This is a genomic window from Actinomadura barringtoniae (assembly GCF_017573505.1).
GTDB lineage: Bacteria > Actinomycetota > Actinomycetes > Streptosporangiales > Streptosporangiaceae > Spirillospora > Spirillospora barringtoniae.
Genome location: NZ_JAGEOJ010000007.1, coordinates 1 through 57671 on the forward strand (window position 1 = coordinate 1; position 57671 = coordinate 57671).

50 protein-coding genes and 1 pseudogene are annotated in these 57671 nt (G+C 69.2%); 18 read left to right on the forward strand and 33 right to left on the reverse strand.

Features of this window, described 5'->3' with window-relative positions; translation table 11 throughout:
* The 3 genes from J4573_RS17660 to J4573_RS17670 form a co-directional block, all read right to left on the reverse strand.
* On the reverse strand, positions 1-1526 hold a 1526-nt coding region (locus J4573_RS17660; protein WP_208256671.1), incomplete at its 3' end, for a tetratricopeptide repeat protein.
* 290 nt (positions 1527-1816) lie between these two features.
* Positions 1817-2218 carry a hypothetical protein gene (locus J4573_RS17665; RefSeq protein ID WP_208256673.1) on the reverse strand — a complete coding sequence of 134 codons (402 nt, stop codon included), beginning with the start codon at positions 2216-2218 and terminating at the stop codon, positions 1817-1819.
* A gap of 848 nt (positions 2219-3066) precedes the next feature.
* Positions 3067-5256 carry a tetratricopeptide repeat protein gene (locus J4573_RS17670; RefSeq protein ID WP_208256675.1) on the reverse strand — a complete coding sequence of 730 codons (2190 nt, stop codon included), beginning with the start codon at positions 5254-5256 and terminating at the stop codon, positions 3067-3069.
* Between the two features lie 866 nt (positions 5257-6122).
* Between J4573_RS17670 and J4573_RS17675 the strand changes: the two genes are divergently transcribed.
* Positions 6123-6482: a nuclear transport factor 2 family protein gene (locus J4573_RS17675; protein WP_208256677.1), complete on the forward strand. Its 360-nt coding sequence runs from the start codon at positions 6123-6125 to the stop codon at positions 6480-6482.
* A gap of 99 nt (positions 6483-6581) precedes the next feature.
* On the opposite strand, the gene J4573_RS17680 is transcribed toward J4573_RS17675, so the two are convergent.
* The 8 genes from J4573_RS17680 to J4573_RS17715 form a co-directional block, all read right to left on the reverse strand.
* The gene (locus J4573_RS17680; RefSeq protein WP_208256679.1) at positions 6582-7259 is read right to left on the reverse strand and encodes a WD40 repeat domain-containing protein; all 678 of its coding nucleotides are present in this window, start codon (positions 7257-7259) and stop codon (positions 6582-6584) included.
* Positions 7260-7328: 69 nt separating this feature from the next.
* Positions 7329-10787, reverse strand: coding sequence for an FG-GAP-like repeat-containing protein (locus J4573_RS17685; protein ID WP_208256681.1), 3459 nt, complete (start codon positions 10785-10787; stop codon positions 7329-7331).
* 121 nt (positions 10788-10908) lie between these two features.
* The gene (locus J4573_RS17690; protein WP_208256683.1) at positions 10909-12033 is read right to left on the reverse strand and encodes an acyl-CoA dehydrogenase family protein; all 1125 of its coding nucleotides are present in this window, start codon (positions 12031-12033) and stop codon (positions 10909-10911) included.
* Positions 12033-12968, reverse strand: a complete 936-nt coding sequence (locus tag J4573_RS17695) for a VOC family protein (RefSeq protein WP_208256684.1) — start codon at positions 12966-12968, stop codon at positions 12033-12035. The genes J4573_RS17690 and J4573_RS17695 overlap by 1 nt, the downstream gene beginning before the upstream one ends.
* A gap of 114 nt (positions 12969-13082) precedes the next feature.
* A complete protein-coding gene (locus J4573_RS17700) occupies positions 13083-13826 on the reverse strand; it encodes an enoyl-CoA hydratase/isomerase family protein (RefSeq protein ID WP_208256685.1) in 744 nt (247 codons plus the stop codon).
* A 13-nt stretch (positions 13827-13839) separates the two neighbouring features.
* Positions 13840-15108 carry an acyl-CoA dehydrogenase family protein gene (locus tag J4573_RS17705; RefSeq protein WP_208256686.1) on the reverse strand — a complete coding sequence of 423 codons (1269 nt, stop codon included), beginning with the start codon at positions 15106-15108 and terminating at the stop codon, positions 13840-13842.
* Positions 15105-16778: an AMP-binding protein gene (locus J4573_RS17710; RefSeq protein ID WP_208256687.1), complete on the reverse strand. Its 1674-nt coding sequence runs from the start codon at positions 16776-16778 to the stop codon at positions 15105-15107. Before J4573_RS17710 ends, J4573_RS17705 begins: the two co-directional genes overlap by 4 nt.
* 274 nt (positions 16779-17052) lie before the next feature.
* The gene (locus tag J4573_RS17715; RefSeq protein WP_208256689.1) at positions 17053-17931 is read right to left on the reverse strand and encodes a LysR family transcriptional regulator; all 879 of its coding nucleotides are present in this window, start codon (positions 17929-17931) and stop codon (positions 17053-17055) included.
* Positions 17932-18028: 97 nt separating this feature from the next.
* Here J4573_RS17715 and J4573_RS17720 point away from each other — a divergent pair, with 97 nt between their 5' ends.
* On the forward strand, positions 18029-18631 hold the full coding sequence (locus J4573_RS17720) for a dihydrofolate reductase family protein (RefSeq protein WP_208256691.1): 603 nt from the start codon (positions 18029-18031) through the stop codon (positions 18629-18631).
* A gap of 5 nt (positions 18632-18636) precedes the next feature.
* Positions 18637-19215, forward strand: a complete 579-nt coding sequence (locus J4573_RS17725) for a cysteine dioxygenase family protein (RefSeq protein WP_208256693.1) — start codon at positions 18637-18639, stop codon at positions 19213-19215.
* A gap of 139 nt (positions 19216-19354) precedes the next feature.
* Here the strand turns inward: J4573_RS17725 and J4573_RS17730 are convergent, their stop codons facing one another.
* The 6 genes from J4573_RS17730 to J4573_RS17755 form a co-directional block, all read right to left on the reverse strand.
* Positions 19355-20224, reverse strand: a complete 870-nt coding sequence (locus J4573_RS17730; protein WP_208256694.1) for a peptidoglycan-binding domain-containing protein — start codon at positions 20222-20224, stop codon at positions 19355-19357.
* A gap of 378 nt (positions 20225-20602) precedes the next feature.
* Entirely contained in the window at positions 20603-21247 is a 645-nt protein-coding gene (locus J4573_RS17735) for a DNA alkylation repair protein (protein ID WP_208257223.1), read from the reverse strand.
* 73 nt (positions 21248-21320) lie between these two features.
* Entirely contained in the window at positions 21321-21941 is a 621-nt protein-coding gene (locus J4573_RS17740; protein ID WP_208256696.1) for a DUF1707 SHOCT-like domain-containing protein, read from the reverse strand.
* Complete coding sequence (locus tag J4573_RS17745; protein ID WP_208256698.1) at positions 21938-22369, reverse strand: SHOCT-like domain-containing protein; 432 nt, start codon at positions 22367-22369, stop codon at positions 21938-21940. The genes J4573_RS17740 and J4573_RS17745 overlap by 4 nt, the downstream gene beginning before the upstream one ends.
* A gap of 19 nt (positions 22370-22388) precedes the next feature.
* Positions 22389-22649, reverse strand: a complete 261-nt coding sequence (locus tag J4573_RS17750) for a hypothetical protein (protein ID WP_208256701.1) — start codon at positions 22647-22649, stop codon at positions 22389-22391.
* A complete protein-coding gene (locus J4573_RS17755; RefSeq protein ID WP_208256703.1) occupies positions 22649-23029 on the reverse strand; it encodes a DUF2089 family protein in 381 nt (126 codons plus the stop codon). The genes J4573_RS17750 and J4573_RS17755 overlap by 1 nt, the downstream gene beginning before the upstream one ends.
* Positions 23030-23381: 352 nt before the next feature.
* On the opposite strand from J4573_RS17755, the gene J4573_RS17760 reads away from it, so the two are divergent.
* The 3 genes from J4573_RS17760 to J4573_RS17770 all read left to right on the forward strand — a co-directional run bounded on the left by J4573_RS17760 (position 23382) and on the right by J4573_RS17770 (position 25945).
* The gene (locus J4573_RS17760; protein ID WP_208256705.1) at positions 23382-24044 is read left to right on the forward strand and encodes a DUF4097 family beta strand repeat-containing protein; all 663 of its coding nucleotides are present in this window, start codon (positions 23382-23384) and stop codon (positions 24042-24044) included.
* Between the two features lie 123 nt (positions 24045-24167).
* A complete protein-coding gene (locus J4573_RS17765; protein ID WP_208256707.1) occupies positions 24168-25175 on the forward strand; it encodes an ATP-binding cassette domain-containing protein in 1008 nt (335 codons plus the stop codon).
* Positions 25172-25945, forward strand: coding sequence for an ABC transporter permease (locus J4573_RS17770; protein WP_208256709.1), 774 nt, complete (start codon positions 25172-25174; stop codon positions 25943-25945). The genes J4573_RS17765 and J4573_RS17770 overlap by 4 nt, the downstream gene beginning before the upstream one ends.
* A gap of 58 nt (positions 25946-26003) precedes the next feature.
* Here the strand turns inward: J4573_RS17770 and J4573_RS17775 are convergent, their stop codons facing one another.
* Positions 26004-26459, reverse strand: coding sequence for a GNAT family N-acetyltransferase (locus tag J4573_RS17775; protein ID WP_307796679.1), 456 nt, complete (start codon positions 26457-26459; stop codon positions 26004-26006).
* Positions 26460-26516: 57 nt separating this feature from the next.
* Complete coding sequence (locus tag J4573_RS17780; protein WP_208256711.1) at positions 26517-27047, reverse strand: hemerythrin domain-containing protein; 531 nt, start codon at positions 27045-27047, stop codon at positions 26517-26519.
* Between the two features lie 86 nt (positions 27048-27133).
* Here J4573_RS17780 and J4573_RS17785 point away from each other — a divergent pair, with 86 nt between their 5' ends.
* Positions 27134-27796, forward strand: coding sequence for an HAD family hydrolase (locus J4573_RS17785; protein ID WP_208256713.1), 663 nt, complete (start codon positions 27134-27136; stop codon positions 27794-27796).
* A 119-nt stretch (positions 27797-27915) separates the two neighbouring features.
* Complete coding sequence (locus J4573_RS17790; protein WP_208256715.1) at positions 27916-28554, forward strand: NADPH-dependent F420 reductase; 639 nt, start codon at positions 27916-27918, stop codon at positions 28552-28554.
* A gap of 9 nt (positions 28555-28563) precedes the next feature.
* On the opposite strand, the gene J4573_RS17795 is transcribed toward J4573_RS17790, so the two are convergent.
* From J4573_RS17795 to J4573_RS17815, 5 genes and pseudogenes are all read right to left on the reverse strand, one after another.
* Positions 28564-28803, reverse strand: a complete 240-nt coding sequence (locus J4573_RS17795) for an EF-hand domain-containing protein (RefSeq protein ID WP_208256717.1) — start codon at positions 28801-28803, stop codon at positions 28564-28566.
* 151 nt (positions 28804-28954) lie between these two features.
* Complete coding sequence (locus tag J4573_RS17800; protein ID WP_208256719.1) at positions 28955-30100, reverse strand: hypothetical protein; 1146 nt, start codon at positions 30098-30100, stop codon at positions 28955-28957.
* 109 nt (positions 30101-30209) lie between these two features.
* Positions 30210-32369 (reverse strand): annotated as a pseudogene (gene helR, locus J4573_RS17805) (RNA polymerase recycling motor ATPase HelR).
* Between the two features lie 166 nt (positions 32370-32535).
* Positions 32536-33435 carry an ADP-ribosylglycohydrolase family protein gene (locus tag J4573_RS17810; protein ID WP_243773199.1) on the reverse strand — a complete coding sequence of 300 codons (900 nt, stop codon included), beginning with the start codon at positions 33433-33435 and terminating at the stop codon, positions 32536-32538.
* A gap of 39 nt (positions 33436-33474) precedes the next feature.
* Positions 33475-33903 (reverse strand): hypothetical protein, encoded by a 429-nt coding sequence (locus J4573_RS17815; RefSeq protein WP_208256721.1) that lies wholly within the window; start codon positions 33901-33903, stop codon positions 33475-33477.
* Positions 33904-33989: 86 nt separating this feature from the next.
* On the opposite strand from J4573_RS17815, the gene J4573_RS17820 reads away from it, so the two are divergent.
* The 4 genes from J4573_RS17820 to J4573_RS17835 all read left to right on the forward strand — a co-directional run bounded on the left by J4573_RS17820 (position 33990) and on the right by J4573_RS17835 (position 37751).
* Positions 33990-34781, forward strand: a complete 792-nt coding sequence (locus J4573_RS17820) for an MmyB family transcriptional regulator (protein WP_208256723.1) — start codon at positions 33990-33992, stop codon at positions 34779-34781.
* Between the two features lie 144 nt (positions 34782-34925).
* Positions 34926-35402: a molybdopterin-binding protein gene (locus tag J4573_RS17825; protein WP_243773200.1), complete on the forward strand. Its 477-nt coding sequence runs from the start codon at positions 34926-34928 to the stop codon at positions 35400-35402.
* Positions 35403-35486: 84 nt separating this feature from the next.
* A complete protein-coding gene (locus J4573_RS17830) occupies positions 35487-36002 on the forward strand; it encodes a carboxymuconolactone decarboxylase family protein (protein ID WP_208256725.1) in 516 nt (171 codons plus the stop codon).
* 339 nt (positions 36003-36341) lie between these two features.
* Positions 36342-37751 carry a lipase family protein gene (locus J4573_RS17835; protein WP_208256727.1) on the forward strand — a complete coding sequence of 470 codons (1410 nt, stop codon included), beginning with the start codon at positions 36342-36344 and terminating at the stop codon, positions 37749-37751.
* Positions 37752-37812: 61 nt separating this feature from the next.
* On the opposite strand, the gene J4573_RS17840 is transcribed toward J4573_RS17835, so the two are convergent.
* Positions 37813-38181: a nuclear transport factor 2 family protein gene (locus J4573_RS17840; RefSeq protein ID WP_208256729.1), complete on the reverse strand. Its 369-nt coding sequence runs from the start codon at positions 38179-38181 to the stop codon at positions 37813-37815.
* Between the two features lie 94 nt (positions 38182-38275).
* Here J4573_RS17840 and J4573_RS56120 point away from each other — a divergent pair, with 94 nt between their 5' ends.
* A complete protein-coding gene (locus tag J4573_RS56120) occupies positions 38276-41083 on the forward strand; it encodes an ATP-binding protein (RefSeq protein WP_208256731.1) in 2808 nt (935 codons plus the stop codon).
* A gap of 20 nt (positions 41084-41103) precedes the next feature.
* Positions 41104-41439, forward strand: coding sequence for a cupin domain-containing protein (locus tag J4573_RS17850; RefSeq protein WP_208256733.1), 336 nt, complete (start codon positions 41104-41106; stop codon positions 41437-41439).
* Positions 41440-41491: 52 nt separating this feature from the next.
* Here J4573_RS17850 and J4573_RS17855 read toward each other — a convergent pair whose 3' ends face one another.
* Complete coding sequence (locus tag J4573_RS17855; RefSeq protein ID WP_208256735.1) at positions 41492-42952, reverse strand: MFS transporter; 1461 nt, start codon at positions 42950-42952, stop codon at positions 41492-41494.
* 234 nt (positions 42953-43186) lie between these two features.
* Between J4573_RS17855 and J4573_RS17860 the strand changes: the two genes are divergently transcribed.
* Together J4573_RS17860 and J4573_RS17865 are read left to right on the forward strand one after the other, a co-directional pair.
* Entirely contained in the window at positions 43187-43324 is a 138-nt protein-coding gene (locus tag J4573_RS17860; protein WP_208256737.1) for a hypothetical protein, read from the forward strand.
* A 336-nt stretch (positions 43325-43660) separates the two neighbouring features.
* Complete coding sequence (locus tag J4573_RS17865; protein ID WP_208256740.1) at positions 43661-47272, forward strand: discoidin domain-containing protein; 3612 nt, start codon at positions 43661-43663, stop codon at positions 47270-47272.
* A 90-nt stretch (positions 47273-47362) separates the two neighbouring features.
* Here the strand turns inward: J4573_RS17865 and J4573_RS17870 are convergent, their stop codons facing one another.
* From J4573_RS17870 to J4573_RS17895, 6 genes are all read right to left on the reverse strand, one after another.
* The gene (locus J4573_RS17870) at positions 47363-48124 is read right to left on the reverse strand and encodes a hypothetical protein (RefSeq protein ID WP_208256742.1); all 762 of its coding nucleotides are present in this window, start codon (positions 48122-48124) and stop codon (positions 47363-47365) included.
* 111 nt (positions 48125-48235) lie between these two features.
* Positions 48236-48775, reverse strand: a complete 540-nt coding sequence (locus tag J4573_RS17875; RefSeq protein WP_208256744.1) for a hypothetical protein — start codon at positions 48773-48775, stop codon at positions 48236-48238.
* Between the two features lie 237 nt (positions 48776-49012).
* Positions 49013-51217: a lectin-like domain-containing protein gene (locus J4573_RS17880; RefSeq protein ID WP_208256746.1), complete on the reverse strand. Its 2205-nt coding sequence runs from the start codon at positions 51215-51217 to the stop codon at positions 49013-49015.
* 117 nt (positions 51218-51334) lie between these two features.
* Complete coding sequence (locus tag J4573_RS17885) at positions 51335-51865, reverse strand: dihydrofolate reductase family protein (protein WP_208256748.1); 531 nt, start codon at positions 51863-51865, stop codon at positions 51335-51337.
* Positions 51862-53433: an MFS transporter gene (locus J4573_RS17890; RefSeq protein ID WP_208256750.1), complete on the reverse strand. Its 1572-nt coding sequence runs from the start codon at positions 53431-53433 to the stop codon at positions 51862-51864. Before J4573_RS17890 ends, J4573_RS17885 begins: the two co-directional genes overlap by 4 nt.
* Complete coding sequence (locus J4573_RS17895) at positions 53430-53825, reverse strand: alpha/beta hydrolase fold domain-containing protein (protein ID WP_208256751.1); 396 nt, start codon at positions 53823-53825, stop codon at positions 53430-53432. Before J4573_RS17895 ends, J4573_RS17890 begins: the two co-directional genes overlap by 4 nt.
* A gap of 108 nt (positions 53826-53933) precedes the next feature.
* Here J4573_RS17895 and J4573_RS17900 point away from each other — a divergent pair, with 108 nt between their 5' ends.
* Positions 53934-55139 (forward strand): alpha/beta hydrolase fold domain-containing protein, encoded by a 1206-nt coding sequence (locus tag J4573_RS17900; protein ID WP_208256753.1) that lies wholly within the window; start codon positions 53934-53936, stop codon positions 55137-55139.
* A 91-nt stretch (positions 55140-55230) separates the two neighbouring features.
* The gene (locus tag J4573_RS17905; protein WP_208256755.1) at positions 55231-55896 is read left to right on the forward strand and encodes a sterol desaturase family protein; all 666 of its coding nucleotides are present in this window, start codon (positions 55231-55233) and stop codon (positions 55894-55896) included.
* Positions 55897-55934: 38 nt separating this feature from the next.
* On the opposite strand, the gene J4573_RS17910 is transcribed toward J4573_RS17905, so the two are convergent.
* Positions 55935-57545: an alpha/beta hydrolase gene (locus J4573_RS17910; protein ID WP_208256757.1), complete on the reverse strand. Its 1611-nt coding sequence runs from the start codon at positions 57543-57545 to the stop codon at positions 55935-55937.
* Between the last annotated feature and the right edge of the window lie 126 nt (positions 57546-57671).

Consider the following 57671-nt stretch of genomic DNA (forward strand, 5'->3'; position numbering starts at 1 on the left):
TCCGCCACCATCTGAGCGACCTCGTGTCGGGTGGTCAGGGTGGAGGGATGGTCGGCGCCCAGCACCCGTTCTTCGTCGGCCAGGACCTGGCGGTAGAGGATTTCGGCTTCGGCCGTATTTCCCTGGTCCGCCACCATCCGGGCGACCTCGTATCGGGTGTTCAGGACGGAGGGGTGGTCGGCGCCCAGCACCTGCTCCTCTGTTCGGAGAATCGCACGGTACTGCTGCTCGGCTTTGGCGTGATTTCCGAGATAGTTGTGACCGCTTGCTACTCGGAACCGCAGCCTGAGCATGACAATATGATCTGAATCGAGGCGTTGCATGGAGCTTAGGGCGTCTTCTGCCAAGCTCAACGCGGCGCTGTAGGCGCCGGCCCAAATGAGCGCTCGTGAGGCCTCGACGGCAGTCTCCGCGAGGGCAGCGAGCATCGCCCTATCTAGCAGAGTTGTGGCGTGGCTGAGGAGTTCGTTTAGGTGAGGCAGCCAGGCAGCCCAGATCGGCCAATCGGCAGGGCGTTCCGCATCCAACTCGCCAGTTGCCGCCTCCACCGTCTGCACGGCCAGAGATGCCGACTGCCCCGCTCCCTTGTTGCTGGTGCTCAGCCGATGCCGAGTGGTCTCCGAGACGAGCGGATGGACGATCACCGCATTCATGTCGCCTGATTTCGCTGGTACACCGTTGTACGAGACGAGTCGGGCCTCCAGCAATCCGACCGATAGCAGCCCTTCCAAACCCTCACCCACCGCACGGTCGTCGCAGACCTGTCCGAGCACCCGGTGATCGAGTCCGCTGATCGGGATCGGGACCGCGCCAGCGAACCACGCCAACACCTCCAGCAACGGCCGCGCTTGTGGTGTCCCCGCATCAGTCAACTGGGCGAGTGACAGTTCCCAGGTTCGGGTTACTACCATCCGATCATCGACCGCATGGCGTGTTTCCACCATCGCGTGGAATCCGTCCTGCCACGCCTGCTGATACCCGGTGAAGGTGCGTTCTTGGGCGAACGGAGAACTCAGTTGCGAGCCTGCATGATGCAGCGCCAACGCCAACCCGCCCAACCGAGTCGAGAGCGCCTGTGCCTGACTTTGCGAACCGGCTTGCGGGGCCAGATCCAGCAGCACCTGGCCGCCTTCCTCATCGGTGAGCCACCCCACCGGGTGCAGTTCCACCGCACGGCCCCACTGCCGCATGTCACCGTTGCGGCTGGTCACCAGCACGAGACCTGCGCGCGAGCCGCGCACCCACGCGTTGCCATCATTCACTCGATGTCCGGACGCCTCTAGCACCCGCAGATCATCAGCGTTATCGATCACCAATACCCAGCCTTGATGCACCTCCAGCCGACCCCACAGCACATCACTTGGATCAGCCCGGCCTACCCGCGCCGCCTCCGCCCGTGCGGGGTCGGCGCCCAACTCCAGTGCCAACCCCAACAACTGGGACGCCACCACCTCCGGGTCGGTAGCTGCCACCCACCACACTGGCCGCCGCTGGGCCAGAGCCACCTCGGCGACCGACAGCGCCACCGTGGATTTACCTAGACCTCCCAACCCGGTGAGTGCGTGGGCCCGACCATCCGGCGCCTCTACCAGCCTGGTCAACCGATCCATTAGCAGGTCACGGCCACGCACCCGCTCAGGTAGACGCCCCAGCGGAGGCCACAGCAAGCCTCGCCCACCTCGCCGACCCGTGTCAGCGTCCGTGGCGTTGACGTTAATGTTCAGATCCCTGCCCGCGGTGAACGCATCCCGGTCAGCACGGGCCGCCTGGCTCGCCTCCCAGTTTGCGGGCTCACGCGGTTTGCTCATCGGATCGGCTACTCCACCATGTCGGGCCGCTGGTTGACCGTCATGTCCCTGCCCGCGGCGTAGGCGTCGCGGCCTGCCCGCACGTTCTGCACGACAGACCCAGCAGGCATGTACTCGTCCGCCCACCCAGCCAAATCGCTGGCAAACTCCTCATCGCGCTGGGCATACCAGGCCAGCGCCGCCGTCAGTTCCCGCATGCGGCCCTCATCAGAGGGCTCCCGCACCGCCTGCTCCAACACATCGACCGACCGCGTATCTGAGCCGAACACTGCCCGGACCCGCTGCCGCATCCGCTCCACCACCCCCAGCGCCGCGCTCTCGCTCAGCCCCGACACCGCACCGGTAGCGGCCATCAACGCCACTGCCTCCGACATCGCCGTCACATCCACCGCGCCCATCACCCCGTCCACTCACTCGAATACCTACCGGAGTCGACCTCACAACGATTGTCACCGATCAACAAGACAAACCCGTGCGCATCCATGAGACGGCCACATCTGGTAATCAGCTCATCCGGCGCAGCCAACATCACCGACGCCTCGATGGTGGGGACTTGGAGCCCAAGGCTGCTAACGCGAGTGCTAACAACGGTCACGGATGATGCTGGACGCGGGTGGAACCGCAGAGCACTGACTGCGGTTTTCGAGCAGGTCGGCAGACGGGCCTGGACGGATGTGGATCTTGTTCTTTGGACTTGCACGAAGAGGTTCGGGCATCGGCTTCTAGGCCGTCGACGCCGTGGGCTGGGTTCCAGTGCCCTGCTGGGCTGGAATGGTGATCACCGTTGAGGCTCACGCCGCTGCTGGGTCGACGGCTTGCCCTGGGTGCGACAAGCGCGGCGCGCCCGGCTGCTCGGGTTAGAACTATCGAAGGGATCCTCGCGGGTTCGGCTAAGGCGACAAAGCGACGGTCGCGTTCGGCGTTGCTAACGCAGGTGCTAACAACGGCCCTGGATGACCTTGGACAGACGTGGAACTGAGGAGCACAGGAGAGGACTTCTCAGCAGGTCAGCGGACTGATCTGGATGCGTGTGGACGCTGCCGATCTTCCTACGGATCAGATGGTTTCACCGATCGGCGCCATGACGCCCGTTGCAGACCATGGCGTCGGCTGTACACCGCAGGAGTACAGCAGCGGGCCCCCTTCATTCCTGCACACACAGCCTCACAGCGCCCCACGTCACTGCGTGGGCGGAGCGCTAAAGACCGAGGGTTGCCGATAGATCGGGGTGAAGTGGTGCTCGAGATCGTTAACGAAGCTAGGCCAAGCCCTGGCTGTCGAGTTGATTCCACCGGTACACCAGGTTGCGGCAGGCGATCAGGGTGCTGGGGTGGTCCGGCCCCAAGACCCGCAGACAGTCGGTGACCAGGTCCAGGAGCGTGGCCACCGCGCCCGCAGTGTCCCCCGCGTCGCCCTGCCAGACTGCCAGGTTGAGGCGAGTGGTCAGTGTTAGGGGGTGATCGGGCCCCAAGACGCGCAGGTAGTCGGTGACCAGGTCCTGAAGGGCGGCTACTGCACCCGCAGCATCCCCCGCCCGGCCCCGCGAGAGCCCCAACATGTTGCGGGCGCCCAAGGTTTTTGGGTGGTCGGGCCCCAAGACCCGCAGGTAGTCGGTGACCAGGCCCTGGATCATGGCCGCCGTGCCCGCAGCATCCCCCGCCATGTCCCGCCAGAACGCCTGGCTGCTGCGGGTGAGCAAGGTTTGGGGGTGGTCAGGCCCCAAACCCCGCAGGCAGTCGGTGAGCAGGTCTTGGAAGGCAGTTGCCGCGCCCGTATCGTCCCCCGTCGCGCCTCTCCACTGCGCCAGGTTGTAGCGGGTGGTCAGTGTGGCGAGGTGATCGGGGCCCAAGACCCGCAGGCAGTCGGTGAGCAGGTCTTGGAAGGCAGCCACCGCGCCCGCTTCGTCCCCCGCTTGGCCTCGCCAGTGGGCCAGACCGCTGCGGGCTCTCAGGGTGTTTTCGTGGTCGGGGCCCAGGTTGTGCAGGCAGAGGCTGTGCAGTTCGGTGACGGCGGCGGTGGCTGCGGCGACCTTTCCGATTTCTCCCAAGCTGTTCGCCGCTTTGAACAGCACCTTGTGGGCATCGCCCGTTGAGGGGCACAAAGCGTTGCCGGTGGCGTGGTGGAGGGCGGTGGTGTTGGCTCGCAAGATCTGCCCGAGTTGGTCGCGTTCGGGGTCTGGCCATACGTGCAGCAGGGCGTCGGCGGCGGCGTTAGCCATTACGGCCGTGCGGTCGGGGTCGGCTGGCTGGTCCGGGCCGTGATGTTCTCGGGTGGCGCGTTGAATGAGCTGGTGGACGCGCACTTCTCGATCGGCGGCGGCCGGGTTGTGGGTGATCAGGCTGAACCGGTCCAGCACTCGCAGGCCCTGGCGCACCCGGTCGCCCTCTGTGATCCCGAGGAAGGCCAGAGCGGACGGGCTTGTGAGCACGGCCTGGGGGATGCCGTTGGGATCCAGCACCGACACCAGTTCCAGTAGCTGCCCGGCCAATCCTTCGGGGCGGGTGGCGTTCGCCCGTGCTACTGACAGCGCCCAGGTTGCGGCGACGATCTGGGGATGCTGATCGGGCAGGCTGTCGGGTGCGAGATCGGCCAGAGTGCGGTCCTGATCGGCCAGCAGTGCCCGGTACTGGGCACAGGTCATGCTGGCATCCAGCATGTAGGCGGCGGCCTGGGATAGCGCCAGCGGCAGATGCCCCAGCTCCGCAGCCAATCCTTCCAACTCGGTGGCCGGCTCGGACGGACCTACGAGGGCCAGCCGGTCGGTCAGATAGGAGTGTGCCTCGGCCGGGGTATAGACGTCGATCGGGATGATCTGGCGGCCGTGCCCTGACAAGGCGGCATCACGACGCCGGGTGGTCGCCAACACTCTGCCCGCGGCGTCAGCGGGCGGCCACCAGTCCTTCACATCCCCCGGATCCTGGATGTCATCCAGCACCACCAGCCACTCCCGGCTCGTCCTCGCGGTCCAGGCCAGGAACCGGCCGGCATCCCCCTCGGCATCACGGCCCTCGCACCCCTCCACGCCCAACCCCGCCGCAGCCTCCGCGTAAGCATCGATCACCGCCTGACCAGATGCCGCCGTCACCCACACCACCACCCCGACGCACCGTGCCAGCGCCCGGCGAGCGTAGGCGGCCGCGAGCTGGGTCTTGCCCACCCCACCCATCCCCGACAACACGCCCGACCCCAGCACCCCGCCCCCGGTCAGTACTGCGGTACCGCTACCAGCCAGGGACTGCTCCAGCCGAGCGGCGGCCTCCCGCTCTTGGAAACTCTCCGCCGCCAGCGGCATCACACCCACCAACAACGACTCATCGCCATCGGCTGGGGCGCGCCGTCTGCACAAGTGGAAATGGACCTCGCCTATGTCACGGGCCTGGACCGTCTGGCCCGACAGCAGCGCTTCGCCGCTGATCACGTTCTGGGGGTGCTCGGCATCATCCGGCATACCCCCATCATCACCGGCCCAGCCCCACCATGACAGCCAAACCACCACCCACCCGGAAGTGCCGTCAGACAACTCGCTACCAGCCGATCCGTAACCGAGCGGACAGCCCATGGGCAGCCAGGCGAGTGAGGGCAATCTTGACGGCAACGACGGCTACCAACCGGCACCATGGGCGTACGTCGGGCACCGTCTGACCTCGCTGGACGGCTTGGCCTCAGGGTGGTTGCTACTCCTGAAAAGCGGAAGGTCGGCGGTTCGACCCCGCCCCTGCCCACCTCTCTAAACAGCAAAAACGGCCCCTGACCAGCGCGTACGCGGTCAGGGGCCGTTCTTGTCCGTCCGGCTGTGTCCGGCTGTCACCGGTGGCTTGCGGCTGGCTGTGCCGAATACGTGCGGAACTCGGTCGCCTCGTACGACCAACTCAGCGCGCTGTTCATGTCCTCAATCCATGGGTGCGAGATCTTGAAGTGGCACTGAGCGCGCTCGGTTGAACTCGCGCTGCTCGCGGCGCATCCGGTGACAGGCCGAGGGCCAGCGGCTCTGCTCGGCGGCATCGCCACCGCGGTCGCGGACCAGCCCGACCACGTACTCCAGCCACAGCGGCACCCGCGGGTCAGCGGCGATCAGCTTCGCCGTGGCATGAGAACGCCCCACCCGGCCGTGGCCCGTACTCGCCGGCCCACTCCCAAACTCCGCAGCGGCGCCAGCGCGGAGATGGTGGATGTCGACCAGGTCGCGGCAGAGCCGAAACAGGGTGAGGGTGTCCCCGGGGTGCGCGGTCGCGGCGACGCGGGGCGTTCCGGCGAAGATCAGCCGAGCGTGAACGTCCTGGCGCGGATATGGCGCCGGCTGGGAGTGTGGGCCTCATGGAGGACTTGAGAGACGCCGAGCGCCGACTCCAGGCCGCGCAGCTCGCTGGAGATGTCGAGGCGCTGGATCGGCTGCTGGATGATCGGCTGATCTTCACCTTCGGTGGGAACGTTCAGTCCAAGGCGGACGACCTGGAGGTGCACCGCACTCGGGCGCAGGTGGTGACGAAGCTGGCCGAGGAGGAGTTGACCGTGCTCGCCGATGGGCCAACCGGGGTGACGTGGTTTCTCGGCACCATCGAAGGGACCGTCTCCGGGGCGCCGTTCGCGGCCCGGATGCGCTACACCCGCACTTGGCTGCACAACGAGACGCACGGCTGGCGAATCATCGCCGTGCACGCCAGCACGGCCGATTGATACGTTGCGGGGCGAACCACCGCCCAAGCAACTCAGACTCACCAAACCGATGCGGGAAGGGTGGGCTCGGTACGCCCTGAAACTGTTGATGGGTGTGGGCTAGCTTCGCTGGTCGTTTCCGGTTGACGGAAGATTCCAGACACGCAGGGTGCCGTCCCGGCCGCAGGTGATGGCGACGGGGCGGGCGTTGAACTCGGCGAACCGGACGGCGAACACTTCGCTGGGGGCGTCTGGATGCGGCCCCGCCCCGTGCGCGGTGTTCGGCTCTGCCAGCAGGCGGCGGTCCGCCATGTCCCAGATGCAGAACGTGCCGTCCCCACCGCCGGTCGCCGCAACCGCGCGACCGTTCACGACGGTGGCATCAAGGCATGCGATGTCTCCGCCTGGCACGGTGATCGGCTCGGCCCACTCGGGCGCGTCGGGGTCGCTGAGGTCGCATGCCGCGAGGACTCGTTCCCCCGCCGCAATCAGGAACGCCTGGTCTTTCACGGTGGCCAGCGCAAAATGGCCAAGGGCCGCGTCGTCGATGCCATCGAATTCGAGCTCGTCGGTCTCGGTCCAGAAGGAGTCGTGTTCGTCTTCCTCGTCAAGACCGTCCTTGGCCGGGCTCTGCACTGCTATGGCCGGACCCGTATAGCCGGTCACAAAGAGGGTCCGTCCGCCGAGTGTCACCGCGCGAGCCGAACTCACGCCCCCACCGTCGGCGCCCTCCACCACCGTGCCGGTTTCCAGGTCCCACTGCGCGAAGTCCTGGTGGTCCCCGCCACCGCCGACCACGATTCGCCCGCCTACGGCCGCCGCACAGATTGCGGTGAGCTCGACGTGGGGGAACGGGCGTTGGTGGGGTTAGGGGATTTTGTAGGTGGGGCCCAGGTTGCCTGCCTTGTCTACGGGCTGGATGGTGGCCGGGCCGGGTGGGAGGGGGAGGTCGGGGGTGGCGGGGACTGTGGTGGTTTGGCCGTTTGAGGTTATGCGGTACGAGGTGACCTTGCCGGTGTAGCCGTCGTCGCCGGGGGCGGTGAAGTGGAGGGTGTTGCCCTGCCGGGTGACGTTGCGCAGGGGCCCGGGGGGACGGGTGTCGACGCCGTAGCGGCCGGTGCGGTGTTCGTCGTGGTGGTAGGTCCACCATTCGGTGTTGGCGGAGGCCTTGCCTGCGGTCTTCCAGGCGAACAGGTAGCCCTCGCGGGTTGTGGTGACGAGGTCGGTCAGGCCGTCGTTGTCCAGGTCGCCGGCGGTTGGGGACCAGAGGGTCCAGCCGCTGGTGAAGTGGGGGAAGCCGGAGGTGGCGGGGAAGGCGTGCATGGTGGAGGTGTCGCCGCCGTCGATGACCTCGGCCCGGCCGTCGCCGGTGACGTCGGCGATGATCGGGGCGCTGAGGAAGCCCAGACCCGTGCGGGTTTGCGGGTAGCCGAGCACTGGGAGCGAGGTGGCGGCGTCGTAGCCGCGCTGGTAGTTGGCGATGGCGTGGCCGCTGCCTGGGAAGAGGAGCGAGGCGATCAGGGAGGCGGCGCCTGAGCCGGATTCGGTATAGCCGAGGCGGTTCAGTAGGCCGAAGCGGCCGAACGCTCCGGTGGTGGTGAACGAGAGGGGTGCGTCTGCTGGGAGTGCGCCTTGCAGGACTGAGAGGGGTGAGAGGGCGGGGTTTTCCAGCGCTCCGTAGTTCTTGATGATCTTGCCGGTGCCGGAGATCAGGTAGGTGGGGGCGAACGATGGGCCGGTGGCCACCTCGTCCTTGCCGTCGCCGTCGACGTCCGCGACCGTGGGCTGGCTGACCCCCTCGGTGATGAACTCCTGGGCGCTGCCGTAGAAGGTCATCGTGGAGGGCATGCGTACGGGCCAGCCGCTGACGGGCTTGCCGTCGTGGTGGTAGGCGAACGCGTAGTTGGCCCCGTAGAACTGCTCGCCGGCGCCCTTGCTCTCCGAACGCTGGGACCGTACGACGATCTCCGGCTTGCCGTCACCGTCGAGGTCGGCCACGGCCGGAGTCGCGGGCAGCTTGTGGTCGTCGATCCGGATGTAGCCCTCGTCCGGGTCGCGGTCGAGGGTCACCTCGAGCGGCCAGCCCGGCAGGTCGGAGCCGTCGGGGCGCCAGGCGTGCAGCCTCCCGTCCCAGCCCGCCTGAACGATGTCCAGCCGGCCGTCGCCGTCGAGATCCACGAGGACTGGGGAGGCGGTCGCGCCGCGAACGGGGAGGCGTGTGTATTTGAGTGCGGGACGCGGGATGGGCGGCTTGGTCACCCCGGCGTCGAGGGTCTTGGGCCAGCCGGGGAGCAGGGTGCCCTTCGCGTCGAACACGTAGGTGCGGCCGGTGGTGGTGGTGACGATCACCTGCTGGGTTCCGTTGTGGGAGAGGTCGCCGATCGCGACCGGCGCGACGATCGGCTCGTGGCCTGGGTCGATGCCCTCATAGTCGTGCTGCGGGTTCGTCTTCTGGGTGGTGACCGGCCAGCCGGGCAGCTCGGAGCCGGTCACGCCGTCGCGGGCGTGCACGCGGCCGTCGCCGTCGCCGTAGATGATCGCCTGGTGGCCCGTTCCCTGGAGGTCGGCGAGTGCGGGCTGGCTCTCGTTGCCGATGCCGAGCTTCATCGGGAAGCCCTCGCGTGCGGCCGGGTCGTGGTGAACGGCGATGGCGCGGCGTTCCTCGCTCACCCGGCCGGCGTCGTCGGTCACGCGGAGCCGCAGGGTCACCGTGTACTGCTCGCTGGCCGAGAGGGCCTTGTCGTCGGATAGGCGGTAGGCCTTCTCCCAGACCGACTTCGGTATCTGTGAGAGGTCGAGCGTTCCGATCTCTCCGTCGTACGGATCGGAGCCCGAGCCCGAACCGGCCTTGTGGAAGTCACCGGAGGCGGGCTCGATGCCGGGTGCCCATTCCAGTTCGTAGCGGTAGGACTTGGCGCGTGGGGCCGCCACATGGCCGGTGACCTTGACCTGCTTGGTCGTGGTCGGGTCGTAGAGGGAATACCAATCGGGGCTCGTGATCGAACCGACCGGGGGCACATCGCCATCCTTGATCGCTTTCAATGCCTTGGCGACGTTCGGGCGCCCGTAGCCGTACTGCCGGTCCCAGCCCGGCTTGCCCGCCCAGGGCAGCGACGGGTCGGCGATGTCGGAGGCGGTGGCCCGCAGCACCTGCACGGCCTCCTCGTTGCTGAGCGGCTTCCCGATCTGCAGCCCGTACGAGAGGAGGAGGCCGAAGACGCCGCCGGTCGTCGGGGTGGACTCGGAGGTGGAGCCGCCCTGCGTGGACACCGAGAACATCGCCTTGGCGCCGAACGAGGTCTGTCCCGAGCGCGCCCGGTAGGTCGAGGTCAGCGGGTTGGTCAGCGGGTCCGGTACGCCGACCGTGTTGGCGACCAGGCCGTTCCCGGGAATCACGTGCGGCCAGAACATGCCGCCCTGGTGGTCGGTGGAGTCGAAGTCGTTGCTCGACTCGACCATGACGACGCCCTGCCGCCACAGCTTCTCCACCGTCTGCCTCATGTAGGAGGAATAGCCGAGGTCAGCGGTGGTGCTCACGATGACCTTCGCGCCCATGTGCGCCGCGTACAGCCAGGCCTGCGCGAGGTCGTCGGTACGGTCCAGCGCCTCCTGCCCGGCGCGGATCGGCAGGACCCGGCAGCGCGGGCAGATCCCGGCGCCCTCGACGCCGTTGTCGGTCTGCGCGGCCAGCGTCTTCATCTGCCCGTTGGCGTGGCCGTACGTCGAGTCGTAGGTGGCCGGGTCGTTCTGCGCCTCGTAGAAGTCCCAGCCGGAGATGTCGTCGACGAAGCCGTTGCCGTCGTCGTCGCGGCCGTCGGAGAACGCCGCGATCAGGTCCTCCGGATCGATCGCCTTGTTGCCGTTGGCGTCCTTGACCCGTGGATCGTCGGCGTAGTCGGCGGCGGTGACCACGCCGTCGCCGTCGCGGTCGTACGAGGGTGATCCCTGCGGCTTGGGCAGTTCGCCGGTGTTCAGGTAGACCTTGTCGGCCAGCTCGGCGGTATCGCCGTTGTGCCAGTTGATGCCGCCCTCGACGTAGGCGATCGTGACGTCGGGCGAGCCCGTGGTGTAGTCACGCCAGGCGGTGTCGACGGACATGCCTGAGGCGTTCTCGGGGTCCTTGGCGTTCGGCGTGCAACGCGGCATGAACGAGTAGAGGCCGTGCTGCTCGCCGCCCACGACCTTGACGCACTGCCCGGGCTGCTCGGCGCGGGCGTAGCCGGGATCGTTCGGCGGCGTCTGGGGGAAACCCGCACCCGCCGAGGCCGCCGGGCCCCAGAACGCGAGGACCAGAACCAGCAACCCGCTCGTCCAACGAGACCGCATCCGCATCTCCTTCTCGCCGAAGCAGATACGAATATTTCTCACCTCTGGGTCGAGAGATACCCCCTGAGAGATAGAGAAATGGAACCCAAATGCGCACCCTGTTTAGGTTTGGGTGGATTGTTCAGGAGAGGCCGAGGTGGGTGGCGATGCGGTCCCAGTGATGGTCGCCGTCACCGAAGGTCAGCGCGGAGGCCGTGGCGTGCTGGGTGAACAGGTGCAGATCGTGCTCGCGGGTGAACCCGATCGCGCCGTGCACCTGGTGGCCGAGGGCGCACACGCGTTCGTACGCCTCGCTCACCCAAGCCTTGGCCATCGACACCTCGGCCGTCGCGTCCAGGCCCGCCGACAACCGCCAGATCGCCTCGTACGCGATGAAGCGCGAGCTCAGCACGTCGATCGCCATGTCGGCGCAGTGATGCTGAACGGCTTGGAAGGAGCCGACCGCACGCCCGAACTGCTCGCGTTCCTTGGCGTACTCGACCGTCATGTCGAGCACACGCTGGGCGCCGCCGACCATCTCCGCGCACGCCGCGGCCGCACCGAACGCGGCGACCGACTCGGCCGCCGCCCTGCCCAACGCGCGGTTGGGCGGAACGGGCGTCGACTCGAAGGTCACCCGGTAGGTCGGATCGGGTCCGACAACGTCGAGCTCCGCGATGTCGAGCCCCGCATTGCCAGGCGAAGCGTTGCGCTCTGTGGTGCCGGACGCGGCATTGCTTACCAGGAACGCGGCTGGCTCGTCTCCTAGTTGAGCGACGACCAGCAGGTCCTGCGCTGCACGGGCGTACGGGACGAACGGCGCGACGCCGTCGAGGATGAAGACGCCGTCGCGTTCGGTCGCTCGCACAGCCTTACCGACGCGGCCCCAGCCGCCGTAGGCGTAGCTCAGCACATGGCCTTGGGCGATGGCGCCGAGCCATTCGGCGCGCTGCTCCTCGGTGGCATGCCGCGCGATCGGCATGCCGCAGCACGCGACCGACGCCGCGAACGGACTCGGGATCCGGAACCGGCCCAGCTCCTCGATCAGCAGGCACGCCTCCAAGAAGCCCGCGCCCACTCCCCCGTACGCCTCCGGTACTGCCAAGCCGGTCCAGCCGAGCTCGACCATCTCCTTCCACAGCGACGCCGAATATCCGGCCGGTTCGCCGGCCACGGCGCGGTCGCCCGCGGTCGCGGCACGCTCCTGGAGGAGTTCACGCGCGGTCGAACGGATCAGCTCCTGGTCCTCGGTGAGCGTGAGGTCCATCAGGCGTCCGGCGGGATCTTGTCCGACCGCACCCACACGCCGGGACGTTCCTCCCAGAAGAGCTGAACGAGCACGCCACCCGTGTGCTTGGGATGGATGAACGTGTCCCGCCAGGCCGCGCCGTCGGTGCTGCCCTCGTTCTCACCGAACGTGGGGGTGTCGTGGTGCGCGCACGCCTCCATCGCGGCGTCCCAGTCGGCGACCTCGAACGTCACGTGGTGCGCGGCGGCGCCGTTGCGGTCCCAGAACCGTTCGATGAACGAGTCCTCGCCGCGCGGCATGATGACCTCCCAGCACACCGACGAGCCCGGGATGTTGAGCACGAGGTCGGCCATGTCCGGATGCTCGTCCTCCGGGGTGCGCCAGACCTGCACGAACCCGGCCAGGTCCGCGTACCAGCGGGCCAGCTCGTCCCGGTCGGGGAACGCCTGGCACACGTGGTCGAGGGCGACGATCCCGAGCGAGGGTCCGAGCGCGGACCGCGCGACCGCTGCGTCGCTCGCGTCGTCTCCGCACATGCCGAGGTTGCCGGGACCGCGCAGCCGGAACAGCACGCCGGGCCCGCGCTCCGGCGGCGACAGTGACGCCTCGATCCAGCGCCCGGGAACGCCACCGGTCGGCTTGATCCCCCGGCTCTCCAGTGCGGAACGGGCGGCCTCCAGGTCCGGCACCTCAGCGGCGACATGGTGCAGGCCAGGCCGTCCACCGTGATCGTCCAGGTAGGCCTGGATCGGGGAGTCGTCACCGGACGGCGCGAGCACCTCCCACGCGTGCCCCCAGCTCCCGGGGACCGCGAGCCGTACGCCACGGCAGCCCCCGGCCGGGTCGTCCCAGCTCCGGATCGGCCGGAACCCGAACAGCCGCTCCAGCAGCTCCACCTGCGATTCGAGGTCGGACGTCACCTGGCCGATGTGATCGATGCGGTAGATCCGCACGGGCATTCCTCCTAGGTGGGGAGCGGTTCGCTGGCGGGGATGTAGCTCGCTGGCGGGTTGCGGCTCGCTGGCGGGAATGCGGTTCGCTTGGCGGCCGGGGGGGCGGTTCGCTGGCTAGCTGGGGTGCGGCTCGATCCAGTCGTACTCGTTGTCCACCAGTTCCTTGACCAGGCGGAGGTTGTAGCGGTTCATGGCCGCGATCCGTTCGGCCAGCTCGCCGACCCGCTTGTCGAACTCGTCGTCGGGGTACACGTCGTTCACCAGGCCGAGCGCCAGCGCGCGGTGCGCGTCGATCCGGGCGCCGGTGAACAGCAGTTCCTTGGCCCGGGCCTTGCCGATCCGCCGCGGCAGCCGTTTCACGCCGCCCCAGCCGGGCGCGGATCCGCCGAATTCCGGCTGGTCCGGGTCGCCGTCCTCGGTCATCTTCGGCCGGTACGGGGGACGCGCGGAGAGAGTGATCTCGACCAGGCCCATCTTGGCGTTCTCCGAGGCCACGATGAAGTCGGCGGCGAGCGCCAGCTCCAGCCCGCCGCCCACCGCGTAGCCGTGCACGGCCGCGATCACCGGGACCGACAGCCGCTCCAGCATGGAGAACGTCTTCTCGCCCAGCCGCCCCTGCTCGACCCGTTCCCGCTTGGTGAGCTGCTCGGACCAGGCGAGGTCCATCCCCGCGCAGAAGGCCCGTTCACCCGCACCGCGCAGCACGACGGCGCAGATGTCCTCGTCGTCGTCGGCCTCCGTACAGAAGCGCCGCAGCTCGTGCATCGTCTCGGGGGTGAGCGCGTTCAGCTTGTCCGGCCGATTGAGGGTCAGCCACGCCACCCGCTCCTCGATCTTCACGTCGAGGGTTTCGTTCATGAACGCGTTCTCCTTATTCTCTCGGCAGTCCCAGGCCTCGGGTCGCGATGACGTTCCGCTGGATCTCGGTGGTGCCCCCGAGGAAGGTGGCGGCGACCGAATCCATTCGCATGTGCGTGAAGTCGGCGTTCATCGGCGAGCCGTCGCGCTGCCACAGCCGCGCCGCCTCGCCGAAGGTCTTGGCGCCCGTACGTGCCAGACGCTGGTGGAGTTCGGCGCCGAAGAGCTGGTTGACCGACGCCTCGTAGCCGGGCTCCTCGCGGGAAGCGGTGTAGCGCGCGAGGTTGTAGAGCACGCGGATCTCGGTGTACCGGCGAGCGATCTCCCGCCGCAACGACACGTCTTCACGCCCCAAGGACACGTCCCCGCGCGGCAGGGGCGAGCCCTCGCGCCCCAGAGACGATGAGGCCTGCTGCGGGTCGTCCGACAGGCAGCCGATCAGCTCGGCGAGCGCCTGCTCGTACTTGATGGTCGCGCCGATGCCGGCCCGTTCGAAGCCCAGCGCGGCCATCGCGACGTACCAGCCTTGGTTCTCCTCGCCGACGCGGTTGGCGACCGGCACGCGCACCCCGTCGAAGAAGATCTCGCAGAACGGCGCCGCGCCGCGGATGTCCTCGATCGGCCGGATGGTGACCCCGCTACTGGCCGCGTCGATGAGCAGGAACGTGATGCCGCGATGCTTGCGCGCGTCCGGATCGGTGCGGACCAGGACGAACAGCCAGTCGGCGTACTGCCCGAGCGACGTCCACACCTTCTGCCCGTCCACGACGTACTCGTCGCCGTCGCGGACGGCCCGGGTGCGGAGCGAGGCCAGGTCCGAGCCCGCGCCCGGCTCCGAGAAACCCTGTGCCCACGTCACCTCGCCGCGCGCGATCCGGGGCAGATGCTCGGCGCGCTGCTCGTCGCTGCCGTGCGCGAGGATGGTCGGGCCGATGAGGAACGCCCCGATGCCGTTCACCGTCGGCACGCGGGCCCGCATCATCTCTTCCTGGAGGATGAACTCCTGCATGGCGGTCAGGCCGGCGCCGCCGTACTCGACCGGCCAGTGCGGCGCGATCCAGCCGCGTTCCGCCAGAACGGAGGCCCAGCGGCGCGCGCCTTCGCGGCGTTGGGGATCATCGGACACGCGGTCCACCGGCCAGTTGTAGCCGCGCACATCCTCGGGTTCCAGACTCTGCTCGGCGTCCGGGTCGGGCCTGTATCCGGACGGGAAGCGGTCGCGCACGAACGTGCGCACCTCCTCGCGGAACGCGGCCTCCTCGGGGGTGTCCTCCCAGTTCAAGCCGGATCCGCCTCCCGTTCCACCAGACCCGCATCCCGACCGGCCTGGCCGGTCCCCCGGCCCGCCTGACCCGCCTGGTCCGCCTGACCCGCCTCCCGATCCCAGGTCGCCTGGGTGATGCCCGCCTCGCCCTCGGCGCGCAACCGGTACTTGGCGACCTTGTCGGTGGGCGTACGGGGGAGGCCGTCGACGAACTCCACGTACCGCGGGACCATCGACCGCGGCAGGCGCTCCTGGCAGAAGGCCACCAGTTCCTCGGGCGCCAGACCCGCGCCGGGCTGAAGCACGACCGACAGCTTGATGTCCTCGTCCTCGAGCTCGGAGGGAACGCCGATGGCCGCGCTCTCCAGCACCGATGGGTGCAAGTTGACCTCACATTCGAGATCGAACGCGGAGATGTTCTCGCCGCGCCGCCGGATGGCGTCCTTCATGCGGTCCAGGAAGTAGAAATATCCGTCGTCATCGCGCCATACCCGGTCACCGGTGTGGAACCACATGTTCCGGAAGCATTCGACCGTCGCCTCGGGAGTGCCGTAGTAGCCGGTCGTGATCACGAACGGCTGCTTGGGCCGCAGCACGAGCTCGCCGGGCTCGCCGTCGCCGACCTCGCGATCCCATTCGTCCACCACGGCCACCTCGAAGCGCTCCTCGTGCGCGGTGCCGCAGGAGCCGAGCCGCCATTCGCCGTACGGGCTGGCGGTGGCGATGCCCGCCTCGGTGCTGGTGTAGGTCTCCGCCGAACGCACCCCGAACCGTTCCCGCAACGGCTCGTCGAGGACCGACTTGCCCATGTAGAACGTCTCCAGCGGATGATCCTTGTCGTGCGGTGTGGGCGGCTGGTTCAGCAGGATCGGGATCATCGAGAACACGCTCATGCACACCTGCGCGTCGAAGCGGCGCACATCGTCCCAGAACCGCGACGCGCTGAACCGTTCGACGACGGCGATCGCCCCGCCGCCCAGCAGCGCCGACATCATGCCGTCCCACAGCCCGGCCGCGTGGAACAGCGGCAGCGGGCAGTAGATCGTCTTGCCCCAGCGGTCGAGGAAGTCGAGCGAGTCCAGCGCGCAGGTCAGCGCCAGCCCGTGCGGGACCATCGCACCCTTGGAAGGCCCGGTCGTCCCCGACGTGTACATGATCGCCTGCAGGTCCGCGAACCCGACCTCGACCGTCAGCGCCTCGTCCCCGTGGTCGAGCAGCGCGGACATCGCCATCGCCGACCGGCCCAGCAGATGCAGCGGAACGCCGTCGGGCCCGCCGGTCCGTACGATCACCCGGCCGAGCCCGGGCAGGCGCTGCATCACCTCGGGCAGCCGTTCGGCGTACGGCCCGTCGACGATCAGCGTCGTGCTGTCAGAGCTGTCCAGCACGTGCCGGAGCAGCTCGCCGCGATAGTCCACGTTGATCGGCACGGCGACCGCGCCGAGCCGCGCCAGCGCGAAGATCAGGTAGACGATGTCGGGGCAGTTGGGGAGCATCACCGCGACGTGGTCACCGGGAGCGACGCCGGTCTCGGCCAGGCCGCGGGCCATCCGGTCGGCCATCGCGTCCACCTCGCCGTAGGTGATGTCGCCGTCCCGGAACTTCAGAAAGGTCATCGCCCGATGGGTTTCGGCCCGCGCCCGGAGAACGTCGCCCAGGACGAAGCTCTCCAGCGTCTCCTTGCGCATCCATACCTCCGCGGTGGCTCCGGCGTGGCGTCCGATTACAGGCAAGACAGAACGCCCATATCGGAACACACCAGAAGAGACTGATCAATACCGGACACGGCCCCGCCACCGCCCCCAGCGACGCCCCTCGCCACATCGCCCCAGGTCACAGGCCCCAGAAAACCGCAGCCCTCAATCCCGCCACCGTTCTGTACGGCAACAGCCACGGAGAAGTCCACGTTTTGGACACCGATTCGATCGGCGTGCGGGTGGAGTTCAGCTGTCGGAGATGAGCTCAGGTTTGAGGGTGTTGGGGGGTGGTGGCTTGGGTTAGGGCTCTGAGGACTGCGGTTACGGCTGGGGGGTCGGGTGGGTCGCCGTAGGTGGCGGCTCGGATCTGGCGGCGGTGGGCGGCCAGTTCGGTGGTGTGGATGTCGGGGTGGCGGTGGGCTTGCAGGGCGTAGCCGGGGAGGGTGGCCACGCCTACGCCGGCGGCTACCAGGGATTGGACGACGACCATGTCGTCGCTGTAGGAGGCGATGCGGGGGGTGAAGCCCTCGTGGCGGCAGATGGCGTTCAGCTCCTCTAGGCAGCGGGCGCAACCGCCGATCCAGGCGGAGTCGTGATGGTTCGCGAGGCTGTCGTCAGGTTGCAGGCTGAGGAGATAGATCGAGTCGGTGCCCAGGTGGAGGAAGCGTCCTTCTTCTTCGATCGGGGCGTCGGCGTAGCGGAAGACCAGGGCCACGTCGATTTCGCCGTGGCGCAGCATTTGCAGGGCCTCGACCGGGTGGCGCTCGTAGAGGGCCAGTTGGAGACCGGGGTGCGACTGGGCCAGGGCCGCTGCGGCTTTGGGGACGATCGTGCTCAGGGTGGAGGCGTTGGCTGCGAGGCGGACCAGGCCGGATTGCAGGCCCACTTGGGTGGCCAGCTCATTGGTCGCCGCGTCGACTCTTCCGAGGATCTCGGCGGCGCGGTTGGCTAGCAGCTGACCTTCGGGGGTCAGGCGGATTCCGCGGCCGATGCGCTGGATGAGTTTGACACTGGTGGCGGCCTCCAGACGTGAGAGGTGGTGGCTCACCGAAGACTGGGAGTAGTGGAGGTCTTTTGCCGCCTCGGTCACCGAACCGTGCCGGGCCACGGCGGCCAAGACCTTGAGGTGGACCAGATTGAGCATTCATCGAGGATATCGATGGGTGTATTGGAAATCTGCCATTAGACGTCATGTCCATGGTCGTTCATGCTGGTGCGAAGCCCACCGCGAGGAGGACGACATGAAGGTGACCTGCGATCTCTCGATATCGGCCGACGGGTACTCGGCCGGGCTCAACCAGACCGAGGAACGGCCGTTCGGCGACGACGGCGGCGACGGGTGGGGCGACAAGCTCCACGCCTGGATGGAAGATCCGGAAGAGGCTCGGCTTCAGCTCGAATGGCTGGCGGAGTCCAAGGCGTTCATCATGGGGCGCAACATGTTCGGCCCGGTGCGCGGCGAGTGGGACCGGCAGTGGAAAGGCTGGTGGGGGGACAATCCGCCGTACCACGGGCCGGTCTTCGTGCTCACGCATTACCCGCGCGAGCCGCAGCCCATGGAGGGCGGGACGACGTTCCATTTCGTGACCGATGGAATCAAGGCCGCTTTCGAGCGGGCGCGAGAGGCCGCCGGGGACGGCAATATCTCCATTCACGGTGGAGCCACGACCATCAATCAATACCTCGCGGCGGGGCTGATCGATGAAGTGCGGCTGCGCGTCATGCCGTTCACGCTCGGCGCCGGTACGCGGCTGTTCGACGGCGTTCCAGGCCTGAACCTCGAGCAGGTGGAGTCGCGCGCGGCCGGTCCGATCACGCACCTGACCTATCGCGTACTGCACTGAGAGGGGTGGTCACCGTGGATGGCGCGCTGCAGGCCTTCATCGACGACGTGGAGTCGGTCGTCGGCAGTACAGAGGACGAGCACGAGATCACCAAGCGGGTCGCGGAGTTGTTGTCCGCCCTTTTGGGGAGCGATTATCGGCTCCCAGACGAGTTGACGCGGCCATCGGACGAGCACCATGTCAATTACCCGCTCTACATCGCTCCCGGCAGCGGCTGGTCATTGGCCGCCGTTGTGTGGAACGTGGGGCAGCGGACGCCGGTGCACGGGCACGAGACGTGGGGCGTGGCCGGCATTTATTCGGGGGCCGAACGGGAGTTCCGCTACGCCAAACCGATGGCCGGGGAATCGGGGAGGCCGCTCACACGGGTTGGTGAGAATGTGTGGGAGCCCGGGCAGGTCACCGTGTGCTGCACGACCGATGACGACGTTCACAGCGTCGCGGCCGTCGGCGATGTGCCGACCGTCGGGATTCACGTTTATGGAGCCGACATCGGTGCCATTGATCGGCGATCGTACGACCCGGAGACCGGCGCGGTGCGCTGGTTCGTCTCCGGGTGGAACACCCCGGCAGCAGCCGGCTAGGACGTCTGCGGCTGCTAGGCGGGCGGTATACGGGCGATATACGAGCGGCATACGCAGAACGGCGATGGCCCCGGGCGAGTACCCGGAACCATCGCCGTCCTGACCGACTCGCTCCTGAGGAAGCGAGAGCCAGGGCCGGTCAGCGGCGCAGGTATTCCTCCCAGGTGCGGATGGTCACCTTGGGGCCGTCGTCCTTGCCGCGGTTGGCGAGACCGTTCTTGCCCAGGTAGTAGTCACCCACCTGGTGCTGAGCCTGGCCGGACAGGTCGGTGTCGTTGATGGCGGTGGCGTGGATGTGCCACGGCCAGTCACCCTGCTTGGGGTTGCGCACCCAGGCCGCGAAACCGACGGTACGGAGCGCCCGGGCCACCTTGGTACGGGTGGCGGCGTTCATCCCCTTCACCGAGATGTCGACGACGCCCCCGCCGTCGTGGGTGCCTGCGGAGGTGGGGTCACCGCCGGGGTTGTACGAACCCTGCTGCAGAACGAGCTTGCGGCCGCCGAGCACCTTCCTCGCCGCGGCCAGCATCTTCTGGGTACGGGTGTTGATGACGAACTTGCCCGTGTGAACGCGAGCGCCGGGGCCGATGCTGTGGGTCACCTTGAAGCGGCCGGTGCCGAGCTTGGTCAGCGAGGCCTTGCCCGGCAGGCCACTGGCAGCCAGGCCCTTGTAACCGAGCGACTTCTGGTACTTGGCGAACGCGGTGATCGTCGTACTGCCGAAGTAGCCGTCCACCCACTTGGCCGCGAGCAGGTGCTTGTCGCGCAGCGCCTGCTCGACCAGGAGCACGCTGGCCTTGGCACCCGGCGTCAGCTTGGTGTCGGCCCGACGCGGGTCGATCTGGGCCGCCTTGACGGTCGCTTCCATGTTCACGCTCGGAAGAGGCTTGGCCGCCTCGGCCGCCGCCGTCGGCGCGGCCGAATGCTCGGACGCCGCGGCCAGTCCGGTCAGGGAAGCGATCAGGCCAGCGCCCACGAGGGCGGTGGCATATATGGGGAGCTGCTTCATCGTTTCTCCGGGTCGAAGGAACTTGAGGGCGATGCCCACAGCGAGTTCATCTGATCGATGATCGCTACGCAAGAAGATCGACCATTGTCCAGGCAGGTCCGGACGAATCGGGGAGACGTCCGGCCGGTTTCGGATAATTCCGCAGGCTGACGGCCTGCGAAGACGCCCACGGACGTGTCGTGGGTCTCATCATGTGGGCGCGCCGCCAGAGCGCGCCGCTATGGCGTGGTCGGGCGCGCTATGGCGTGGTCGGGCGCGCTACGGCATGGTCGGGCGCGCTGTGGCATGGTCGGGCGCGCTGTGGCATGGTCGGGCGCGCTGTGGCATGGTCGGGCGCGCTGTGGCATGGTCGGGCGCGCTGTGGCATGGTCCGCCGCGCTACGGCGTGGCTCGGCGGCTCACGATCTCGGTGATCCAGGTGGGCGCGAACGGGGAGGTGCAGCCCGGCGAGGTCGGATAGTCCTTGAGCACCTGCAGCCGTTCGCCGATGTCGATCGCGCGGGCGCGGTGCTCGGGATGGTCGATCCCGATCTGGGCCAGGCAGGCGTTCATCGCCCATTGGAGGCGGTCGGGCGCGTCCTTCATCTTGGCCTCGATGACGTCGAGGAGCCCGGCGAGGTCGAGACCGTCGGGCTTCTTCGCGACGCGTTCGGTCGTCAGCGCCCACCCGGCACTCGCGACCACCGGGTCCGGGTCGGCGGTCCAGGCGAGGCGCAGGTCTTCGGCGCTCGGGTTCTTCTTCACCACGTAGTTCACGAGCCAGTCGTGCACCTTGGGCGCGCGGGCCTGGCGCAGCATGGCGTCCAGCTCGTCGCGGTCGAACGCCTTGGGACGGCAGATCAGGAGCGCCAGCAGTCTGGCGGCCGTGTCGCCGGTGTCCCAGAGTTGGCGCGCGAGTTCTTGCTGGGTCTTCAGCCGCTTCGCGATCGCGCGCAGCTTGCTGAGGTTCACGCCGTGGTCGTCGCCGTGCCGCTCGTTCACCGCGCGCGCCTTGGGGTCCTCGAGCGCGGCCAGCTCAGCCATCACCTCGGCCGGCGTCGTCTCGGACACCTCAACCTCCCGACCGTCCTCCCGACCGTCACCTGGGACGTCCAACCTACCGGCGTGGGCGCTGCCAGTTTGCGGTGATCTTGCCGTGGCGCATCTTGCCTGCCAGGCGGACGTGGAGGGTCTCGGGGGTGGCGTCTTCCGCGTTCCGGTTGATCTCCAGCCGGCTGTGGCGCGTGGAGAGGTCGTTGGCGTCCAGCGTCATGCCTGGCGCCAGGAGCAGCTGTACGTTGCCGCCGCCGACTCGCAGGTCGATGAGCAGTTCGGGCGCGGCCTGGATCGCGGTGGTCAGGTCCAGCAGGACGTCGCACCAGGCGGTACGGACGGCCAGGCGGTGCGGGAGCACCCATCGGCCCTCGCGGCGTACGACGCCGTGCTTCTCCTTGATGGTGAGGCGCTCGGCCGGTGGCGTGGCAGGGAACGAAGTGAGGGCGTGCGCCCCCGGGATGACGGCCCGTGCCCCCGAGGCGAGGGCGTGCGTTCCGATCAGGTCGGTGGTCAGCGGGGTCAGGGCGTCGAGGGTACGGGCGGTCAGCGCGGCGTCCAGCCGTTCGTCGAACTCGGCCTGGTCGAGGCGGCCGTCGGCGATGGCGGCGTGCAGCAGTTCGATGGCGCGGTCGCGGTCCGCGTCGGAGGCGCGCAGCGCGGGTGAGCCCGGTGACGTGGTCATTCGCAGAACACCCGCACCTTGCTGCCGGGGTCGTCGACGTCGACGATGACGTCGCCGAGCTGGTCGATGATCTCCTCGAGGTCCTGCGGCTTGAGCTCGGCGAGGTCGAGCGGCACACCCGACTTCTCGAGCTCTGTGTTGATCTTGGTGAGCGCGAGAGGGGGGATGAGGCTGGTGAGCCGGACGCCGGCGCGGAGCAGCTGGAGCGGGACGCGGATGTTGATCCGGCCCGGCCCTTCGCCGGTGGCCTCCTCGTCCCAGCTCACCAGTACGCGCAGGTACTTGGGCCGGGCGTTCTTGCGGGTGTCCACCGCCGGCGGCGGCTCGGGCTCGGCTCGTTCGAGAGCGCTGATCAGCCGCTCGGCCTCATCCGCGGTGATCTTGCCGTCGGACAGCATCTGCAGGATCTGGCGGCGCTGCTCGTTCATCGCTGCTCTTTCCTTTGACTCATCTGACGCTTACCAGCAGGGCCGTCCGGCCCTCCTCGTACTCGAAGCGGGTGCCGGGAAGCGCCCACAGCAGCCGCCCGGCGCCGCGCAGCGCGCCCAGCGGGCTGACCTTGAAGATCAGGCACGCGACCAGTCCGCCCGCCACGGCGACCAGGAGGAGCGGTGACAGGATCAGCGCGACCGGCACGACGGGGATGTACAGCCGAAGCCGGCGGCCACTGCTACCGCGGTGGCGTACGGTCACCAGCTGCGGAATCATCAGGATCTCTCCAGCTCGGCCAGCGCGTCCTCGACGCTGATCTCTCCGCGTTGCAGGCGTTCGACGACCTCGGCGCCGGTGGTCGCGGGCGGTTCGGGGTCGACGTCGACGAAGTCGAGGGACGCGGAGATCCGGTTCAGCCGGGACTTGATCGTCGGGTAGCTGACCCCGAAGATCCGCTCCATCTCCTTGATCGAGCCGTGCGCCCGTACGAACGCGGCGACGAACACCTGGTCGTTGACGCTGAGCTGAGCCAGCTGCGGCGGCTCGAACTGCCCCTCGACCACGACGCCGCTGCCACTGCCGCCGCCGGTCAGGCGGACCCGCTCGACCACGAACGGACGGCCCTGCGTCAGGTCGGTCAGTTCCTGCCAGTCCACCCTCGGTCCCCTCACGCTCTCGACAACGTGCGCATAGTTCAGTTGTATCTTGACTTTCTTAAGGTATCAACTCAGATATCTTGATTTTCTTAAGTCGATCTTCAATGCTCGACGGACAGGGGCGCGGGCGTGCGACCCGGCGCGGCATGCCCGGCCAAGAGCGTTAACCGTCAGTCTATTGCAATGATCAGAGCTTCTTGTTGCGTTACTTCTCAAGGTAGTTGCAATACTTTTCTAGCTCTGACCTGCATAGATAGGGTTCTCGTGCAACGGAGATGTTGCAGGAACTCGAAATGCAACGTAGCTTTTCCATTGTTCGAAACAACGAGCAACACGGACACAGGAGCTCACGATGCAGACCTTCGCCACCACCGCCCCGATCACCGCCGTTCTGGACGTCCCCGCCGGCCGCGTCCAGGTCATCGCCTCCGACCAGGCCGAGGCCTCGGTCGAGGTCCAGCCCGCGGACGCCTCCAAGGGCCGCGACGTGAAGGCGGCCGAGCAGACCACGGTCGACTTCGCCGACGGCGTCCTGCGGGTCCAGACCGAGGTCAAGAACAAGCACCTCGGCTCGAACGGATCCGTCGAGGTCACGGTCACGCTGCCCGCCGGCTCCAAGGTCGAGGGCACGTCGGCCGCCACCGAACTCCGCGTGGTCGGCCGCCTCGGCGACCTGGCGTACGACGGCGCGTACCGGAACATCAAGATCGACGAAGCCGCGAGCCTCCGCCTCACCGCGACCGACGGCGACGTCGAGGTCGGCCGCCTCAACGGTTCCGCCGACATCAGCACGCAGCGCGGCGACATCCGGATCACCGAGGCCACCGGCGGCAAGGTCGTCCTGAAGACCCAGTCCGGCGACATCACGGTCGGCGCGGCCGCCGGCGTCTCAGCCTCACTGAACGCCGGCACCACCCACGGCCGGGTCAGCAACGCGCTCAAGAACGACGGCGCCGCCGACCTCGACATCCACGCCACCACCTCCAACGGCGACATCACCGCCAGCAGCCTCTGATCCCGCTGACCAACCCCAAGAGACCCCGCGACACAACCCAATGCCCCCGACACAACCTCAAGGCTCCCGATCCGGCGGCGTTCCCCCCGCGCCGCCGGCCCGTACCTCCCAAGGAGAAACGCCATGACCAGCCTGGCCATCGCAGCGAACGGGCTGCGCAAGTCCTACCCCGGAAAGGACGGCGACAAGGTCGTGCTCGACGGCATCGACCTGGCCGTTCCCGAAGGAACGATCTTCTCCCTCCTCGGCCCGAACGGGGCCGGCAAGACCACCACCGTCCAGATTCTGTCCACCCTGATCCGCGCCGACGGCGGCACCGTTCAGGTCGCGGGATACGACCTGAACGACCAGGCCGACGACGTGCGCGGCGCGATCGGCGTCACCGGGCAGTACTCGGCGGTCGACAAGCTGCTCACCGGCGAGGAGAACCTGCTGCTCATGGCGGACCTCCGGCACCTGTCCCGCAAGGAGGGCAAGCGCAAGGCCGCCGAGCTGCTGGAACGCTTCGACCTGGTGGACGCGGCCCGCAAGACCGCCGGCACGTACTCCGGCGGCATGCAGCGGCGGCTCGACCTGGCGATGACCCTGGTCGGCGACCCGCGGCTGATCTTCCTGGACGAGCCGACCACCGGCCTCGACCCGCGCAGCCGCCGCGCGATGTACGGCATCGTCCGCGACCTGGTCGCCGACGGCGTCACCATCTTCCTCACCACGCAGTACCTGGAGGAGGCGGACGAGCTCGCCGACCGGATCGCGCTGCTCGACCACGGGCGGCTGATCGCCGAGGGCACCGCCGACGAGCTCAAGCGGCTCATCCCCGGCGGCCACGTGTCCCTCACGTTCACCGACGACGACGCGCTCAAGAACGCGCTGAGCGCCCTCGACCGCGGCTTCGTGGACCCGGCCGACGACGACCGCCTCACCCTGCAGGTCCCCTCCGACGGCGACGTCGCCTCGCTGCGCGAGCTGCTCGCCCGGCTGGACACGGCCGGCGTCGAGCCGACCGGCCTCAGCATCCACACCCCCGACCTCGACGACGTCTTCCTCACCCTCACTGGCCAGAGCACCGACGAGAACGCCGCCCAGAACACCACCCAGAACAGCGACCAGAACTCGGAGGCCCTCCGATGAGCACCCTCACCCTCGCCGCCCGCGACTCCTCGACCATGGTCCGGCGCCAGCTGAAGCGCCTGATCCGCTACCCGTCGATGACCGTGCAGCTGATCGTCACGCCCGTGATCCTCCTGCTGCTGTTCGTGTACGTCTTCGGCGGCACGCTCGGCGCCGGCATCGGCGGCGACCGCGACGCCTACGTCAACTACGTCGTCCCCGGCATCCTGCTCATGGCGGCCACCATGGCCGCCACCGGGACCGCCGTCATGGTCGCCACCGACATGACCGAGGGGATCATCGCCCGCTTCCGTACGATGCGGATCTCCCGGGCCTCGGTCCTCACCGGCCACGTCGTCGCCAGCGTCATCCAGCAGCTGCTCGGCATGGCGGTCGTCGTCGGCGCCGCCCTGGCGATCGGCTTCCGGCCCAACGCCAGCCCCGTCGAGTGGCTCGCCGCCGCCGGCCTGCTCACCCTCTTCGTCGTGGCGATCACCTGGCTGTCGGTCGCGCTCGGCCTGAAGTCCCCGACCCCCGAGGCCGCCAGCAACGCCCCGATGCCGCTGGTCTTCCTGCCCTTCCTCGGCAGCGGCTTCGTCCCCACCGACTCCATGCCGACCGTCCTGCGCTGGTTCGCCGAGTACCAGCCGTTCACCCCGATCATGCAGACCGTCCGGGGCCTCCTCCTCGGCACCCCGATCGGCAACAACGCCGCCATCGCCATCGCCTGGTCCGCAGGGATCGGCGTCGTCTCCTACCTCTGGGCCAAGCGCACCTACAACAAGGCCTGACCGTGAAGAGGCCGAACAGGGCCGTCAGACCACAAGGGTCTGACGGCCCTGAGCCTTTTCAAGAACAGCTACTCGCTCCAGGCGCCCGCACCATGAAGACGTCCACCGGATCCTCCCTTTCCAGAACGAATCCGTACCGCTCGTACAGCCGCCTGGCCGCACTGCCCTGCAGAACGTTCAGCCGCACCGGGACACCATCGCGATCGCACCACTCAAGGAGCTTTCGCAGCACCCCGGACCCGACCCCACAGCCCTGCGCATGCGGGGCAAGGTAGAAATGCTCCAGCCAACGGGCGTCCTCGGCAGGCCGCAACGCCACGCACCCGGCAAGCTCGCCGCTCACCTCGATCACCCACGTGTGCGCCGGTTCGAACCCGTCCCGCAGCCGCTGCCGCACCCGCTGCCCGTCGTACCGCCCGAGCCGCTCCAGGTCCTCCCGCATCGCCACGGCCCGCAGCTCGGTCAGCTCCTCAAGGTCGCCCATCGAAGCCGCCCGAAACTCCCACTCCAACACGCCCGCAAGGCTACCCAGCCCACCCCGGCATGGTGATCAAGGCTCCGGGCGGGCGGGTCAGTTGCGGGATTTGTGGATGGCGTCTCGGGCTCGGTCGACGACTGCGGCTATGGGGCCGGCGGTCAGGTTCTTGGCGACTGATTCGGTGCCGGGGTGGGGGTGGGTCGGGGCTACGGCCTCGGCGGCGCGGAAGGCGGTGACCATTCCGCGGAGCTGTTCGGGGGTGGCCTCCTTGGCGATGCGGGGGAACTCGTCGCGTTCCTCCTTCATGGCGTGGGTGTCGAGGTCCTTGTGGAACTCGTTGAAGAGGGCGCTGAAGCCGGGGCCGTCGGGGCCGATCTTCTCCAGTTCCTGGAGCATGAGCTTGGCCTGGTTCTCTTCGTCCAGGCGGCCGTCGATGACCTTGTTGCCGAGGGCACGGCGGGCGAACGGGTGGACGATCTCTTCCTCGGCGGTCTCATGGACGGCCAGCAGGTGTCGGAGACGGTCGAAGGCGTCCTTGCGGACCTGGCCGGTGTTCTCCTCGACGATCGAGGCCAGGCGGCGGATCTCCTCGTGCTGTTCCAGAAGCAGGTCGATGACGTTCATGAATACCTCCTGTCGGATGGGGCGTCGGAGGCTCGTCTACCCGATTGAGGGCGTTCAATCAGGAGGGCACCGGGTAGGCGAACGGCATGTCCGTAACTAAGTCGGCCGCCCTTTTCGATGTGGACGGGACGCTGGTCGACAGCAATTACCTGCACGCCGTCACGTGGTGGGAGGCGTTCCGGCAGGCCGGGCACCAGGTGCCCATGGCGCGGGTGCACCGGGCCATCGGGATGGGGTCGGACCTGCTGCTCGACCACCTGTTGCCGGAGGAACGTGATCAAGAGGCTGATGACGGGATCCGCACCGCGCATGCGGCTTTGTATGCGACCTACTGGTCGCGGCTGGCGCCGCTGCCGGGGGCTGCGGAGCTGCTGAAGGCCGTTGCCGAACGGGGGTTGCGGGTGGTGCTGGCCAGTTCGGCGGCTGAACGGGAGCTGGGGGTGATGCGCGAGGTGCTGGACGCCGAGTCGGCCATCCTGGCTGCGACGTCGTCGTCTTCGGTTGAACGGAGCAAACCCGCGCCTGACCTGGTGCAGGCCGCGTTGGAGAAGGCGGAGGTCGAGCCTGACCAGGCCGTCTTCGTCGGGGATACGAGGTGGGACGTGCAGGCCGCGCAGCGGGCGAAGGTGCCGTGCGTGGGGCTGCTGAGCGGAGGCATCGGCGAGAACGAGCTGGCCGGGGCCGTGGCGATCTACCGGGACGCCGCTCATCTGCTGGAAGAGCTCGACGACTCGCCGCTTCTGAGCTGAGGGCGCTCATAGCGATTGGCTATGACGGCAGGTATTGGACGGCCGAATACTGCGTGGTTCACGATCTGCGGTGTGGAACTTAAGAAGCACTCGGAGGGCTCGCTGTGAACATCGCCGTATTGGGAACCGGAGAAGTCGGCCAGAGTCTGGCGACCGGTCTGGTGAAGGCCGGGCACACGGTCACGCTGGGCTCTCGTACCGCCGACAACGCCGCGGCGGCGGCGTGGGCCGCGGACACCGGGGGGCGGCACGGGACGTTCGCCGACGCGGCCTCGTCGGCCGAGCTGATCGTGAACGCGACCTCGGGGCTGGTCTCGGTGGAGGCGCTCACTGCGGCGGGGGCCGAGAATCTGGCGGACAAGGTCGTGGTGGACGTCGCCAACCCGCTCGACTTCTCGGACGGCTACCCGCCGAAGGTCGCGACGTTCGAGGAAGGGATCAGCCTGGCCGAGCACATCCAGCGGACCTTCCCCGACGCGCACGTGGTCAAGACGCTCTGCACGGTGAACAACGCCGTCATGGTCGACCCCGGCCGGGTTCCGGGCGACCACAACATCTTCGTCAGCGGGGACGACCGCGACGCCAAGAAGGTCGCGAGCGGGCTGCTCGGCGACCTCGGCTGGACGTCCGACCAGATCATCGACCTCGGCGGCCTGCCGACCGCCCGGCCGATCGAGCAGAACATCTTGCTATGGCTCGTGCTGTCGCAGGCGCTGGGCACCTACGACTTCAACATCAGCGTGCAGCGAGCCGGCTGAAACCCGGGTTCAGTCCTCGGCGCCCAGCTCGGGGAGGTTCTCCGCGAGGGGCACGAACTCGGTCACCGACAGGTAGCCGTTCTTGTCGGTGTCGTACTCGGCGAACAGCGCCTTGACGATCCCCGACAGGTCGCCGACCTCGGCCGCGGGGAACATCCCCGCGATCGCCGCGGTCACCTCCTCCACGGTGAGCTGCCCGTCCCCGTCGGTGTCGTACTGGGCGAACACCGCTTCATACTGATCCGACATGGTTCCCTTCCTCACAAGCAACAATGGCCCCCGATCGTAACGTGGTCGCGCGGACGAGGAGGGTGACCGCCAGGGAGAGGCCTCCTCGTCGTGTGCGAGGAGGCCCCTCCTGTCAGGCCTGCCGAAGAAGCTCCGAGGTTGGGAAACCCTGCTACGCGTACAGGCGCCATAGGGCGCCGGTGGACCAGGAGTTGTTCGTGGGCCTGACCTCGCCAACGGCCCAGAGGGACTTCGTTCCAGGGATGTGGCTGAACTGCCTGATGCTCGCCGTTCGGCCGGCGACGCGCAGAGGGGCTGCCGTCCACTTGCCGCTGCGCGAGCGATGCTGGATGAGGCTGCCGCCACGGCCCTCGCGACCGGCCCAGCCGTCGATCCACAGGCCGCCCGCGCCATCGGAGTCGATCTTCCGCCAGCCGATCAGCCAGTTCGCCGGGACGCCGACCCGCCGCCAGGCCTTGCCGTTCCAGTTGAGGAGGAACGACGTGGTCTTGTAGTGGTCCTTGCCGTCGTCGTCGGAGATCCTGCCCGTGACCCACACCTGGCTCGCGGAAAAGGCACGGACCGCACTGAAATCGATCGTCCGTGACGGCTTGCCCTCGTGGTGGGGGATGGCCGGGGGCAGGAGCTTGCCGAGCGACACTCGGGACCACTTGGACCCGTTGTAGCGGGCCAGCAGGCCCTCGCGTCCGGTGGCCCACATGAGCCGGGCAGAGGCGGCGCTGGCAGACGCGAGCTCGTTGTTGCCGAACGGCCGCACCCTGGTCCACGTCTTGCCGTTGAAATGCCAGGTGCCGGCACCTGTGTCGGCACCGCCCACGCCGAAGACCCAGACGTTGGTGGGACTGATGACGGTGACCGAGCTGACGCCGTCCTTCCATTTCTTGGCCACGGCCCACTTCTTGCCGTTCCAGCGCATCGCGTAGCTTCCGGGGCCGTTGTTGCCCTTCAGGTCGCTGCCGCCGACCGCCCACACATTGGTGGGAGAAGACCGTTGGACCGAGAAGACGCCTCCCCAGAGCCCCTTGGGCAGCGCGACACCGCGCCAGGTCTTGCCGTTCCAATGCTCGGCCCTCGGCTTGGGAAGCCGCTTGCCCTCGTACAGGTCGGCCGAGAACGCCCACGCATCCTTGCCGCCGAAGGCCTCCACCGCGGTGGCCGAGGCATAGCCGTTCTTCACCGACGACTTGTAGGTCTTGGCGAGCTTCCAATGCGGAACGGAGGCCTCGGCGTTGACCGCCGGGGTGATGCCGATCGCGAGAACCGCGACAACCGTTCCTGCCTGCACAACGCGCTTCATCGAACTCCTTGCGGGGGTGGTGTGGCGGAATCAAACCAGATCGCCCCAGGTAGATCGATGGGCAGGTGTGCCGCCTGCCCAGAGATCGGGCAGGCGGCGCCGGTTGGTTCTAAGAGGTGAGGATGGCCAGCTGCTGGGTGGCTCTTGTCATTGCTACGTAGCGGTCCACGGCGCCTTCGATGGACGTGCCGAAGGAGTGAGGGTTGACGAGGAGGACCAGGTCGAACTCCAGGCCCTTGGCTAGTTGGGGGGTTAGGGAGCGGACTCGGGGGCGTTCGTTGAAGGTGGGGTCGCCGATGACGCAGGCGATGCCTTCGGGGTGGTCGGCCAGCCAGGAGTCGAGGATGGCGTTCAGGCGGGAGAACGGCTCGTGGAGGACGGGGATGCCGCTCTGGCGGATGGACGTGGGGACGTTGGCGTCGGGGAGGGCGGCGCGGATGACGGGCTCGGCCTCGGTCATGACCTCTTCGGGCGTGCGGTAGTTGATGCGGAGAGAGGCGAGGGTGATCTCGTCGAAGCCGACGCGTTCGAGGCGTTCCTGCCAGGACTCGGTGAAGCCGTGACGGGCCTGGGCACGGTCGCCCACGACGGTGAAGCTGCGGGACGGGCAGCGCTGGAGGAGCATCTGCCATTCGGCGTCGGTGAGCTCCTGGGCCTCGTCGACGACGATGTGGGCGAACGGGCCGGCCAGGGCGTCCGGGGGCGGGGTCTCCAGTTCGGACTCGTCCACGAGGGTGTTCTTGGCGTCGACCACCTTCAGCATCTTGACCAGGCCCAGCTCGCTGTCGTCGGCCTCGATGAGGTTGTCGACGACCTGATCCATGCGCTCGCGTTGGGCGGCGAGGGTCGCCTCCTGGCGGCGGCGCCGGCGGGAGGTCTCCGGGTCGCCGAGGCGCTGGCGGGCGGCGTCCAGGAGTGGCAGGTCGGAGGTCGTCCAGGCGTGGGCGTTCTCGCGTTGGAGGCTGGAGATCTCGGCCTGGGTCAGCCACGGGGCGCACATGCGCAGGTAGGCGGGTACGGACCAGAGGTCGCCGACCAGGTCGGTGGGCCCCAGGAGCGGCCAGGCGCGGTTGAGGGCCATGAGCAGTTCGCGGTCGCGCGTCACTGATCGGCGGAGGAGGTCGGCCGAGATGTCGTCCTTGGACTTGTCGATCAGGATCGCGCAGATCTCGTCGAGGATCTGGTCGCGGGCCTCGTTGTGCGGGGTGCCGGGGTCGGGTGCGCGGAACGCCTCGGCCCATTCGTCGGCGCTCAGTCAGATGTCGTTCCAGGGGGTCGTGACGGTCATGCCCTTGCTGGGCGGGCGCTCGTAGAAGGCGACCGCCTTCTCGATCGCCTTGACCATGTCGGCTGTGGATTTGAGGCGGGCTACGGCGGGGTCCTCCTCGTCCGGGGCCGTTGCGCCTTCGGGGAGGAGGTCGCGGAGGGTGCAGGTCTGCACGCCGTCCTCGCCGAGGCTGGGCAGAACGTCGGAGACGTAGGCCAGGTAAGGCTGGTGCGGGCCGACGAACAGCACTCCGCCCTTGTTGTGGCCCAGGCGCGGGTCGGAATACTGCAGGTAGGCGGAACGGTGCAGGGCGACGACCGTCTTGCCGGTGCCGGGGCCTCCGTCGACGATCAGGGCGCCGCGGGATCCGGCGCGGATGATCGCGTCCTGGTCGGCCTGGATGGTGCCGAGCACGTCGCGCATGCGGGCCGAACGGTGACCGCCGAGGCTGGCGATGAACGCGGACTGGTCGTCCAGGGCGGCGTTTCCTTCGAGGCCGTCGGCCGTGAACACCTCGTCCCAGTAGTCGCTGACCCGGCCCTTGGACCAGCGGTAGCGGCGACGGCTCGCCAGGCCCATCGGGTTGGCGTGGGTCGCGCCGAAGAACGGCTCGGCGGCGGGCGAACGCCAGTCCAGGAGCAGGCGGTCGCCCGCGCCGTCGGTGAGGCCGATGCGTCCGATGTAGACGGGCCCGGAGTCCTCGCCGACGATGCGGCCCAGGCAGAGGTCCAGGCCGTACCGGCGCAGGAGGCGCAGGCGCCCGGCCAGCCGCTGGATCTCGAAGTCCCGTTCCAGCGCCGCCTGGCCGCTGCCGCCGGGCGCCTTGCGCGCGGTGTCGAGGCGTTCGGACAGGTCCGCGATCGCCTGATCGAGGCTTTCGGTGATGGCCGCGAAATGCTTCTCGTCGGCACCGATCAGGTCCGGGCTCGCCTTGGCGGCGATGTTGTCCGGCAGGTTGAACGCACCGGTGGTCAAAGGCGCGCTCGATTCATTCGCAGGCATGGCTGATCCCCCCGTTTGCGCAGGCCGTTGGGCCTCGGCCGCTGATTGTGCGGCATGACCGGGGGCTTGTGGCAAGCCCCCCTGTGCGCTATAGGTTGAAAATGGAAGGGAGTGTCGTCGCCTTCCTGCACCCGTCCTATCTGGACATTCCCCGGGCTAATTCGCGCTAACGCTGAGCGTTCAGCCAGGCCGGGAGAGGCTCGCGGAGCTCCAGCCACTCGGGTGGAATGCCGTCGGTCCCGGTACGGGCGGCGATGATGCCGCCGACGATCGCGGCGGTGGTGTCCATGTCGCCGCCGACCGCGACGCAGACGCGGATCCCGGGCTCGTAGTCGTTCAGGTACCGCAGGGCCACCCAGATCGTGAACGGCACGGTGTCCTGCGCGGTGATCCGGGAGCCGTTGCCCAGCACCTCCGCGGCCCGGAAGGGTGTCGCCCGGGCCAGCCCGCCTAGACGCCGCAGCCCCTTCCCCACGTAGGTTCCGGCGGTGTGATCAAGGACCGCCTCGTAGACGAGCTCCGGGGTCTCGGCGATCAGTGAGGCGGCCACCGCCACGGCGACAGCGCCCGCCAAGCCTTCCTCGTGAGCGTGGGTGATCTCGGCCTGGCGGGCGGCCTCGGCGGCGGCACGGGCCGGATCGCCCGCGTAGTAGGCGCCCAGGGGCGCGACGCGCATGGCGGCGCCGTTGCCATAGGAACCGTTGCCGCCGAACGACTCGACCGAAGCCTCGCGCCACGGGTCGCCGCGGCGGACGCGTTCGAGGAGCTCCAGAGCGCCGACGCCGTAGCGGCGGCCGGTGTTCATGCGGGTGGCGAACGCGTCGGCCAGGGCGTCCTGGTCGATGGCGCCGTGCGTGTGCAGGCAGTCGACGACCGAGCAGGCCATCTCGGTGTCGTCGCTCCACTCCCACGGCGCCGGGGGAACGTCCGCCGAGGTCAGATGGCGGTTGGCGTGCATGAAGAACTGATCGCCGAACGCGTCGCCGACCGAGAGCCCCACGAGGGAAGCGTGCATGCGCGCCAGACGCGCGGGGTCTCGATGATCGTCGGTGACGTGATCGTCCATGGCGGGATCATCCCGTATCCGGCGGCCTGCGGCAGCGCATCAGACCGCGCCGATGAACTGGTGGTCGGTACGGATCTTGCCGTCGTCGTCGATCGCCAGAACGTCCATGCCACCGCCGACGACTCCCCCGTCGGCCGTCACCATCGACCAGCCCACCGCGACCACGTTGGCCAGCAGGATCGACACCTCACCGGCGGGCACGAAGGAGTGACCCGGCTCGATGAACATCTCGTACGCGCGGGTGACGCGGGCCTCCATCGCGTCGTGGCCGCGGACCTCCAGCGGCGGCACGGGGAAGGACAGATTCGCGGCGGCCTCGCGGATCTCCTCGGGCGGGTCGACCAGGACCTGGATGCCGTCGACCGCCCACAGGTCGCGGATCAGCTTGCTGCGCGTGGCGGCGTCGGGCTCGTTCCACTGGGCCATGTAGCGGTCCGTCAGCTCTTTTACGTCGAATTCGTTGCTCATGCCGTGAAGTCTGCGGTCGCGGGTGGCCGCTCCGCGATTCCCTGCAAGGAATCGCGCGACGGCGCCCGTCGAGTAGTAATGGGGCCATGACGGTTGCGGTAGAAGCCGACCATTTCGCCCGCGAGCTGCGGCGCTGGCGAACGTTGCGCAGGTTGAGCCAGCTCGACCTGGCGATCAGGGCCGACACGACGCAGCGGCATCTGAGCTTCCTGGAGCAGGGCCGCTCGCGGCCCGGCCGCACCATGGTCGTACGGCTGTCTGAGACCCTGGGGCTCTCCTTGCGCGAACGGAACGACCTCCTGCTTTCCGCGGGCTTTGCCCCGGTCTATTCGGAGTCCAGGCTCGACGCCCCCGAGCTCGGCCCGGTCCGCGAGGCGCTCGGCCGCATCCTGGAAGGCCACCAGCCCTACCCGGCGGTCGTCGTCAGGCCGCACGGCGAGCTGGTCGCGGCGAACGCGGCGTTCAGCCTGCTCACCGAGGGCGTGGCGCCCGGCCTGCTGGAGCCGCCGCTGAACGTGCTGCGCATCGCCCTCCATCCGGACGGGATGGCCCGCCGGGTCGTGAACCTGGCCGAGTGGGGGCGCCACATCACCGGCAGCCTGCGCAATCAGGCCTGGCAGAGCCCAGACGCCGGGCTGGACGAGTTCATCGCCGAGCTCGAGGGCTATCTGCCCGCAGTAGAGGCCCCGGCCGAGCACCTCGGATTCGCCGTACCGCTGCGGCTCCGGGTGCCGGAAGGGGAGCTCCGGCTGATCACCACGCTCACCTCGTTCGCCACGGCCGTGGACGTCACGCTCGCCGAGCTGCGCCTGGAGGCGTTCCTGCCCGCGGACGAGGAGACCGCCACGATCCTCAGAAGACGCGGCCAGGCCGGCTAGATCAGCGTGAACTCGCACTTGCCACCTCCCAGAGCCACATATCCGTGCCCTTGCTAGGCAATGACCGTCATGAGGCTTGCTTATGCGTAATGCCTACCTAGGGTGGAACAGGAAGGATCGTGGCTGGCTGCAAAGGAGCGCCGGGTGGTGGATCAGGTCGGGCCGGCCGGAATCGACGCGAGCGGCATGGTGCGCCTCGGCGGCGAGGTGCTCGCTCCGTGCCGGCTGGGGATGAACGAGCTCCGCGCCCTGCCGCAGCACGAACGGGAGATCACGTTCACCTGCCGTAAGAGCGGCGCGCGCCGGCACCGGTTCAGCGGTCCGCTGCTCCTCGAGGTCCTGTCGCTCGCCGGTCCGCTGTTCATCCCGGGGGAACGCAAGGACCGCCTGCGCTTCCTGATCTCGCTCCAGGCCGCCGACGGCCACCGGGTGATCCTGTCCTGGGCGGAGATCGACCCCGAGTTCGCCAACCGGCCGGTCCTGCTCGGCGTCAGCCGCGACGGCACCGGCCTGGACGGCGAGGGACCGCAGCTCGTCATGCCCGACGACGTGTGCGGCGCACGCAACCTGAGCGGGGTCACCGACCTCCGCGTCTTCTCGGCACTCGATAAAAGATCTTGAAGTTTTGTTTCTCCGATCGGTCACACACCCCGGGCGGGGTCCGTCAGTGCTGTGGCAACGAAGACCGAAACGGAGGAACCGACCATGAACGCTTCCCAGACCCCCATCGCGACCCCGACCCCGCGGCTCTCCGACCCGACCGTTCTGATCCCGGAGATGCCCGAGCTGACCAAGGCGCTGTACCAGGTCACCGGCAACGGCTCGATCCCGCGCAACACCATCGGGCTGATCCAGCTGCGCGCGGGCCAGATCGTCGGCAACACCTACCTGACCGTTCTGCACACCGGCATCCTGCGCAACACCGGTGAGACCGAGGAGCGGATCACCGCCGTGGCGACCTGGCGGGACGCGCCCTATTTCACGCCGGCCGAACGCGCCGCGTTCGCGCTGACCGACGCCGTCCTCGAGGCGGCGGCGCACAGCGAGCGGGTCCCCGACGAGCTGTACGCCCAGGTGGCCGAGCACTACGACGAGAAGGCGATCGCCACCCTGGCGATGGCGATCGGGCAGGTCAACTTCTTCGTCCCGCTCGCGACCATCGGCAAGCCCCGCCCCGGCACCTCGCCCTCCAAGCAGTGGAAAGCCGCCGACCCCGCGTGAAACCGTGGCGGCGATGGAGTGGCTTGGACGGCAGAACGTTCGGAACGGGGTCGTCGAGAGGTCCTTCCGGCTCGATCGAGCCTCGGGCCCTGGCCCCGTTCCGGGCGTGCTGTGGTCTCCGCCGACCTTCGACGCTCCGCCGCCGGTGGTCCTGCTGGGACATGGCCGGATTCAGCGGCGGGCATGGGGAGACCAAACCCGAGGCCATCGCGCTGTGGCGTGAGTACGTCGCACGCCATCTGGGCTGATCATTCTGGAAATGGGCCTTGCCAGATGTGGGTTCGCGCGTTTACATACAGTCGCGACGGTATGTGCCACCCCACCCCGAGGAGCATGCCCATGAGGACCAACTGGACGAGGCGGCTGCTCGGCGCCATGAGCACGGTCGTGCTCGGCGTCGGCGCGTTGTCGCCGGTCGCGAGGGCGGCCACGACGACCGAGGCCACCGCGGCGAAGGCGCCCGCGACGCAGGCGGCCACGACGCAGGCGCCTGCGACGGCCGAGGACGATCCGTTCTATGCGGCGCCCGCCGGGATGGCGGACGCGAAGCCGGGCACGGTCCTGCGGTCCCGGCCGGTGCAGCTGGCGGCGTTCTCCGCGCTGCCGCAGAAGGTCTCCGCCTGGCAGCTGCTCTACCGGACGACCGGGTGGGACGGGTCGGCGCAGGCGATGGTCACCACGGTGCTCCTTCCGGCGGGGAGGCCGGCGGGCGACAAGCGGGCGCTGCTCTCCTATCAAGTCGCGCAGGACTCCTCCACGGCGCGCTGCGCTCCCTCGAAGGTGCTGCGGCAGGGCGCCGGGCTGGAGGGGCTGATCAACCAGGCCGAGATCCTGCTCGTCGACGCGGCGGCGGCCAAGGGCTGGGCGGTGTCGATCCCCGACTACGAGGGGCCGAACGGAGAGTTCGGCGCGGCCCGGCAGCCCGGGTACGCGGCGCTCGACGGAGTGCGGGCGGCGCAGAACTTCAAGCCGCTCGGCCTGGACGGCGCCCGGACGCCGGTCGGGATGTGGGGCTACTCGGGCGGCTCGCTCGCGACCGGTTGGGCCGCCGAGATGCAGCCCTCGTACGCCCCCGAACTCAACGTCAAGGGGGTCGCGGCCGGGGGCTTCGCGACCGACCTGCGGGCGGCGCTCGAGAAGATCAACGGCGGGTTCGCGGCCGGGCTGATCCCGAGCGCGCTGCCCGGGATCATGCACGCGTTCCCCAAGACCGGCGCGGTGGTGAACGCCGCGCTGAACGCCAAGGGAAAGCAGATCCTGGCGAAGGCGGCCGGCAAGTGCGTGACCGAGAACGTGCTGAGCAACCCGTTCCTCAACGTCAACGACATGACCACCAGGCCGCTGCCGCAGATCCTCGACGACCCGCAGGTCGCCGCCGATCTGAAGGAGGCCGGGCTCGGGCAGCGCACCCCGGCCGCGCCGCTGTACATCTACCACGCGATCAACGACGAGCTGATCCCGGTCGCCGGGGCGGACAAGACGGTGGCGGGCTACTGCGCGCGCGGAACGTCGGTCACGTACGAGCGGGACATGCTGAGCGAGCACGGATCGCTGGCGGTCACCGGCGCCCCGGCCGCGCTGCACTGGCTGCAGAACCAGATCGAGGGGACGCCCGCACCCAAGGGCTGTAGGCGTGCCGATGTGGTGTCGACACTGGCGACGCCTGAGGCACTCCAGCAGTTCGGGGCCCTGCTGCTGGCCGATCTCCAGGCGCTGGCCGGGCTGCCCATCGGCACCTCGCGCTGGTAACCCACCTCGCGAGAACGGGACGGGCCCCCGCGGGGTGGGCCCGTCCCGTTCTCATGCCCCGTCAAGCAGCGGGGACCTTGTCGAGGAAGCCGAGCACCTGGGCGATCGTGCCGTCGTCGCCGAGGGCCGCGACGTCGAAGCCGATCACCACCGGCTCGGCCGCTCCAGGCCGGCCGAGGTGCCAGGTGAACCGGGCGATGTGGTGGTGGGCGTCGACCGCGCCGCCGAGACTGAACGTGAGGCCCGCGAACTGGCCCTGCGCGGCGGCGATCACGGCGTCCAGCGCGTCGCGGCCGCGGACCGACACCAGCGGGTCGGTGTACTCGGCGTCCTCGGCGAAGACGGTGTCGATCAGCGCCCGGCGGGCGGCCGGGTCGGTCTCGTTCCAGGCGGCGATGTAGGTCTCGACCAGCTCGTTCATGTCGCTCATGGCCTTGTCTCCTTAACGTGTCGCTTGCTGTGATCACCAAGTTAGGGAGGGCTCGGAGACGAGGAATCCGTAGCACTTAGGTAATTTCGGACAGGTGACTGAACTTCGGGGGCGCGACGCGGAGACCCGCACGATCTCCGGCCTGCTGGACGGTGCCCGCTCGGGCACCAGCGGCGCGCTGGTCCTGCGGGGCGAAGCGGGGATCGGCAAGAGCGCCCTCCTCGACCATGCCGCCCGCGCGGCCGGTGCGGGCAGTGCGGCCGGTGCGGGCAGTGCGGCCGGTGACGCCCGTGCGGCCCGCGCGGCCGGTGACGTACGGCTGCTGCGCGGAACGGGGATCGAGGGCGAGGCCGAGCTGCCGTTCGCCGGCCTTCAGCTGCTGCTCCGGCCCGCGCTGGGATGCCTGGAAGCGCTGCCGGCGCCGCAGCGTACGGCCCTGGAAGCCGCGCTCGGGCTGGGTGAGGGGAGCGGTAGCGGTCGCGATCCGATGCTGGTCGGGCTGGCCGTGCTGTCGCTGCTCACCGAGTACGCCGACGGCGGGCTGGTCTGCCTGGTCGACGACGCGCAATGGCTGGACCGGGCCTCGCGGGACGCGCTGCTGTTCGCCGCCCGCCGCCTCCAGGCCGAGGGCGTGGTCATCATCTTCGCCGTACGCGACGGCGAAGGTTCGTTCCCGGACACGACCGCGGGCCTGACCGAAATGAGGCTCGGCGGCCTGTCCCCCGAGGCGTCGGCGGCGCTGCTGGACGAGCAGAGCCTCGCACCGGCCGTGCGCTACCGGCTGCTCGCGGAGGCGCAGGGCAATCCGCTGGCCCTCCTCGAACTGGCCGCCGCCGTCGGGTCCGAACGGCACGGCGACTTCGCACCCGGCGCGATCCCGCTGACCGGGCGGCTGCAGCTGGCGTTCCACGGCCAGGTCAGCCGCATGCCCGAGACCACCCAGGCCCTGCTGCTGGTCGTCGCGGCGGACGAGACCGGCGAGCTGCCGGTCGTTCTGCGCGCCGCCGAAGCCGTTAACGCGGGCGTCGACGATCTGGTGGCCGCCGAGGAGGCCGACCTCATCCGTCGAGGCGGCGGGGAGTCGACGATCGGCTTCCGACACCCGTTGATCCGCGCCGCCGTCTACCAGCGGGCCCCGCTCGGACAACGGCTGGCCGTACATCGCGCGCTGGCCGCCGCCCTCGACACCCCCGAGCACGCCGACCGCCGCGCCTGGCATCTGGCCGCCGCCGCGACCGGCCCGGACGAGGAGGCAGCCGAGGCCCTGGAGCGTACGGCGGCACGGGCACGCGAACGCAGCGGTCACGAGGCGGCAGCGGCGGCCTACGAACGCGCGGCCCGCCTCAGCGTCACGCCCGAGGCGAGGGCGCACCGCGAGGCGCTGGCGGCCGAGGCCGCCTTGGAGTCGGGCGATCTGGATCGTGCCAGGGACCTGGCCTCCCGCGCCTCTCGCCGCGTCGAGGGCGCGCCCGCCGTACGGGCCAGGCTCGCGCACGTCCAGGCCCTCGCCGACTTCTGGCAGGGGTCGTTCCCGGCCGCGCACCGCCTGCTGCTCGAAGGCGCGGAGCTCATCACGGGCGACGACCCCGACCAGGCCGCCGCGATGCTGATCCAGGCGCTCCACACCGGCTGGTACCTGGGCGAACGCCAGCTGCGCGAGGTCCTGGACCGGCTGGCGAACGTACCGCTGGCGGGCGAGGACCCGCTCATCCCCGCCGCCGCGTTCCTCTCCCGGCTGCTGGATCGCGGCCGTGCCGCCGAGGCGCCGCCCGTGCTGGCCGACGCGTTCGAGGAGACGCGGCGGCGCGGCCGGGCCCCCGACCAGGTGCTGATGATGATGTGCGGCGCGGCGCTGGCACGCGGCCAGGACGCCGACGCCCACGAGCTGGCGAACGCGATCGCCGCCGACCACCGCCAGGCGGGCGCCGCCGGTGTGCTGCCGACCGCGCTGTTCTTCGTGGCCGAGGGCGAGGTCTTCACCGGACGCCACCGCGACGCGCTCACCACCGCGACCGAGGCGCTCGGCCTCGCCCGCGACACCGGGCAGCAGCAGTGGTTCGGGCAGTTCAGCAGCGTTCTGGCCTACCTGCACGCCGCCGAGGGCGACGAGGAGGCGTGCAGGCGCCAGGCGGACGCGGGCATGGCCGGTGCGACGGCCGGGTCGATCGCGCCCGGGGCGCCGTGGGCGCACTGGTCGCTCGGCCTGCTGGAGCTCGGCCTGGGCCGCGCCGAGGCCGCCCTGTCGCGCTTCGAACGCCTCACCCGCGAGCCCATGCGCCACCACATCTGCGCGACCCGTTCCACACCCGACCTGGTCGAGGCGGCCGTACGGGTCGGAGCCGCCGAACGCACCGGCGACGCGATGAAGCACTTCGAGGAGTGGGCGGCGTCCGTCCGGCGGCCCTGGGCGGACGCGCTCGTACTCCGCTGCAGGGCCCTGCTGGGCGGCGACGACGAGGCCGAACGGCTCTACGCGGACGCGCTGAAGGCACACGACCGTGACGGCCGCCCGCTGGAGTACGCGAGGACCGCACTTCTCTACGGCGAGTGGCTGCGGCGCGCCCAGCGCAAAGCCGAGGCGCGCGTTCAGCTGAACGACGCGCTGGAGACGTTCGACCGGCTCGGCATGCGGCCGTGGGCGGAACGGGCGCGCGGCGAGCTCACCGCCACAGGCGCACCCGACGCACGGGCTAAGGCCACGCAGGGGGCCGCAGCAGGCCTCACGCCGCAGGAACTCCAGATCGTGCGCCTCGCCTCGCAGGGCCTGTCCAACCGCGACATCGCCGCGCAGCTGTTCCTCAGCCATCGCACGGTCGCCTACCACCTCTACAAGGCGTATCCCAAGCTCGGCATCACCTCGCGCCGGGAGCTCAAGGAACTCGCCACCCGGATGGAAATCTGAAACCCAGGAAGGCCGATCCCATGACGACTCCTCGGCAAGTGCTGCCCGGACAGACCCTCCCCGTCGACATCGACGACATCCCCGCCGAGGACCTGGCTCCGGGCATCCACGTGCGCATGCTCCCCGGCATGGAGGGCATCCGTACGTGGGTCATCGACCTTGACCCGGGCGCCGAGTGGCCGGACGTCGACGTGCACGAGACCTACGGCGAGGCGTACTTCGTCGTGAGCGGCGAGATCATCGAGGGCGACCGCACGTACGGCCCCGGCACCTACGTCGCGATGGGAGCCGAGACCAGCCACCGCCCGCGCACCGAGACCGGCGTCCGCGCCTTCGGCTTCAACTACGACGTCTAGAAACGCCATGGCCTCGGTGACCGTGACGGTCACCGAGGCCATGGCCGAACGTTCAGCCGTTCACCCGCGCCTTCGGCAGCAGCTGCACCAGCGCCGCGGCGACGACGCAGAGCGCGGCCAGCGGCAGCAGGCTCCACACGAACGCCGTCCCGAAGGTGTCCGCCGCCGGGTGCCCGCCGAGCCGGTCGTAGAAGACGATCCCGACCGCGGCGATCCCCAGCGCCCCGCCGACCTGGTTGGCGGTGGCCAGCACCCCGCCCGCCGAGGCCGCGTGCTTCGGCCCGACCCCGGCCAGCACGGTCCCGGGCATCGGCACCAGGGCGAGGCCCATTCCGGCGCCCGCGACGACCATGCCGGGGATCATCCACAGCACGCTCCCGCCGGTGCCGATCAGCTCGACGGTCCCGGCGATCATCGCGTACCCCGCGGCCTGGACCAGCGTGCCCACCGTGATGACCTGGCGGCCGATCCTGGCCGCGACCTTCTCCGAAAGCTTCGAGGCCACCAGGTATCCGCCGCCGAGCGCGATGAACAGCAGACCCGAGCCGAGCGCGGTCATGCCGTGCCCCTGCTGCAGGTAGAGCGCCAGGAAGAGGAAGAACGAGCCCATCACCATGTTGTAGACCAGCGCCAGCGACACCCCGGCCGCGAAAGCCCGACCGCGGAACAACACCGGGTCCATCAGCGGCGCAGCCCCACGCCGAGCCAACCACCGCTGGTAGGCCGCGAACAGTCCGAGCAGCATCGGTGCGGCGGCCAGCGACAGCCAGGTCCACAGCGGCCAGCCCTGCTCACGGCCCTGGATCAGCGGCAGCACGACCGCGACGAGCCCGGCCACGATCAGGTCCATACCGATGAAGTCGAGCTTGGTGCCGCCGGCGCCGCGCGACTCGGGGACCAGCCGGCGCAGCAGGACCAGCGCGGCGATGCCCACCGGGACGTTGATCCAGAAGATGCTGCGCCAGCCCAGCCCGAACAGGTCGGCCTTGATGAGCACACCACCGATCAGCTGCCCGAACACCGCCGCCAGCCCCATGGCCAGCCCGTACGCGGCGAACGCCTTAGCCTGCTTCGCCCCGGTGAACACCACGCTGATGATGCCCAGGACCTGCGGCATCAGCAGCGCCATGCCCATCCCCTGAACGACCCGCGCCACGATCAACGTGCCCGCGCCCTCCGCGACCGCGCAGCCCACCGACGCCAACGTGAACAGCGCCAGCCCCAGCCCGTACATGCGGCGCCGCCCGTACAGATCCCCGAGCCGCCCACCGGTGATCAGCCCCGCCGCGACCGCCAGCCCGTACCCCGCGACGACCCACTGGATCGCCGCGGTGCTCGCCCCCAGATCCCGCTGCGTGTCGGGGATGGCGACGTTGACGATGAAGAAGTCGAGCGTCGCCATGAAGATCCCGGCCAGCAGGACCAGCAGAGTCCCCCAGGACCCCTGCGCCCGCTCGGCCTTCCGCGCCGCCCGCCCACCCGGTACGGCTTCGACCAACGTGTTCGATGACATGACCTGCGATCCCTTCAACCGAGTTCCAGTGATCTCGAAATTAGGGAGATCGCTCAGCCGAGGAATCCGTCGTACTTAAGTACTTCGCTCTTAAGTACTTCGCTCAGCACATGCGGCAGGCACGCGGAGGCCCCGGACCGCCGTTGGTCCGGGGCCTCCGGGCAAGGGTCAGGCGGCGCCGGTGACCGCGGGGGTGTAGTGGGAGGCGTCGTCGCCTTCGACGATGTAGCTTTCGTGGCCGTCTACGCCTACCGGGACGTCCCCGGTGTGCACCGCCCAGAGCCGGTCGGCGAGTTCGCGCAGCTCGGTGGGCGGGTCCTGGTGCTGGTCGAGCGCCGGTTCACCCGCTGGCGGCCGCCGACGTCCCGGTAAGAGAGTTTCGCAAGACTGTCACTATCTTGCGCAATCCCGCCGCAACGGCCGAGAGCCGGGGCGGCGGGATTGCCTTCCCTGCGTGCTCCCTGCGCATGCCCAGCGTGAACCCGTTCCAGGCCACGGCATCGCGCCCCGGACACGCGCCGTAACAAGGTCACGTTTCTCCAGATCACGCGCGCAACACCTTCAATCCGCGCGCGATGTCTGCTTTTTGCGCATGTTCATTCATGTATTGCAATGTGATGTTCGTCTCTATATGTTCCTCGCAATCATGCCGCTCCTCCCAGGCAGGTGTCCCACCCCGCATCACCCGACAAGGGAGCAGAACCAGCGATGAGACAGACTCCCCTCCGCATCCTGCTGGTAGCGGCGCTGGCCGCGATCGGGCTGACGGGCCTGGTCGCGTCCCCCGCCGGCGCCCACGCCCAACCCCGCGTACGCGCGGCGGCCGCGACGAACCTGGCAGCGGGCAAGCCCGTCTCCGCCAGCACCTCGAACGGCCAGTACACGGCGGCGAACGTCAACGACGGCAACCAGGCCACCTACTGGGAGAGCGCCAACAACGCGTTCCCGCAATGGATCCAGGTCGACCTCGGCGCCTCGGTCGACACCAACAAGGTCGTGCTGAAGCTGCCGGTCGCCAACTGGGCCGCCCGCACGCAGACCCTGTCCGTTCAGGGCAGCACGAACGGCACCGGCTACAGCGACCTGGTCGGCTCGGCAGGACGCGTCTTCGACCCGGCGAGCAACAACACCGTGACGCTGACGTACGACAGCAAGCCGACCCGCTACCTGCGCGTGCTCATCACGGCCAACACCGGCTGGCCCGCCGGGCAGCTTTCTGAGCTCGAGGTCTACGGGCCGACGACCGGCGACCAGACCCCGCCGACCGCACCCTCCAACCTCGCCTACACCGAACCTGCGAGCGGGCAGATCAAGCTGACCTGGAACGCCTCGTCCGACGCGGTGGGCGTGACCGGCTACGACGTCTACGCCAACAACGCGCTGCGCGGCAGCGTCGCGGGCAACGTCCTCACCTACACCGACAACCAGCCCGACTCCGCGACCGTGTCCTACTTCGTGCGGGCCAAGGACGCGGCGGGGAACGTCTCGCCCGACAGCAACGTGGTAACCCGCCAGGGCCGGGGCGGCGGCGGCACCAACCTCGCCGCGGGCAAGCCGATCACCGCGTCGTCGCACGTGTTCGACTTCGTCGAGACCAACGCCAACGACAACAACCTCGCGACCTACTGGGAGTCGGGGTCCGGCGCCTACCCGGCGACGCTCACCGTGAGCCTGGGCGCGAAGGCCGACATCAGCTCCGTCGTGGTGAAGCTCAACCCCGACGCCGCCTGGTCCACCCGTACGCAGAACATCGAGGTGCAGGGCCGCAGCAGTACGAGCGGCTCGTTCACCACGCTCAAGGCCGCCGCGGACTACACGTTCAACCCGTCCACCGGTAACAGCGCGACGATCCCGGTGAGCGGCAACGCGGCCGAGGTACGGCTCAAGTTCGCGAGCAACACCGGCGCGCCCGGCGCGCAGGCGGCAGAGTTCCAGGTCATCGGCACCCCGGCGCCGACGCCCGACCTGACCGTCACCGACGTGTCCTGGACGCCGTCCTCCCCCATCGAGACCGACGACATCACGCTCAAGGCGACGGTCAAGAACGCCGGAACGGGCGCCGCCGACGCGAGCGGCCTCGACTTCCTGGTCGGCGGGCAGAAGACCAAGTCGGCCTCGGTCGGCGCGCTCGCCGCAGGTGCCTCGCAGACCGTGTCGGCCTCGATCGGCACGCGCGACGCCGGCTCGTACACCGTCGGCGCCACCGCCGACGCCAATGACGACAACATCGAGCTGAACGAGACCAACAACACCACGACGGCGGCGAACAAGCTGACCGTCGGGCCGGTGCCGAGCTCCGACCTGGTGGCGCAGGCCGTCACGTGGAGCCCGGGCAACCCGCAGAACGGCGACACCGTCACGTTCTCCGTCCAGCTCCGCAACGACGGGACGCTCGCCACCGCGAGCGGCGCGCACGCCATCACGCTGTCGGTGCTGAACAGCAGCGACACCGTGGTGAAGACGCTGACCGGCAGCTACAACGGATCGCTCGCGCCGGGCGCGTCCGCCGCGCCGATCAACCTCGGCACGTGGACGGCGGCCAACGGGCGCTACACGGTCCAGACCGTCATCGCCGACGACGCCAACGAGGTGCCCGTCAAGCGCGCCAACAACACCAGCAAGCTGTCGCTGTTCGTCGGCCGCGGCGCGAACATGCCGTACGACACCTACGAGGCCGAGGACGGCGCGCTCGGCGGCGGCGCGGCGGTCGTCGGGCCCAACCGGAAGATCGGCGACCTGGCGGGCGAGGCCTCCGGGCGGCGCGCGGTCACACTCAACTCGACCGGCGCCAGCGTGGAGTTCACCACCCGGGCGGCCACCAACACCCTGGTGACCCGCTACTCCATCCCGGACTCCTCCGGTGGCGGCGGCCAGAACTCGACGCTGAACGTGTACGTGGACGGGACGTTCCTCAAGGCCATCGACCTCACCTCCCGCTACACCTGGGTGTACGGGGCCGAGGCGAGCCCGAGCAACTCGCCGGGATCGGGCGACCCGCGCCACATCTACGACGAGGCCAACCTGATGCTCGGCACGACCGTTCCGGCCGGGCACAAGATCAAGCTGCAGAAGGACGCGGCGAACGGCACCACCTACGCCATCGACTTCATCAACACCGAGCAGGCGGCGGCGCAGGCCAACCCCGACCCCGCGCACTACGCGGTCCCGGCCGGGTTCACGCACCAGGACGTGCAGAACGCGCTCGACAAGGTGCGCCAGGACACGAGCCTCACCGGCGTCTACCTGCCCGCCGGCGACTACGACACCGCGCAGAAGTTCCAGGTCTACGGCAAGGGCGTGAAGGTCGTCGGTGCGGGCCCGTGGTTCACCAGGTTCCGTACGCCGCAGGGCCAGGAGAACACCGACGCCGGGTTCCGTACGGAGGCCTCCTCCAACGGATCGACGTTCTCGGGGTTCTCGTTCTTCGGCAACTACACCTCGCGCATCGACGGTCCCGGCAAGGTCTTCGACTTCAACAACGTCAAGAACATGACGATCGACAACGTCTGGATCGAGCACACCGTCTGCATGTTCTGGGGCAGCAACGTCGACGGCTCCACCATCAAGAACGCGCGGATCCGCGACACCTGGGCCGACGGGATCAACCTCACCAACGGCAGCAGCGACAACTCGGTCAGCAACACCGAGACCCGCACCACCGGCGACGACTCGTTCGCGCTCTTCCCGGCGACCGACAACACCAACGAACAGGAGACCGGCAACACCTTCGAGAACCTGACCTCGCTGCTCACCTGGCGGGCCGCGGGCATGGCGGTGTACGGAGGCGGCGGCAACACCTTCCGCAACATCCACATCGCCGACACGCTCACCTACCCCGGCCTCACCATCGCGACGCTGCAGTTCGGAGGCATCCCGGCGCGCGGCTTCGAGTCCGACCCGAAGACCACGTTCCAGAACATCTCGCTGGTGCGGGACGGCGGCCACTTCTGGGGCCAGCAGGCCTTCCCCGCACTGTGGATCTTCTCCGGGGAGTTCCCGTTCCAGGGCATCCGGATCAGTGACGTCGACATCGTCGACCCGACCTACTCCGGGATCATGTTCCAGACCAAGTACACCGGCGGGCAGGCCCTCAAGCCCATCGCCGACACCGTGCTGACCAACGTGACGATCTCGGGCGCGCACAAGAGCGGTGACGCGTTCGACGCCAAGTCCGGCTTCGGGATCTGGGTGAACGAACTGCCCGAGCCCGGTCAGGGCCCGGCGGTCGGGTCGGCCACGTTCAACGGCCTGCACTTCCGCGACAACTTCCAGGACATCAAGAACACCACGTCCACCTTCACGATCGTCCAGAACCCCTAGCGGCAGAGCCTCTAGCGGCAGAGCCCCTGACAGGGAAGCCGGAGCCACGGGTGTTGGGAGGCGCCCGTGGCTCCGGCCTTTGCCTTTCGCTCAGGACGGCTGGTCGGGACGGCCTGCCACGAGGTCCTGAACGCGGACCTTGAAGCGTTCGAGCGGCGCGCGCAACCGCCGGTCCCTGCGCTGGGCACGCGCCAGCTTCCGGGAACCCTCGCGGTAGCGCCATCGCGCCCACGGCGCGCCGGGGCGGGCGAGCCGGATCGCGCCGACGAAGCCCAGCAGCGGGATGAACATGCCGAAGAGGCCGGTCCATATCTTGCCCTTGAGCAGGGTGATCAGCGCGAGGGCAAGGTTCGTGGCCGCGAGGATCACGACCGCCCAGACCGGTGACTGCTCGCCGTCGGGTCCGGGTGTGAGGGCCGCGCCGATGTCGAGCGGGCCGAAGCCGAGCAGCGCGAGGCCGCTGAGCGCGATCGCGACGAAGATCGCGTCGACCGACAGCCGGCCCTGTTCCTTCCAGTAGACGTCGTCCAGCCGCAGCACCAGCGCGAACTCGTCCAAGACCAGGCCGGTGCCGATGCCGAACACGGCCGCTCCGAGCGCCGCCCACCCCGAGCGCGACTCCTCGACGGCCAGCCCGCCGATGCCGCCCACGCACATGAAGACCAGGCCGAAGACGACGTGGTGAATGTGCACTCCGCCGGGCGTGACATTTCCCGGCCACCATTTCACCTGCGCCCGGATCATCCGGGTACTGAAGCGAATGAACGCGAATGCGCCGATCATGAAGACGAAGAAGACGAACAGGCGCAACCGCCCGCCGTCCACGATCTGGTGGTCGAACCAGGCGCTCATGGAATGACTGCTTGGGTGGCGCCCGGGACGTCTTCACCGGACGCCACCCGTGTCGTTCGGGGGATTATCGGGACTGTGGGGATTGCCTTCACCTGCCGTGCCAGGGGCGACCTAGATGTCGCCGATGAGGGCCTCGTCGATGCTCGCGCGGTACTCCTTCAGGCCGCCGACGGCGCAGCCCGCGCCGAGCTCGATGAGGTTGCTGATCGTACGGCCGTTGCCGCGCGCGGTGCCGCCCGTGAACGGACCGCTGGAGACGCGGCCGCCCTCGAAGCTCCAGGACGTGCCGTCACCGCGGAAGGTCGACTGGTTGACGATGGCCCGCGAGCCGTCGTTGAACGAGACCGACACCTTGGCGTAGCCGGGACCCACCGGACCAGGGCACTTGCCCTGCAGCGACGCCTCGGCGCGGATGGTGCCGCCGGTGATCTTCGGGTGCTCGTCGGACTGGCAGACGCCGAGGTCGCCGGACGCGGTGAGGCGGACGGTGCCCGTGGCGAACGTGACGCCCGGGTCGAACTGGACGTTGAACTGCCCGCCGCGGCACACGATCGAGCCGACGTCGGCGTGCGTCGCGGCCGAGGCCGGGGCGAACGGGGCGAAGGCGAGCGCGGCACCGAGCACGCCCGCGCCTGCGAGAACCGACTTCATTCCCATATTGATTCCCTTTCCGAGTGCTGAGGTCAAAGCGATCCCCCGAGGGATCACGACACCCTGACCATAGATCTCCGGGGAATGTGCCCTGCCGTTGATTTCACCAATGGGAAGCACATGAATTGGTAGCGGAATCCCAGCGTTCGGCCCGGTCGTTCACGCGCGGGGAAATTCGCGCGCGTGAACGACCGGGCCGTTCAGCCGCCCAAAGGGCCGGCTGCCACCGGATCGCCGCTACTGGATCGCCAGCTCGTCGATGCTGGCGCGGTACTCCTTCAGGCCGCCGATGCCGCAGCCCGCACCGAGCTCGATGAGGTTGCTGATCGTGCGGCCGTTGGCGTGCGCGGTGGTGCCCTTGAAGGCGCCCTCCGCGACCCGGCCGCCCTCGAACAGCCACGACACAGCGTCGGCGCGGAAGCTCGACTGGGTGATGGTCGACCGCGTGCCGTCGTTCCACGAGATCGTCACCCGCGCGTAGCCGGGCCCGACCGGTCCGGGGCATTTGCCCTGGAGCACGGCCTCGGCGCGCACCGTGCCACCGGTGATCTTCGGGTGCGCCTCGGACTGGCACAGCCCGAGGTCGCCCGACGCGGTGAGCCGCACGGTCCCGTTGAAGAAGGTGAGCCCCGGGTCGATCTGCACGTGGAACTGGCCGCCCCGGCAGATGATGTCGTCGGCGCCCTCGGCCTGCGTGCCGCCCTCGACCTGGACGGTCGCCGTCGGCGAGGTGTCGTTGCCCGGGTCGGAGTCGCCCGGTGTCTTCACCGTGCTGCCGCTCATCTCCAGCTGACCGGCGGTCCCGGTCGGCACGGAGTAGGTGGTCGTGATCGGCGGGAACGACCGGCCGGGCTCCAGCTTGTCCGGCCGGGTGCAGGTGGCCAGCTTCGCGTCGCCCGCGATGGTGCAGGTCCAGCCGTCGCCCTTGCTCGCTGTGATGGTCGTTCCGGGCGGCGCCGGAATCTTCACCGTGGTGGCGCCGGTCGCCGGGCCCGCGCCCGGCGCGTTGGTCACGACCGTGGTGCTGGTCCCGGTCCCGCCGGCCTTGAACGGCCCGTCGGGCGTGGTCCGCACCGACAGGTCGGGGCTCGGCGCGGTCGCGGTGCCCTCGATCGGCACGGTCACCGGCGGCGAGGTGTTGTCCTCGGGCTTGTGCTCCAGCGGCGTACCGACGACCGCCTGCGCGCTGACCTGCTGCGGCGCGCCCGTCGGCACGTCCACCAGCACCTTGACCGGCGGGTAGGCGGCGCCCGGCCGCAGCACGTCGGCGCCGGCGCCCGGCCGCGTGCAGGTGACCTTCTGCCCGCTCGCCTGGCAGGTCCAGCCGTCGCCGCTCGCCGACCTGTAGGTCAGCCCCTCGGGCACGGTGAACGTGGTGGACACCGGGCCGGTGGTCGGGCCCGCGACCGGGCCGTTGGCGACGGTCACGTCGAACTCGCCCGTACCGCCGCGCTTGAACGGACCGGCGGGCGCGACCTTGACGTTCAGGTCGGGGTCGAGCGTGGTGACCTTGAAGTTCTGCAGCTCGTGGTAGTTGGTGGACTTCCCGGTCGAGGCCGCGAAGCCCAGCATCACGGTGTCGGGCAGTTTGGCCTGACCCGGGATCGCGTCCAGGTTGAGCTTGTCGATCAGCTTCTGGCGGCCCTTGCCGTCGTGGAAGTCGACGTTGACGCTCATCACGTTCTGCGTGGAGACGTCGACCGACACCGACCGGCGGGCCTTGTCGCGCGTCGTCACGTGGTCGACGGCCAGCGGTGCGGGCGCCGGAACGCCGCGCACGTACTGGTAGCCCGACGACTGCGAGCCGCGGATCACGACGCTGTTCGGCTTGAGTCCCGGCCCCTTGTCCTTGGCGCCCCAGAGCTCGGGGTTGGAGAAGTTGCCGTACTGGTCGAAGCCGACGCCGACGAACGCGCCCTTCAGGTTGTGATAGCCGAGTGAGCCGCCGCTGTCGCCGATGTTGGGCGCGGCGGTCTTGCCGTCCACCAGGAAGAACGAGAGGCCGTCGGCGCCCTTGGCGGTGGAGGTGTTGTACTGGAACTGGTCGAACTGGATGTGCAGCCCCGACCCCGCCTTGATCGGCCGGTTGAGTATCACGCCGCCCGCGTCCTGGTTCGAGTTGTCGGTGAGCTGGAAGGCCCCCTCGCCCTCGGGGTCGGCCTTGCCCTTCCCGTCCCGTACGGCGTTGCACCAGGCCAGCGAGCCGTCCGGGGGCCGCGTGGCGGCCGCCGTCAGGCACGGCGTGTGATCGCCCTTCGGGCTGGGCGCGATCCACGTGCCCGGCGAGGTCGACCCGTTCTTGAAGCTCTCCGACAGCAGTTCCAGCGCCTGCGCCGACTGCTCGGACACCGCCGACAGGCCGGACAGTGCGAGTACCGCCGCGGCGCCGGTCAGCGCCGCCCGGTTGAGGCGCCTGCGCGCGCCGATTGAGATTGGGCTCACCGATCCCCCTGAGATCCGAGTTGATGATCAAGGGGGTCGGTGAGTTTGTAGCCCGGCGGCCACTGTCCGAAACATCGCCCGTTATCCGGACCAACTACCCCAGTTTCGGCACCCGCGTCAGCGCGCGACCGCGTAGGTGACCGAGAGGCTGCCGCTCGGAAAGGCCTCGGTGGCCACGCGCTCGAAGCCCAACGGCCGGTCCTCGAAGAGCCGCGCCCCGGTCCCGGTGACGACCGGATCGATCAACAGCCGGAGCTCGTCGAGCAGGCCGTTCCGCAGCAGCGCCCGCACGAGCGTCGGGCTGCCGGTGATCAGGATCGGCCCGTCGCCCGGCGCCTCCTTCAGGTTCGCCACCTCGTCGAACGTGGTAATGAGGCTGGTGTTCTTCCATTTCGGCGCGGTGAGCGTCGTGGACAGGACCACCTTGGGCAGGCCGTTCATCAGGTCGGCCATGGAGCCGGTCGCCGCAGGCCAGTAGCCCGCGTGCTCCTCGTAGGTCCGGCGGCCCAGCAGCATGGTGTCCGCGGCGGCCATGCCCGCCTCGATCGCGCGGTCCATCTCCGGGTCGTGGAAGGGCGAGTGCCACTTCCCGGGCTCGGCGACGACGCCGTCGAGCGTCATGAACAGCTCAGAGACGATCTTCTTCACGCGACTTCTCCTTGGGCGACGAACGTTGCGGCCTCGGCCTCGGCCTCGGGAACGGGGGTGGGGGCGGGGGCTTCCGTCTGGCGTCCGACGGCGGGCAGATCGCGCAGCGCGGCGGCGATGAGGACGGCCAGGCCGAGCATCACGGCGGCGCAGACGGCCGAGACGACCTGCAACTCGGTGGTGAAGGCGTGGCGCGCGGCGTCCATCACCGCGGCGCCCGCGTGCTGGGGCAGCCGGGCGGCCACGTCGGCGGCGCCGGCCAGGCTGTCGTGCGCCGGACCGGGACCCGCGGCGGGGCCGCCCGCGGTGTGCCGGTAGACGGCCGTCCCCAGGCTGCCGAGGACGGCGATGCCGAGCGCGTAGCCCAGCTCGTTGCCGGTCTGCGCGATCGCCGCCGCCGATCCGGCCTGCGCGGGCGGCGCGGCGCCGACGACCACGTTCGTGCCGATGCTGACCAGCGGACCGGCGCCCAGGCAGGAGACCGCGAAACCGGCGACGAGGCCGCCCGTGCCGTCCGCCTGCGCGATGATCAGCATGCCGGTCACCGTGAGGGCGAGGCCGAGGGGAATGAGCGGGACCGGCGGGATCCGGCGGCCCAGCAGCGGCGCCACCTGGAAGCTGACCATCGCGGCGATCATCCCCGGCACCATGGCGAGGCCCGCGTTCAGCGGGGACAGCCGGTCGACCAGCTGAAGGTGCTGGGCGACCAGGTTCATGGTGCCGCCCGACAGCATCGCGTTCGCCAGCAGGCCGACCAGCACGATCGAGAAGGCGCGGCGGCGGAACAGCGACAGATCCAGGAGCGGATCGGCCAGCCGCCGCTGACGCGCCACGAAGACCGCGCCGAGCGCCAGCCCGGCCGCCAGCGCGGCGACGGGCAACGGGTGCCAGCCGTTCCGCGCGGTCTCCTTGAGCCCGTAGATGAACGAGAGGATCGCGCCGAGGGAGAGCACGACGCTGGGCAGGTCGAGGCGGCCCGCCGACGTGTCGCGGTGCTCGGGCAGCAGCAGCGGGCCGAGGACCAGCAACGCCGCCATGGCGGGAACGCCGAGCAGGAACACCGAGCCCCACCAGAAGTGCTCGAGCATCACGCCGCCGACGAGCGGCCCGACGATGGCGCCGAGGGTGAAACAGCCCGCCCAGATCCCGACCGCGCTGGCCCGCTGCCGCGGATCGTGGAACAGCGTCATGATCATCGCGAGGGTGGACGGGGTGAGCGCGGCGCCCGCGACACCGAGCAGGGCACGGGCAGCGATCAGCATCTCCGGGGTCGTGCTGAACGCCGCCAGCACCGAGGCGGTGCCGAACGCCGCGGCGCCGAGCAGCAGCAGCCTGCGCCGGCCGATCCGGTCGCCGAGCGTGCCCATCGTGATCAGGAGGCCCGCGACCATGAAGCCGTAGACGTCCATGATCCAGAGCTGCTGGGTGCTGCCCGCGCCCAGCTCGGCGCTGAGCCGCGGCAGCGCCATCACCATCACGAACAGGTCGAGCGATACCAGCAGGGCCGGCAGCGCGAGCACGGCGAGCGCGATCCATTCGCGTCGCCCCGCCCGGGGAGGGACGGTCATGTCGAAGTCCTTTCGTCGGTCATGCATGGGGTTTCGCCTGTGACGAGCTCGACCTCAGGCCAGCCCTCGTCCCGCGCCTGGAGCGCGACGGCGACCGCGATCACGGCGCCCTCGCCCGCACCGGCGACGAGCAGGCGGGCCGGGTCGGCACCGAGCTCGGAACCGTGATCGGCGGCCCAGCCCAGCACCGCCGCCGCGTCCCGGAGCGCCGTCTCGTACGGCGGATCCAGGCACACGTCCAGCACCACGGCGTCGGGCCGGGCCGTATCGCGGTTCGAAGGACCGAGGTGGAAATAGACGAGCAGCGCCGGATTGCGAACCTCCGGCCATTGCACGCGGCCACGCACCGGGCCCGCGAAGCCCCGGAGGTGAACGACGGCTGAGGTGGTCATGCGGAAACCGTCGCAGCGGCGAAGCCCTCAAGGGAAAGGCCGTTCGTGCATCACGGTCGTGCATGAACGGCATGACCACACTCAGCCCGCGCGGGCGATAATCCCGGTATGGCCGAGCAAGGCGAACAGGCACGCGTCCTGCCGCTCCCCCAGGCGCCCGACGCGATCGAGCTGCGCCATCTGCGCGCGTTCGTCGCGGTGGCGGAGGAGCTCAACTTCGGGCGGGCGGCGTCCCGGCTCTACCTGTCGCAGCCCGCGCTGAGCCGCCAGATCCGCGGGCTGGAACGGCTGATCGGCTGCGACCTGCTGAGCCGCTCGACGCACCGGGTGGAGCTCACGCTCGCCGGGGAATCCCTCGTGGGGAGGGCGCGCGAGATCCTCGCCGGGCTCGACGACGCGGTCTCCACCACGCGTTCGGTCGGCGGCGAGCTCACCAGCCGCGCCGCGCAGCTGTGGAAGCCGGTGTGGGAGCGGAACGACTCCGACGACGAGGGGCACGAGCTGGCCGCCGCCTTCGAGGCGCTGCTGGCCAAGTTCGACCCGCCGCCCGAGGTCCAGATCCGGCCCGTCAGAGCGGGAGGGGTTCCCGCCCTCCGCCTGGCTCCGGAGAAGCCGGGCCCCGGCGCCGTGCTCTATCTGCACGGCGGCGGCTTCGTCATGGGGTCGGCGTACGGTTATCGCCCGCTCGTAGGGGCTCTGTCCGCCGCCTCCGACACGACCTTCCTGGTGCCCGACTACGCGCTCGCCCCCGAGTCCCCCTATCCGGCCGCCCTTGAGGACTCCGTACGGGCCTACCTGTGGCTCCTCGACCAGGGCGTCGAACCTGACCATGTCGTCATCGCCGGGGACTCCTCAGGAGCGAGCCTCGTTCTGTCGGTCCTGGTCCACATCGCCGAGCACGATCTGCCCCGGCCCGGTGGCGGCCTGCTGCTCTGCCCTTGGGTCGATCTCGCGTACCTGCTGCCGCAGATCACCCCGACCGACCCCCAGTTCCTGGTGCACGCGCGGATGATGCGGCGCTCCGTCGACGTCTACCTGGCCGGGCAGTCCCTGGACGACCCGATCGTCAACCCGCTCGGGCATCCCGAGGTACTCGCGGGACTCCCCAGGATGCTCATCCAGGCCGGTACCGGCGACCACCTCCTCAACCAGGCCCAGGCACTCGCCGAACGGGCCGGGGACCAGGGAGCAGAGGTGAAGCTCTCGCTCTATCCGGTCGCCACTCACGACTTCCATCTCTTCTGGCCGTTCCTCCCCGAGGCCATGAAGGCGCTCCAGGAGGCGGGCCGGTTCATCCGGAAGACCACCACTTAGGCACCGGCGGCACCCCTTGACAGCTGAGCGACCGGCCGTACGATTCCAGAGTGGCTGAGTGGATCAGCCACTGATCCACTCAGGAGGAACTGTGGTGCGGAGCAAGGGCGAGGAGTTCCGGCGGAGCGGGCTGACCTTGGGCGATGCGGCCCGGCTGTTCATGAGCTATCCGAACGCCAAGGTGCTGCTGCCCGTCACGGGCGCGGCCGTCGCGGCGCGGCTGGCGATGGGGCGGTTCGGCAAGAAGGACGCGGCGGTGATCGCGGCGACGGTCGCGATCGAGCCGTTCGTCGAATGGCTGATCCACGTGAACGTCCTGCACCTCGGCCCGAAGCGGCTGCGCGGCCGTACGGTCGAGCTGCCGTCCTCACGCAAGCACCGCGAGCACCACAGGGACCCGCGCAACCCCGACATCCTCTTCGTGCCCGCGCTCGTTCCGACGATGGCCGGGATCGCCGGGATCAACGTCGCGCTGCTGCGCAAGCCGCGCCCGGCGCTCACGGGCGTCGCGGCCTCGTTCGCGTTCCTGACCGCCTACGAGTGGACGCACTTCCTGATCCACTCGTCGTACAAGCCCAAGACGGCGCTCTACAAGACGCTGCGCCGCACGCACCAGCTGCACCACTTCCGCAACGAGAAGTACTGGTTCGGCATCATCACGCCGGTCTCGGACAAGGTCCTCGGCACCTACCCGGCCAAGGAGGACGTCCCGCCCTCGCCGACCGTCAAGACCCTGGGCGTGACCGAGGCCGCCTAGCCTCCCGGAGGAGACAGGCGGCCTCGGGCCCCTTGGAGTTAGAAGCGGATGCGCGGTGGCGTGCGCGGGATGGACGTGGTCTGGCCGGACTTCAGGGTCTTGGCCTTGGCGGCCGCGGCCGTCGGGTCCGGGTCGGGCAGCGGGGCGCAGATCTTGTCGGCGCCGTAGCCGGCCTTGCCGGTCCGCTTCGGCAGCGTCCCGTTCAGCAGGTAGTCCGCGATCGTGTTGTCGACGCACTCGTCACCGAAGAGCGAGTCGGCGTGGGTCGCGCCGCCCGGCTCGGCCAGCAGGACCGAGTTCGGGTACAGCTTGCGGACCTGCAGGCTGCCCTCGTACGGGGTCGCCGCGTCGTTGGTCTCGTCGATCAGCAGCGCGGGCGCCACCTTGCGGCCGTCGATCTTCACCGGGTGCCCGGCCTTGGCCGGCCAGGTGAGGCACGGCGCGTTGAACCAGGCGTTGCCCCAGGTGAGGAACGGGTACTTGCGGTAGAGCGACCAGTTGTCGCGCTGCCACTTGCGCCAGCTGAGCGGCCACTGCACGTCGGTGCACTGGACGGCGCTGTAGCCGACGAAGCCGTTGTCGGTCGCGGCCCGGTCCTCCGGGGTGGCGTTGCCGTACAGGTCGGCGATGCCGGCCGCGTCACCCTTGTTGACCAAGGCCGACAGGGCGTTGCCGATGTCGATCCAGCCGAACCGGTAGTACGCGGCGCCCTGCACGACGTCGGTGAGCTCGTCCGGGCCGACCGTGCCGTTCGGCGCCTTGGTCAGCTTGTCCAGCTGGCCGTAGTAGGCCTTCTGCACGGCGCGCTCGGTGGTGCCGAGGTGGAACACCGAGTCGTACTTGGCCAGCCAGGCGAAGTAGATCTTGGAGTTCTTGTCGAACGCCACGTCCTGGGCGAGGTTGGCGTCGTACCAGACGCCGCGCGGGTCGACGTTGCTGTCCAGCACCATCCGCCGCACGTTCTTCGGGTGCAGCGAGGAGTAGACCTGGCCGAGGTAGGTGCCGTACGAGAAGCCGTAGAAGTTGATCTGCTTCTGGCCGAGCGCGGTGCGGATGCTCTCCATGTCGGCGACCGAGTCGGTCGTCTTGTCATGGTTCAGCAGCCCGATCTTGTCGTTCTTGGCGCACGCGGCCGAGTAGCCCGCGGACTTGCCGAGCCAGGTCCGCTCGATCTGCCTGGTCTTCGGCACGTACGGGGTGCGCGGGCCCTTGAAGTAGTCCGGGTCGCACTGCAGCGCCGGCACGCTGGAGCCGATGCCGCGCGGGTCGAAGCCGATCCAGTCGTAGCCGCCCGCCGCGTCGTTCGGCACGTAGTAGCGCAGGACCGACAGGGTGAGGCCGCTCGCACCCGGACCGCCCGGGTTGGTGAGCATGATGCCCTGGTAGGCCTTCTTCGGGTCGTGCTTGATCATCGAGACCGCGAGCTTGATCTGCGTACCGCCCGGGTGCCGGTAGTCCAGCGGCACGGACAGGAAGCCGCAGACCGCGTGGTACGTCGAGCCGAACGTACCCGGGCACTGCTTCCAGTCGATGCTCTGGACGGCGCCCGTGGACGGCGCCGCGGGAGCCGCTCCGGCGGAGGGTGCTACGGCAGCGAGTCCGGTCAGGCTGAGACCGGCGGCCGCGGCTGTGGCGATGAGCCTCTTCACGGTGCTCCTTCGCTGGCCCAGGCAAGACGCGTGGGCCGCTGTCGAGGGGATAACAGCCGTCAAGAACTCTGCGCACGTTGTCCGTGTTTGTGGAGATGCTGGGGGTTTGGATGCCGAATTGTTACC

Bases quoted from the DNA above. Each gene is read 5' to 3' on its own strand.
- J4573_RS17670 (WP_208256675.1), bottom strand. From the start codon at position 5,256: ATGCCGGATGATGCCGAGCACCCCCAGAACGTGATCAGCGGCGAAGCG.
- J4573_RS17675 (WP_208256677.1), top strand. From the start codon at position 6,123: ATGGAGGACTTGAGAGACGCCGAGCGCCGACTCCAGGCCGCGCAGCTC.
- J4573_RS17685 (WP_208256681.1), bottom strand. From the start codon at position 10,787: ATGCGGTCTCGTTGGACGAGCGGGTTGCTGGTTCTGGTCCTCGCGTTC.
- J4573_RS17690 (WP_208256683.1), bottom strand. From the start codon at position 12,033: ATGGACCTCACGCTCACCGAGGACCAGGAGCTGATCCGTTCGACCGCG.
- J4573_RS17700 (WP_208256685.1), bottom strand. From the start codon at position 13,826: ATGAACGAAACCCTCGACGTGAAGATCGAGGAGCGGGTGGCGTGGCTG.
- J4573_RS17710 (WP_208256687.1), bottom strand. From the start codon at position 16,778: ATGCGCAAGGAGACGCTGGAGAGCTTCGTCCTGGGCGACGTTCTCCGG.
- J4573_RS17715 (WP_208256689.1), bottom strand. From the start codon at position 17,931: ATGCTCAATCTGGTCCACCTCAAGGTCTTGGCCGCCGTGGCCCGGCAC.
- J4573_RS17720 (WP_208256691.1), top strand. From the start codon at position 18,029: ATGAAGGTGACCTGCGATCTCTCGATATCGGCCGACGGGTACTCGGCC.
- J4573_RS17730 (WP_208256694.1), bottom strand. From the start codon at position 20,224: ATGAAGCAGCTCCCCATATATGCCACCGCCCTCGTGGGCGCTGGCCTG.
- J4573_RS17735 (WP_208257223.1), bottom strand. From the start codon at position 21,247: ATGGCTGAGCTGGCCGCGCTCGAGGACCCCAAGGCGCGCGCGGTGAAC.
- J4573_RS17740 (WP_208256696.1), bottom strand. From the start codon at position 21,941: ATGACCACGTCACCGGGCTCACCCGCGCTGCGCGCCTCCGACGCGGAC.
- J4573_RS17745 (WP_208256698.1), bottom strand. From the start codon at position 22,369: ATGAACGAGCAGCGCCGCCAGATCCTGCAGATGCTGTCCGACGGCAAG.
- J4573_RS17750 (WP_208256701.1), bottom strand. From the start codon at position 22,649: ATGATTCCGCAGCTGGTGACCGTACGCCACCGCGGTAGCAGTGGCCGC.
- J4573_RS17760 (WP_208256705.1), top strand. From the start codon at position 23,382: ATGCAGACCTTCGCCACCACCGCCCCGATCACCGCCGTTCTGGACGTC.
- J4573_RS17765 (WP_208256707.1), top strand. From the start codon at position 24,168: ATGACCAGCCTGGCCATCGCAGCGAACGGGCTGCGCAAGTCCTACCCC.
- J4573_RS17770 (WP_208256709.1), top strand. From the start codon at position 25,172: ATGAGCACCCTCACCCTCGCCGCCCGCGACTCCTCGACCATGGTCCGG.
- J4573_RS17780 (WP_208256711.1), bottom strand. From the start codon at position 27,047: ATGAACGTCATCGACCTGCTTCTGGAACAGCACGAGGAGATCCGCCGC.
- J4573_RS17785 (WP_208256713.1), top strand. From the start codon at position 27,134: ATGTCCGTAACTAAGTCGGCCGCCCTTTTCGATGTGGACGGGACGCTG.
- J4573_RS17795 (WP_208256717.1), bottom strand. From the start codon at position 28,803: ATGTCGGATCAGTATGAAGCGGTGTTCGCCCAGTACGACACCGACGGG.
- J4573_RS17800 (WP_208256719.1), bottom strand. From the start codon at position 30,100: ATGAAGCGCGTTGTGCAGGCAGGAACGGTTGTCGCGGTTCTCGCGATC.
- J4573_RS17810 (WP_243773199.1), bottom strand. From the start codon at position 33,435: ATGGACGATCACGTCACCGACGATCATCGAGACCCCGCGCGTCTGGCG.
- J4573_RS17815 (WP_208256721.1), bottom strand. From the start codon at position 33,903: ATGAGCAACGAATTCGACGTAAAAGAGCTGACGGACCGCTACATGGCC.
- J4573_RS17820 (WP_208256723.1), top strand. From the start codon at position 33,990: ATGACGGTTGCGGTAGAAGCCGACCATTTCGCCCGCGAGCTGCGGCGC.
- J4573_RS17830 (WP_208256725.1), top strand. From the start codon at position 35,487: ATGAACGCTTCCCAGACCCCCATCGCGACCCCGACCCCGCGGCTCTCC.
- J4573_RS17835 (WP_208256727.1), top strand. From the start codon at position 36,342: ATGAGGACCAACTGGACGAGGCGGCTGCTCGGCGCCATGAGCACGGTC.
- J4573_RS17840 (WP_208256729.1), bottom strand. From the start codon at position 38,181: ATGAGCGACATGAACGAGCTGGTCGAGACCTACATCGCCGCCTGGAAC.
- J4573_RS17850 (WP_208256733.1), top strand. From the start codon at position 41,104: ATGACGACTCCTCGGCAAGTGCTGCCCGGACAGACCCTCCCCGTCGAC.
- J4573_RS17855 (WP_208256735.1), bottom strand. From the start codon at position 42,952: ATGTCATCGAACACGTTGGTCGAAGCCGTACCGGGTGGGCGGGCGGCG.
- J4573_RS17865 (WP_208256740.1), top strand. From the start codon at position 43,661: ATGAGACAGACTCCCCTCCGCATCCTGCTGGTAGCGGCGCTGGCCGCG.
- J4573_RS17870 (WP_208256742.1), bottom strand. From the start codon at position 48,124: ATGAGCGCCTGGTTCGACCACCAGATCGTGGACGGCGGGCGGTTGCGC.
- J4573_RS17875 (WP_208256744.1), bottom strand. From the start codon at position 48,775: ATGAAGTCGGTTCTCGCAGGCGCGGGCGTGCTCGGTGCCGCGCTCGCC.
- J4573_RS17890 (WP_208256750.1), bottom strand. From the start codon at position 53,433: ATGACCGTCCCTCCCCGGGCGGGGCGACGCGAATGGATCGCGCTCGCC.
- J4573_RS17895 (WP_208256751.1), bottom strand. From the start codon at position 53,825: ATGACCACCTCAGCCGTCGTTCACCTCCGGGGCTTCGCGGGCCCGGTG.
- J4573_RS17900 (WP_208256753.1), top strand. From the start codon at position 53,934: ATGGCCGAGCAAGGCGAACAGGCACGCGTCCTGCCGCTCCCCCAGGCG.